The organism is Pectobacterium hainanensis (genome assembly GCF_046237015.1).
Taxonomy (GTDB): Bacteria; Pseudomonadota; Gammaproteobacteria; order Enterobacterales; family Enterobacteriaceae; genus JBJYIN01.
Window position 1 is genome coordinate 115,343 of record NZ_JBJYIN010000004.1, and the last position, 57,671, is coordinate 173,013.

Sequence of the window (57,671 nt, forward strand, 5' to 3'; positions counted from 1 at the left end):
TAAATGCTTCCGCGATGAAGATTTACGCGCCGATCGCCAGCCTGAGTTTACTCAGATCGATGTGGAAACCTCGTTTCTGACTGCACCACAAGTGCGTGAAGTGATGGAAAAACTGGTTCGTGCGCTGTGGTTAGATCAGAAGGGCGTCGATCTGGGGGATTTTCCCGTAATGACTTTCGCTGAAGCGATGCGTCGCTTCGGTTCTGATAAACCAGATTTGCGTAATCCACTTGAGCTGGTGGATGTAGCCGATTTGGTTAAAGACGTTGAGTTCAAAGTTTTTTCTGGCCCAGCCAATGATAACAAGGGGCGTGTTGCGGTTATCCGAGTGCCGGGTGGCGCACAACTGAGTCGCAAACAAATAGATGAGTACGGCAAATTTGTTGAGATTTATGGCGCTAAAGGGTTGGCTTATATCAAGGTCAATGAGCGAGCCAAAGGTCTGGACGGTGTGCAAAGTCCGGTAGCGAAATTCCTGAATGAAGAAGTGCTGACTGCGCTGCTGGAGCGTACCGCTGCTGCGGATGGCGATATTCTGTTTTTTGGCGCAGATAGTGCAAAAGTGGTGACCGATGCTCTGGGGGCCCTGCGTCTTAAGTTGGGACGCGATTTGAGCCTGACGAACGACGGTAGCTGGGAACCGCTGTGGGTGATTGACTTCCCCATGTTTGAAGAGGATGAGGAAGGCGGTTTGGCGGCGATGCACCATCCGTTTACATCACCACGAGATATGCTGCCGACCGAATTAGCGGCTAATCCGATTTCAGCGATCGCCAATGCGTACGATATGGTTATCAATGGCTATGAAGTCGGTGGCGGTTCCGTTCGTATTCATAATAGCGATATGCAACAAACGGTGTTTGGTATTTTGGGTATCAACGAACGTGAACAACGCGAAAAATTCGGCTTCCTGCTCGATGCGCTGAAATATGGTACACCGCCGCATGCCGGTCTGGCATTTGGTTTGGATCGCCTGGTGATGTTGTTGACCGGAACGGATAATATCCGCGATGTGATTGCTTTCCCGAAAACCACGGCGGCGGCTTGCCTGATGACGGAAGCGCCTAGCTTTGCTAACCCGACGGCGCTGGATGAATTATCGATTGCTGTCGTTGGTAAGGGAAAGATTGCTCAGGATAGTCAATCAGAGGAAGAATAATATGGCATATAAGCGACCCGTCTCGATTCTGGTGGTGATTTATGCCCGAGATACCGGGCGGGTGCTGATGCTGCAACGTCGTGATGACCCCGAATTCTGGCAGTCGGTGACTGGCAGTATAGAGGAGGGGGAAAGCGCGTCGTTTGCTGCACAGCGTGAGGTTAAAGAAGAAGTTAATATTGATATATCCGCCGAGGCGTTATCACTCTTTGACTGTCAACGCTGTATTGAGTTTGAGCTGTTTGCTCATTTAAGACGTCGCTATGCGCCGGGGGTCACGCACAATACGGAACATTGGTTCTGTCTGGCGTTACCCGAAGAACGTGAGGTGGTGATATCTGAACACCTCGCGTACCAATGGTTGGATGCGCCCCTTGCGGCGCAGTTGACCAAGTCATGGAGCAACCGGCAGGCGATTGAGGAATTTGTTATTTATCCGGCCTAATGCAGGCTTTTTTCGGAGATTTTTATGGCAGGTCATAGTAAGTGGGCCAATACCAAGCATCGTAAAGCAGCACAAGACGCCAAGCGCGGTAAGATTTTTACTAAAATCATCCGTGAACTGGTCACCGCCGCCAGATTGGGTGGGGGTGATCCGGGGTCGAATCCGCGTCTGCGTGCTGCGATTGATAAAGCACTGTCCAATAACATGACGCGCGATACCCTGAACCGAGCCATTGCACGTGGTGTTGGGGGCGACGACGATGCCAACATGGAAACCATCATTTATGAAGGTTATGGCCCTGGCGGTACAGCCGTTATGGTGGAGTGTCTGAGTGACAATCGTAATCGTACGGTTTCCGAAGTTCGTCATGCGTTTACTAAAACGGGCGGTAATCTGGGGACTGATGGTTCCGTTTCGTATCTTTTCACCAAAAAAGGCGTTATCTCCTATGCGCCAGGTTTAGATGAAGACACGGTAATGGATGCGGCGTTAGAAGCGGGTGCCGATGATGTCGTGACTTATGATGACGGGGCAATTGATGTCTTCACACCGTGGGAAACGTTCGGTGATGTGAAGGATGCGTTGGATGCCGCGGGTTTGGTCGCTGAATCTGCGGAGGTTTCCATGGTTCCTTCGACGAAAGCGGATATGGACGCAGAAACTGCGCCTAAACTGATGCGCCTTATCGACATGTTGGAAGACTGCGATGATGTGCAGGAGGTTTATCATAACGGTGAAATTTCCGATGAGGTGGCCGAATTGCTGTAATGGCAGTTTATCCATGCGGAAGGAACAACGTTTTACTGATAAACGAACCGGTGGAGCGGTGCGATGACAATTATTCTGGGCATCGACCCCGGTTCGCGCGTAACCGGTTATGGTGTTATTCATCAGCAAGGTCGGCGGCTGACCTATCTTGGTAGCGGCTGTATCCGAACGGTGGTGGATGATATGCCGACCCGTTTGAAATTGATTTATGCCGGCGTGAGTGAAATCATCACGCAGTTCAGACCGAACTGTCTGGCTATTGAACAAGTTTTCATGGCGAAAAACCCGGATTCAGCGTTAAAGCTTGGACAAGCTCGAGGGGCTGCGATTGTTGCTGCCGTCAATCAGGATCTACCCGTGTCGGAATATGCGGCTCGTCTGGTGAAACAAACGGTGGTAGGAACCGGTGCTGCTGATAAGAAGCAGGTGCAGCACATGGTGCGCTCGCTGTTGAAATTATCCGCGAGTCCACAGGCTGATGCCGCCGATGCGTTGGCTATTGCTATCACGCACTGCCATTTCAACCAGAATCTGCTACATCATGCGACTGGGAAAATGAGTCCATTACCGGGGCGGTTACGTTGAAATGTGAGGCTGGATATTCATCCAGCCTTTTTTATGCTATAAATTATCCCCTATTCTTTGCTGATGAACGTAAAAGGAAGATCAACGTGATAGGTCGTCTCAGGGGCATTATTCTGGAAAAACAACCGCCACAGGTGCTGATTGAGGTAAACGGCGTTGGCTATGAAGTCCACATGCCGATGACTTGTTTTTATGAACTCCCTGATTTAGCACAGGAAACGGTGATTTTCACCCACTTCGTTGTCCGTGAGGATGCGCAACTGCTGTTTGGCTTTAATGATAAACAGGAACGTGCGCTGTTTCGTGAATTAATCAAGGTTAATGGTGTTGGGCCAAAGTTAGCATTGGCGATCCTTTCCGGTATGTCTGCTGCACAGTTTGTTAGCGCGGTGGAGCGAGAAGAAATTAGCGCTTTAGTAAAATTACCTGGCGTAGGCAAGAAAACGGCTGAGCGTCTGGTTGTTGAAATGAAAGACCGCTTCAAAGGGCTCAGTGGCGATCTGTTCAATCCAATTAGCGATGTTCCGCTGACTTCTTCACCTTCTTCCACTGATAATAATGCTTCCGATCCCGAGGCTGAAGCCGCTTCGGCTTTAGTCGCTCTGGGCTACAAACCTCAGGAAGCGAGCCGGTTGGTCGCGAAGGTGTTACGGCCTGATTCAGACTGCGAAACGCTAATCAGAGACGCTCTACGCGCTGCACTGTGAGGTATTCATGATTGAAGCTGACCGTTTGATCTCTGCTCAAGCGATCCCTGAAGAGGAATTCATTGATCGCGCTATCCGTCCTAAGTTGTTGTCGGAATATGTGGGTCAACCTCAGGTTTGTGAACAGATGGAAATTTTCATCGAGGCGGCTCGTAAGCGAGGCGACGCGCTGGATCATTTGTTGATTTTTGGTCCTCCGGGTTTGGGGAAGACGACATTAGCGAATATCGTGGCCAATGAAATGGGCGTGAATCTGCGTACAACTTCCGGTCCGGTATTAGAAAAAGCGGGGGATTTGGCTGCATTGCTGACGAACCTTGAACCACATGATGTGTTGTTTATTGATGAAATTCACCGCTTGTCGCCAGTAGTGGAGGAAATCTTATACCCAGCGATGGAAGATTATCAGTTGGATATTATGATCGGTGAGGGGCCTGCTGCGCGGTCGATCAAGCTGGATTTGCCACCGTTTACATTGATTGGGGCGACGACACGAGCGGGGTCGTTGACTTCCCCATTACGCGATCGGTTTGGCATCGTGCAACGCCTTGAATTTTATAAGGTTGAGGATTTACAGCATATTGTGGGGCGTAGTGCGCAATGTCTGGGATTGGATTTGACGGATGACGGCGCGTTGGAAGTTGCCCGTCGTTCACGTGGTACGCCGCGTATCGCCAACCGGTTGCTGCGCCGGGTGCGGGATTTTTCCGAAGTAAAATCCGAGGGGGCGATTACCTCGTCTGTCGCAACACTCGCGCTGGATATGCTGGCGGTGGACACGGAGGGATTTGACTATATGGATCGGAAATTACTACTGGCAATTATTGAGAAGTTCACCGGAGGGCCAGTCGGATTGGATAACCTCGCCGCTGCGATAGGTGAAGAACGAGAAACTATCGAAGATGTGCTGGAGCCCTTCTTGATTCAGCAGGGCTTCATTCAACGAACACCGCGTGGCCGACTTGCCACGCAGCATGCATACCGTCATTTTGGCCTGACGCGCGAGGAGTAATAGTGTTTCGTGCCAGAGAGAATTATCTCAACGATCTCTCTCACTACTGTCCATCTGCGTGGATCAGGCCGGTTGTTTCTTTATTAAACTAGTAATAAATAGCAACGACGCGCATAGGACCACCGATGGACCGGCTGGCGTGTTATAACCAGCGGAAAACGCCAGACCTCCCGTAATTGCGATCATTCCGACAGCCACTGCTATCCCGGCCATTTGTTCGGGTGTTTTAGCAAAACGACGTGCGCTGGCAGCGGGGATAATCAATAGCGAGGTAATGATCAGTGCGCCGACAAATTTCATCGCGATACCAATTGTCAGTGCCGTGACTAACATCAAAATGAGTTTAGTTCGCTGAAGTTTGACACCATCAACATGGGCCAGTTCAGGGCTGATGGTCATGGAAAGCAAGGCTTGCCATTGCCACATCATCACGGCGACGACCACCACGACACCGCAAGCGATGATCCAAAGGTCATCAGCGGTGACCGAAAGTAAATCGCCAAACAGGTAAGCCATCAGGTCAACGCGGACATTATCCATCAGACTGACAACCACCAGCCCCAGTGACAACGCACTATGCGCCATAATCCCTAACAAGGTATCAATTGCCAGATAAGGGCGACGTTCTAACCAGACCAGACCTAATGCAAGTGCCAGCGTCACGGCGATAACAGCATAAAAAAGATGGATATCCAGCAATAGCCCAAAAGCGACGCCAAGTAATGAGGCGTGTGCCAGCGTATCACCGAAATATGACATTCTCCGCCAAACAACGAATGACCCCAAAGGACCTGCGGCAATAGCCAGTAACATGCCCGCTAACCAGCCGGGAAAAAGAAGCTCAATCATGGGTAGCGCCTCCTGGCTTTTTTATGGTGGGTATTTTGTCCGTGACCCGATGGGCTGCCGCAAGTGATGTTGAAAATGGCTCCCCGAGATTTTTTAGAATAACCTTCCCCTGCAAATCATGACGATGATTATGATGGTGGCGATAAACCGCCAGTTGTTCTGCACCATGATGACCAAACATGGCCAGGAACTCCGGGTGTGATGAAACGATTTCCGGTGCACCGGAACAACAGATATGTTGGTTAAGACAGAGCACTTCATCCGTTTTTGCCATGACCAGATGGAGGTCGTGCGAAACCATCAAAACGGCACAATTGAATTCTTTGCGTAGTTGATTGATTAAATCGTAAAGGGCTAGTTGTCCGTTGACGTCAACACCCTGTGTCGGTTCATCCAATACCAACAGTTGAGGTTGATTCAACAACGCTCGGGCAAGCAGTACGCGTTGCGTTTCACCGCCAGACAGTTTCTGCATCGGTTGCTCCAGCAGATGGGCGGCCTGAACGCGTTTAAGCGCAGGGAGGATATCCTGCTGTTTTACCCCTGGGCGTAAACGCATAAAACGACTGACGGTTAACGGTAATGTGGCATCAAGATGTAACTTCTGTGGAACGTAGCCCACTCTCAATCCTTGAGTCTGATGCAGTGTCCCGGACGTTGGGGCTAATAATCCCAACACAACGCGGACTAATGTTGATTTCCCTGCGCCGTTTGGCCCCAAAAGTGTAAGGATTTTTCCTGCCTGTAATGACAGGGAAACCTCTGACAGCACCTTTCTTCTGCCAAATGTCACGGAAATATTATTGAGTGATACCAAAGTGGACATATAATTCGGTTTGCATGGTTCCTGTGGTGTTATAACATAACAAACAACACGTTAAAAATCGATGAGATAGCCTTCAATGCAAATGCGTATTCAGCAAAATAAATGGTTAAAAAGTGTGTTTGTCGCCAGCGCGTTGGTCATGGCAGGGAGCGCATTCAATGCGGTTTCCGCTGCTGTAGTGACATCAATTCGTCCGTTGGGGTTCATTGCTTCAGCAATAGCGGATGGGGTGACCCAAACAGAAATCTTATTACCCGATGGCGCGTCGCCCCACGATTATGCCTTGCGGCCATCTGATGTCCAGCGATTACAGTCCGCTGAGCTGGTTATTTGGGTGGGGCCGGAGTTAGAAGCTTTTCTGGGAAAGCCGATTTCGCAAATTCAAGCGGGAAAACAACTCGCTTTAGCTGAGCTACCAGGCGTAAAGGCGGAATTAGTCAAAGAATCTGGTCATGAACATGAACATGAACATGAACATGAACATGAACATGAACATGAGGCTAATGCTCACACTGAACATCACCACGAAACCGATAGTTCCGAACATGAAGACGAGGATGATGGGCATCATCACGGCGAGTTCAATATGCACATTTGGCTCTCGCCTGAGATGTCAAAACAGGCGGCAATCGCAATTCATGCAAAATTATTGGAACTTATGCCTCAAAATAAAGACAAACTAGACGCGAATCTGCTTTATTTCACGGATAAAATCGCGCAGACAGACAAAAAAGTTGCTAAGATGCTAGCGCCTGTGCAGGGGAAGGGATATTTCGTGTTTCATGATGCCTATGGCTACTTTGAGAAACACTATGGTCTAAGCCCGTTGGGGCATTTTACGATTAATCCCGCGATTCAACCTGGTGCGCAGCGCTTACATCAAATTCGAACACAGTTGGTTGAGCATAAAGCCGTGTGTGTTTTTGCTGAACCACAATTCAGGCCAGCCGTTATTAATGCTGTTGCCAAGGGAACGGACGTGCGCTCGGGCGTGTTGGATCCATTGGGAAGCACCATCAAACTGGGTAAAGACAGCTATGCCGATTTTCTGTTGCTACTGTCGAACCAGTATCTGAGCTGCCTGGAGGAAAAATCATGAGGATACGAATAAGTGCAGCAGATAGTTCGAACTATCGCTCTGGCGTATAACAGCTTACCAAGACCCCATCGCGTTATGCTGGGGTCGCTTACCGTTGTGACATTGGCTGTTGCTGTTTGGCGGCCTTTTGTTTATCCCCCCGTAAATGACGCACCTGTCGTCGTAAAAGACATCGCATTAGACGACGCTAATTCACTGCGTACATTGGCGCCAGAAGCCAGTGAACCGATCGACCAACCTGCACCGGATGATGAAATTCCACAGGATGAATTGGATGAAAAAGTCTCTGATGAAGGTGGCGAACATGAATACGTGGTGTCAACGGGGGATACGCTGAGTAGTATTCTTACTCAGTATGGTATTGATATCGCTGACATTACACGGCTTGCAGAGCAAAACAAGGATTTGCGCAATCTCAAAATTGGGCAGCAAATTTCTTGGGAATTGAACGAGAATGGCGAATTGCAGCGTTTGACATGGCTGATGTCTCGTCGTGAAACGCGGATTTATGAGCGCATTGGCTCCGATTTCAAAGAAAAAATCGAAATGCTGAAAGGGGAGTGGCGCAATACCGTTTTGAACGGGCGTCTGAATGGAAGTTTTGTCAGCAGCGCGAAAAATGCAGGTTTGACCAATAGCGAAGTCAGCGCAGTCATTAAAGCACTGCAATGGCAATTGGATTTTAGAAAATTGCGCAAAGATGACACCTTCTCTGTGCTCATGTCTCGAGAGATTCTGGATGGCAAAAGTGAGCAGAGTGAATTATTGGGTGTGCGTCTGAATACGGGTGGAAAGGATTATTATGCTATTCGTGCCGAGGATGGCAAATTCTACGATCGCGAAGGTTCAGGTTTAACGCGTGGATTTATGCGTTTCCCTACCATGAAACAATTCCGTATTTCTTCCAGCTTCAACCCGCGTCGCCTCAATCCTGTTACTGGCCGTATTGCGCCGCATAAAGGCGTTGATTTTGCGATGCCAGTCGGTTCGCCAGTGTTGGCGGTGGGGGACGGTGAAGTGGTGATAGCCAAGCGTAGTGGTGCCGCGGGCAACTATGTCGCCATTCGTCATGGGCGTCAGTACTCTACGCGTTATATGCACTTGAATCGCATATTGGTGAAACCGGGGCAAAAAGTAAAACGTGGCGATCGTATTGCGCTGTCAGGCAATACGGGGCGCTCTACCGGGCCGCATTTGCACTATGAGTTCTGGATCAACCAGCAAGCAGTTAATCCATTGACGGCGAAATTACCGCGCTCCGAAGGGCTGACGGGGAAAGAACGTCGTGATTACCTGGCACAGGTAAAAGATGTTGTTCCACAGCTTGCGTTTGATTAGTTTTATGTGATGTATTTTTTGCCGGCAGCTTGCTGCCGGCGTTTTCATTTATAGGTTCCTGTGTTTTTATGGCGGTGAAAATTGTAAGGCTGCCGATGGCAATCATTACTACCTTGTGATTTATTTGAAGAGTTTATGCATGGAAAACGAGAAAAAAACGAGCGCTGAGTTTGTTCCTCAGTTCCAACGAGCTTTTTATCACCCGCGTTATTGGGGCGTTTGGTTTGGTGTTGGTGCGATGGCCGCTGCGGCCTATGTGCCTGCTCGTTTAAGAAACCCGATCTTGGGTGGGCTGGGACGGTTTGTGGGGCGGTTGTCAAAAGGTGCTCGCCGTCGGGCCAAAATTAATCTGCTGTACTGCATGCCTGAACTGACCGAAGAACAGCGTGAAACCGTCATTGATAATATGTTTGCGACAGCACCGCAGTCGATGATCATGATGGTAGAAGTGGGGATACGGGATCCTAAAAATATCGAAAAATATGTTCGCTGGCATGGTGAAGATATTCTGAACAGATTGAAAGAGCAGCAGCGCAATGTGATCTTTCTTGTCCCCCATGGTTGGGGTGTTGATATTCCCGCGATGCTATTAACCTCTCGTGGACAGCGCATGGCGGCAATGTTTCATAATCAGAAGAATGCCCTAATCGACTACTGGTGGAACCGGCTGCGTCGTCGCTTTGGTGGACGAATTCATGCGCGTAACGATGGTATCAAACCGTTTATTAGCTCTGTGCGTAGTGGATGTTGGGGATATTACTTGCCCGATCAGGATCATGGCCCGGAACATAGCGAATTTGTTGATTTTTTTGCCACTTATAAAGCAACATTGCCTGCCGTAGGGCGTCTGATGAAGGTTTGTCGGGCTGATATTGTTCCGCTGTTCCCGGTCTATAACGCTGAGGAGTGCTGCCTTGATGTTTATATCCGTCCACCTATGGATGATTTGGTAGACGCTAATGATGAGCAGATAGCCCGTCGTATGAATGAAGAAGTAGAGATTCTGGTAAGGCCGAATCCAGAACAGTATACGTGGATATTGAAACTGCTGAAAACTCGTAAACCGGGTGAGATAGAGCCATATCGCCGCGATGATTTGTACCGGGATTAACGTCGTACGATAGGTGGTGCAGGTAGCTTATTTGCACGATTTACCATAAAAAAACCGGCCGATACTTAAATCGCCCGGTTTTTTTATTAACGTCAATACGTCTTTTGAACGAACGGGTGACGCCGTTATTCTACTCGCAGAATACGAATCGTGTTGGTGGTGCCAACGGTTCCCATCACGTCGCCTTGTGTCACGATCACCAGATCGCCAGAGACCAGGAACCCTTTATCTCGCAGAAGAATCACCGCATCATTTGCTGCCGCCACACCGTCGGTGTAGCTATCGAAATGTACCGGAGTAACACCGCGATACAGGGCAGCCAAATTCAACGTATGTTCATGGCGTGACATCGCGAAAATAGGTAAACCGGAGCTGATACGCGACATCATTAGCGCAGTACGCCCAGATTCGGTCATAGCGATCAGCGCGGTAACCCCTTTCAGGTGGTTAGCGGCATACATGGAAGACATCGCAATGGACTCTTCCGTGTTGTCAAACTGCACATCAAGGCGATGTTTGGAAACATTGATACTCGGGATTTTTTCCGCACCAAGACACACTTTGGCCATGGCTGATACGGTTTCTGCCGGATATTGTCCTGCCGCTGTTTCCGCCGACAGCATGACGGCATCGGTGCCGTCAAGCACGGCATTGGCTACGTCCATCACCTCGGCGCGCGTAGGCATCGGATTGGTGATCATGGACTCCATCATTTGCGTGGCGGTAATGACCGCACGGTTTAGCTGCCGGGCACGGCGAATCAATTTCTTCTGGATACCTACCAGCTCAGGATCGCCAATTTCAACCCCTAAGTCGCCACGTGCGACCATCACGACATCGGAAGCCAGAATGATGTCATCCATCGCTTCGTCAGAGCACACGGCTTCCGCACGTTCCACTTTGGATACAATTTTGGCATGGCAACCAGCGTCGCGAGCCAGGCGGCGAGCATAGTTCAAATCTTCGCCTGTACGAGGGAAAGAGACGGCCAGATAATCAACGCCGATTTTTGCTGCCGTGATGATGTCGGCTTTGTCTTTTTCTGTCAGTGCTTCGGCAGAAAGGCCTCCGCCAAGTTTATTAATCCCTTTGTTATTTGACAAAGGACCACCCACGGTGACTTCGGTATAGACTTTCATGCCTTCAACCTGAAGGACTTTTAGCTGTACTCGGCCATCATCCAGCAACAGGATATCGCCGGGAACCACATCGGCCGGCAGTCCTTTATAGTCAATGCCAACCTTTTCTTTATCGCCTTCACCTTTGGCCATATTGGCGTCTAACAGGAACTTATCGCCAACATTGAGAAAAATTTTACCTTCTTTGAAGGTGGAAACGCGAATCTTCGGCCCCTGTAAATCGCCAAGAATGGCAACATGGCGGCCTAATCTGGCCGCAATTTCACGAACTTTGTTAGCCCGTAGTAGGTGGTCTTCTGCTGTGCCGTGAGAAAAGTTCATGCGTACTACGTTAGCGCCTGCGTTAATAATCTTTTCAAGGTTATTATCGCGGTCAGTAGCTGGCCCCAAGGTGGTGACAATTTTGGTTCTTCTGAGCCGTCTGGACATGTATAACTCCGTTGACTTGTGAAGCAGTAGTGTTGTGATTAATGTCGGGTAGCAGTGCAAAGTGTAACTTTACAACGAAATTATTTCATCTTTCATTTAAGTCACCCGAATTCCGTGTTGAGTCTGATTTATTGTTATTGTCTCTTTATTACGATGGATCGATCATCATAAGAACAAACATGCAAGCACTAAAATTACTTGAACGGATTGGTAAAGCGATCTTCTTTATCAAAACGTGATTCACGCAAAGCTTCCTTCACCCGTTTCAGATTATCCCGGAATTTGGCACCACGACGAAGTGTGAAGCCAGTTGCCAGCACGTCAATGAGCGTTAGCTGGGCAATTCGAGAAACCATCGGCATGTAAACATCGGTGTCTTCCGGCACATCAACCCGTAGCGTCAATGAGGCCTCTCGCGATAGCGGTGTTCCATCTGATGTAATGGCGATAACTGTCGCGTCATTCTCCCTAGCTAACTGTGCCATTTCTACCAGGCTTTTTGTTCGGCCCGTGTGAGAAATCAACACAACCACGTCGCCGTCGGTAGAGTTCATGCAACTCATCCTTTGCATGACGATATCGTCAAAATAAACAACAGGGATATTGAAGCGAAAAAACTTGTTCATCGCATCATGTGCGACAGCGGCGGAGGCCCCGAAGCCAAAGAAAGAAATTTTTTTCGCCTGGGTGAGCAAATCGACCGCCCGGTTAACGGCGGCAATATCCAGGCAAGATTTCACGTGCTCCAACCCGGCCATCGTCGATTCAAAGATTTTGCTCGTGTAAGAATCAACACTATCATCTTCTTCAACGTTACGGTTCACATAAGGTGTGCCGTTCGCCAGGCTTTGAGCTAAATGAAGTTTGAAATCGGGAAAACCTTTGGTTTCCAGTCGGCGGCAAAAGCGGTTGACGGTGGGTTCACTCACGTCGGCCATCTTGGCCAGCGTAGCAATACTGGAATGGATCGCTGTTTGTGGGGCGCTCAGAATAACTTCAGCAACTTTCCTTTCAGACTTGCTCAAGAGTTCCAAATGACTCTGAATTTTTTCCAGCATACTCATATAACAAAGACCATATACGTTTTTTCCGATTTCAACCAAAGGAACAACCTATGCGGATTTTGTGGAAATATACTACGACCCTGTCGTGGTTGGCAGAGGGAAAAACGTGAAGTTGAGCGCTTTTTTTGCCAGAACATGACTTGTGTCTAACTTTCAGAAAAGTAATCTACTGTCAGAAACGACAAAAATTTTCTCTTTTAGGCATATGCAGTAAACATCTTAGCCAAGATAACAACGCCATTTTTCATGATATTTGGGTTAGTCTGCATTGGATTTTGAATTTTTGTTACGGTTTACTGGCTATAGTCAAAAAGAGTACATTAAAGCTGTAATAAAATTACAGCATCCTGCAACGAGGAGATGAACATGGCGGTAACTTCAACAGCCCAGGCATGCGACCTGGTTATTTTCGGCGCCAAAGGCGATTTGGCACGCCGCAAATTGCTGCCTTCCCTGTATCAGTTGGAAAAAGCGGGCCATATCCATCCGGAAACCCGGATTATTGGTGTCGGTCGGGCTGAATGGGATAAAAAAGCGTATACCAGCGTGGTACACGAAGCGCTGAAAACGTTTATGAAAGAACCCATTGACGAAGCGTTGTGGGAAACATTGAGTAGTCGGTTGGATTTTTGCAATCTGGATGTTGAAGATACCAAGAACTTTAACAAACTGGGCAAAATGCTCGACCAGAAGAACCGTACTACGATCAACTATTTTGCTATGCCACCCAGTACCTTTGGCGCAATTTGTCGTGGGTTAGGGGCAGCGGGGCTGAATAAAGAACCGGCCCGTGTAGTGATGGAAAAACCCTTGGGGAAAGACCTGGCTTCTTCCCGCGTGATTAATAATCAAGTCGCCGAGTTTTTTGATGAGTGCCAGGTTTATCGTATTGACCATTATCTGGGCAAAGAAACGGTATTGAATCTGCTGGCGCTGCGTTTTGCCAACTCGCTGTTTTCTGCAAATTGGGATAACCGCACGATTGATCATGTACAGATCACCGTTGCTGAAGAAGTCGGTATCGAAGGGCGCTGGGGGTATTTTGATCAGGCTGGACAAATGCGTGACATGATTCAGAACCACCTGTTGCAGATTCTGACCATGATTGCGATGTCCCCGCCATCTGATTTGAGCACTGATCGCATTCGTGATGAGAAAGTGAAGGTGTTGCGATCGCTGCGCCGGATTGACCGTTCTAATGTGCATGAAACGACGGTTCGTGGGCAATATACCGCTGGTTTCGTCCAGGGACATAAAGTGCCGGGCTATCTGGAAGAGGAAGGTGCGAATAAAACCAGTAGCACTGAAACCTTTGTTTCTATTCGTGTTGATATTGATGACTGGCGTTGGTCTGGCGTACCGTTTTATTTGCGCACCGGAAAACGCTTACCGACGAAGTGTTCTGAAGTCGTTGTGTATTTCAAAAATCCAGCACTGAACTTATTCCATGATTCCTACCAGCAATTGCCACAGAACAAGCTGATTATTCGTCTGCAACCGGATGAAGGGGTTGAGATCCAGATACTGAATAAGATCCCAGGGCTGGAGCATAAACATCGCTTACAGACAGTGAAGCTTGATCTGAGCTTTTCTGAAACATTCAATCAGCAGCATCTTGCCGATGCCTATGAACGGTTGTTGTTGGAAACCATGCGCGGCATTCAGGCGTTATTCGTTCGTCGTGATGAAGTAGAAGAAGCCTGGAAATGGGTGGATTCAATTATGGATGCCTGGTCAATGGATAACGATGCGCCGAAGCCTTATCAGGCGGGCAGCTGGGGGCCTGTTGCGTCTGTTGCGATGATTACCCGCGACGGCCGTTCCTGGAATGAGTTTGAATAAACGGTATAAACAGGAGTCGGCGATATCCCACCGCCGTCTCCGGTGTTTTTGATCGGGAACGTTATTTTTAATCTATGGCTAATGGTGCGGTCGGACGTCTGCGATATTGCAGATCCCTGTGGCAGGGGCGCGCTATATCATTAATGGTGCCTGTGGGCATGACTGGAGATAATTTTTGATGAAAAACTGGAAAACGAGCGCGGAACAGATTTTGACAGCGGGACCTGTTGTTCCTGTTATTGTGGTAAACAAGCTGGAGCATGCCGTACCGATGGCAAAAGCGTTGGTAGCGGGCGGCGTTCGCGTTCTGGAATTGACACTGCGGACTGACTGCGCCATAGAAGCGATTCGATTGATTGCAAAAGAAGTCCCTGAAGCGATTGTCGGTGCCGGGACGGTGACTAACCCTCAACAACTGGCCGCTGTCGTTGAAGCCGGTGCTCAATTTGCTATTAGCCCAGGGCTGACTGAGCCATTGCTGAAAGCGGCAACTGAAGGTTCAATCCCGTTGATCCCTGGTATTAGTACCGTATCTGAATTGATGCTGGGTATGGATTACGGTTTGCGTGAGTTCAAATTCTTCCCAGCAGAAGCCAACGGTGGGGTGAAAGCATTGCAGGCTATTGGCGGTCCATTCGCACATATCCGTTTTTGCCCGACTGGCGGAATTACGCCGAAGAACTATCGCGATTACTTGGCGCTGAAAAGCGTACTGTGTGTGGGTGGTTCATGGTTGGTTCCGAATGATGCTTTGGAAAGCGGCGACTACGCACGTATTACCGAACTGGCTCGTGAAGCGGTTGAAGGCGCAAAAGCGTAATTAATTCTTTTTGACAGTTTGTAAAAGCCACCTGTTTGACGTGAAGCTCACTTCATTTTAGGTGGCTTTTTTATGGCCGACCGGTCAGCCAAGAACAGTAACGGCTGCTGCGACTTTTTTTGCTAATGTTACCGCATCATCTGTTGTGTCCGCGCTGGCGAGAGCAACGCCCATTCGGCGCTTTCCGTTGATGTCTGGTTTGCCAAACAGGCGAATTTGGGTGCGAGGCAACAACGCGTGTTCCAGCCCTTGATAGCGAACATTCTGGCTATCCAGTTCCGGCAGGATCACGGCAGAGGCCGCGGCACCGTATTGACAGATGGCACCGATCGGTAGCCCAAGAAATGCGCGTACATGCAAGGCGAATTCAGAGAGATCTTGTGAAATCATCGTCACCATTCCCGTGTCATGAGGGCGAGGAGAGACTTCACTGAAAATGACTTCATCACCACAAACAAACAGCTCAACGCCGAATAGACCATATCCACCAAGCGCTTTGACGACCTGGCTGGCAATAGCTTGCGCACGTTCCTGTGCCAGAGCGCTCATCTGCTGGGGTTGCCAGGATTCGCGGTAATCGCCATCTTCCTGACGATGGCCAATTGGCGCACAGAAATGGATACCGTCTGCGGCGTGAACGGTCAGTAACGTGATCTCGAAATCGAATTTGACCAACCCTTCCACGATAACGCGTCCGCCACCGGCCCGTCCGCCTTGTTGTGCATATTGCCAGGCTTTTTCCAACTGTTGCGGCTCACGGATCAGGCTTTGCCCTTTACCGGAAGAGCTCATCACAGGTTTCACAATGCAGGGGTAACCAATCTCGGTCACCGCGTGTTGAAAATTTTCCTCGCTATCTGCAAAACGATAGCTGGATGTCGGTACGCCAAGTTTTTCTGCTGCCAAACGGCGGATACCTTCACGATTCATCGTCAGGCGAGTGGCTTCAGCACATGGAACCACATGATGACCCCGTTGCTCCAACATCACCAGCATATCGGTGGCAATCGCTTCGATCTCTGGCACGATGTAATCGGGTCGCTCCGTTTCAACCAACGTTTTTAATGCCTCACCGTCCAGCATGTTAATCACATGGCTGCGATGGGCTATCTGCATTGCTGGTGCATCGGCATAACGATCGACCGCGATAACTTCGATACCCAGACGTTGGCATTCAATCGCCACTTCCTTGCCTAACTCACCAGAACCGAGCAACATCACACGTGTAGCATCGGTACGCAGGGCAGTTCCAATTGTTAACATAATGTCTACCTGTTCGGCTTGTAAAAAACGGGCGCAGTATAAACGAAAACGTTTGCGTGCGCATCAGGCGCGATAAAAGGGGAGTGCGTTTACCCGCCGTTGTGAAGGAGAGGAGGGTTCGCTTGGCATCATTGAGGAATCGTGCCACTCTGCGTAAAAATTCAGGGTTTTATCTTTCTCAAATAGGATTCAGACGTAATGAGAGCACCACTGGCAGAAAAAAGACCCCATACGTTGACGACTCATGGCGATACACGTATCGATAATTATTATTGGCTACGAGACGACCCTCAGGTATTGGATTATCTCAAGCAGGAAAATCATTATTGCCATTCGGTGATGGCACCCTATCGCGACCGTCAACGGGCACTGTACGATGAAATGGTTGAGCGGATACCGTCTGAAGATATGTCAGTGCCTTATGTTCACAATGGCTATCGCTATCAAAGCCGTTATGCGCCAGGCAAAGAGTACCCTCTCTATTTACGCCAACCGGAACAGGTAACGCACGAATGGGAAACACTGCTGGATGGCAATCTACGTGCCGAAGGCCATGATTTTTATAGCATCGGCGTGCTGGAAGTCAGCCCCGATAATCAGATTTTGGTGCTATCGGAGGATTTTCTCTCCCGTCGCCAATACGATATTCGTTTCCGTCATTTGAGCACCGGGGAATGGTTGCCTGATGTGATTGAAAATGTTTCGGCTGGCGCTGAGTGGTCTGGCGACTCGAACTCGCTCTATTACGTACGCAAACACCCACAGACCTTATTGCCCTATCAGGTTTATCGACATCGTTTAGGTAGTCACCCAACGGACGATGAATTAATTTATGAGGAAGAGGACGACACTTATTACGTCAGTTTGGGTAAGACAACCTCTGAGCGTTACATCACAATTTATTTAAGCAGTACGACAACAACGGAGGTACTGTTGATTGATGCGCAGGATCCGTTGGCAAAACCCCAGGTTACGATCCCGCGTCGTAAAGCTCATGAGTATGGCCTCGATCACTACCAAGACGCTTTTTATCTGCGTTCTAATCGTGACGGTAAAAACTTTGGCTTGTATCGCGCGCTGCGTGCGGATGAGCGTGAATGGGAAACGCTTATTGCTCCGCATGATCATCGTGTTCTGGAGGGCTTTGAACTCTTTCGCGATTGGCTGGTGGTGGAGGAACGTGAACGCGGGTTGACCAAGTTACGCCAGATTCACTGGCAAACAGGGGAAGAGAAAGCGATAACGTTTAATGATGCCAGCTATGTCACATGGTTATCCTACAATCCAACGCCGGAAACCGCATTGCTGCGTTATGGTTATGCGTCAATGACGACGCCGAGTTCGCTGTATGAATTGAATATGGATACGGGACAGCAGCAGTTATTGAAGCAGGCTGAAGTGAAAAACCTGACGTCAAGTGACTACCATAGTGAACGCCTGTGGATTACGGTTCGAGACGGTGTGGAAATCCCGGTATCGCTGGTTTATCACCGAGCACATTTCAAACCGGGACAAAATCCGATCGTCGTATATGGCTATGGTGCATACGGCAGCAGTATGGATCCTGACTTTAGCGTGAGCCGTTTAAGTTTGTTAGATCGCGGTTTTGTTTTTGCACTCACTCATATTCGCGGCGGCGGGGAGTTAGGGCAACAGTGGTATGACGATGGTCGACTGCTGAATAAAATGAATTCGTTCACCGATTTTATCGATGTTTCTCAAGCGTTAGCAGAGCGAGGCTATGGCGATCGTCAAAAAATGTTCGCTATGGGGGGAAGTGCCGGCGGATTATTGATGGGCGCGGTCGTTAATCTTGCACCTGATTTATTTAAAGGTGTCATTGCTCAGGTTCCCTTTGTTGACGTATTGACAACTATGCTGGATGAGTCGATTCCATTAACCACGGGTGAATATGAAGAGTGGGGCGATCCTAACGAACGCCGCTATTATGATTATATTCGGCAATATAGCCCATATGATGGTGTTGTGGCGCAAAACTATCCTCATATGCTGGTCACGACGGGATTACACGATTCTCAAGTACAGTATTGGGAGCCGGCCAAATGGGTAGCGAAACTACGCGATATGAAGACAGATGATCGATTGTTGCTGATGTATACCGATATGGATGCCGGACATGGCGGAAAATCAGGGCGTTTTAAGCACTATGAAGACATCGCGCTGGAGTATGCGTTTTTGCTGATGATACTGGATATGCCTGACTGACGTAGAATTTGATACCAAAAGTAAACCCGCAGAGTGGCGGGTTTACCGATCAGCAGAGTGGTTTTAGTTGATGTCGGCCTGTGGTTGAGCCTTCTTCGCCCTTTTTTCCGCGCGTTTTTCTGCTGCGGATTTCAAAGGTTTTTTCTTGCTGTTCTTCTTGCTGTCCATTCCTTTACTCATATCTTACCTCGCTTGGTAAAAGGTTGGTTTGCCTACTCATTAACCGCCTGTTTCACTCAATATGCAAGTGGAAAATCGGTTTTTTATCGCGAGGTTCGAAGGTAAGGGGCTATTTGGTCTTGGGCTCATAGGGCAGTCGGGAGAATTGAAGTGAAAGTTGACGATAGAATGCGACACGTTCACGAAAATAGCTGCGTAAATGTTCGGGTTGCTCTTTTTCAATGGCCTCAGAAATGACCGGCATATTATAACGCTCCTTAAAAGCGACGCCTGACGCCGCGAGATCGACATTGACCTTATCCATCTCTTCTTTAGACAATTCTGCCAGGTTGTGTCCCATCGTGTTTTCTCCGGTTTTATCGTGCCAAGCTGTTGGCGCCACGGTAAAGCAGTGTCACGAAAATCGCAAGTTATACGATGTATACCCAAAATAATTCAAGTTTCAGGAAGGCGGCAAGTGAAGGAGTCCCGATGAGCTTACTTGAGTAAGTGATTCGGGTGACTGAACGCAGCCAACGCACATGCAACTTGAAGTATGACGGGTATAAGCCTATTTGCTAAAAGGTCAACGTATAGCGTTGTGCAAAAACACCTTGCTGATTTTTTCCTGAAACTTGAATTATTTGGGTATATTGATAATAAAAATGATTATCAATAATAAATAACCTCTTTGTTGCAAATGAAAATTAATATCAGTAAAAATTAACTAATTGATTAATAAAGAACAATTAAAAGGTTTTAATTTGGTTAATAAAGTGTTTTTTATTTTATCTATTCGAGGCATAATATCGGTCAACTCATTTATCTGCCAGGAAAATAAGGAATACGTATGTTAAAGAAAGAAATGATTCAAAAACTCAATGAGCAGCTTAATCTTGAGTTTTATTCTGCGAATTTATATTTGCAAATGAGTGCCTGGTGTGGAGATAAAGGTTTCGAAGGTGCCTCTGCGTTTTTAAAAGCGCATTCTCAGGAAGAAATGCAACATATGCAGCGCCTGTTTGATTATCTGGATGATACGGGCAGTATGCCTATTTTAGGTGCGATTGCTGCACCGCCGGTTACGTTCACCTCGCTTTCTGAGGTATTCAAGCTGACTTATGAACACGAACAGCTTATTACGTCAAAAATTAATGAATTGGCACATGCCGCAATGACGCAACAAGATTACTCTACCTTTAATTTCTTGCAGTGGTATGTCGCAGAGCAGCATGAAGAAGAGAAACTGTTCAAATCTATTCTTGATAAACTCTCTCTGGTTAACACAAACGAAAGTGGCCTCTTCTTTATCGATCAAGATCTGAAAAAAATGTCTGTCAGTGTATCGGCAAACTAATGTGATAACCTTGTGTTAGTCAATATAGGGTGAGCGGGGATGGCTCACCCTATATTGTTCCTTTCCTCAGCACGCTCTCTTCCTTGATTCCTTGTCGATTGAGCCAACATTGTCGAGATGTGACACATTTTTATGTCATGGCGTCAGGATATCTTGCTTGCTACTCGACTTCATCGGGTACTGTCGTTATGATCGCCTACAGCATCTACATGCAACCTTATGTTTTATAAGGTCTGGGATTTGTTTTTATCTGAGCCGGATAATTTGTCACGCTGATGTGATATGAACGTTTAGATTGTGATATTCAGGAACATTCGATGAAGAAAATACTGCTCTCCGTTGTCCTTGCCTTTCTGTCTGTTGATGCATTTTCTGCCGCGAAACTGGCGAATATCAGTCGTCTGGAATATGGAGAACGGTGGGCCTTTACGCGTGAAGAGGTTCAATTGATATGCCGTCCAGATAAGGCGTTATATGCGTTGCATACCGGAACACTGATGCAGTATCCGCTTAATGACATCGCTGTGGAGCAGATGAAGGCAGGGATGGTGAACGCTAAACCTATTGATGATATCTGGCTTGATGACGCTAAAAATCCAGGACAAAAGAAAAGTCTGCAACCTTTTATCGAACGGGCCGAACAACTTTGCCAATAAAATCAGAAAGCAACGTTGCCGATTCGCTTTATTTTGTTAACCGCACGATATTCAATGGTTATCGCAAAGTGTGAAATGTGTTCAAATTGTGATAATCACACAGGGGCAATACTGGTAAATACGAGGGAGTTAACTACGCTTAAGTGACAAGGCTAGTCGAGCTTGTATAAATGCCAACTTTTAGCGCACGGCTCTCTCCCAAGAGCCTTTCCCTAGACCGGATACAGGAATCGTATTCGGTCTTTTTTTTTAACTTGTTGATTTTAAAGTGTTTTATTTTTTAGATCCCGAAAAACCCCGAAAATCGATATTCGGTCTTTTACAAGTAACTGTATTCCTTCCCCCGCGTCACATTGGTCTGAGTCTCTAACCCCTTTTTAATCACACATGGTGCCCTGTACCTCGGAGGTGAGGTTATGATCTGTATGGACAACGTTACCGCTGGTATTTCATACGGGGCGTCCGGTGCCAGTTCTGGATATTGGATGCTCCAATTACTCGATACAGTTTCTCCCATACAATGGGCGGCAATCGGCGTTCTCGGTAGCCTTATTTTCGGTCTGAAGCTATTTGCCGGATTCTATTAATGGTGGCGGACGCCGCTTACCTGGCCTTGTTATTCGGGCTGAAAAGAGCGTCCCTCGTGTCTTAAAGTATGAATGAATCACGGATTTCCATGCTTCAAAGCGGACAATTTATATCACCTTCTTCGCAACTAAGTGCCTTTTTAAATTCATTTATTCGATTTTCCGTTTTTTCGGCTAAGCAGTGTGAATAAACCATGGGGTGTATAGAACCACCGACAGATTGAGATGTTTGAAATTTACAATCGGCATCACGGTATTCAATCCATTTATTCTGCGCAGCCTTTAGTAATTTGATTTGTTCATTACTTGTGCGTTTTAAGATATCTTGATAAAGCGTATTAAGCTCACCATCTACTTTTTTATATTCCTCATTCGCGCATTGATTCATGTCTAACTGAGTCTTAGCATTTTTGCAGTCCAAGGCCAGAACAGGGAAAGGGGAGGACATCGCTAGCAATGCAATAATAATACCTTTCATGATTTCTCCGTACATAAACGCCACACAATGAATGTCCATTAACTATATACCAAATGCTGTTATTAAATTGCGGATCATAGGCTATGACCAGGAGTACAGTAATCATTGGTAAGGCGTCGTGGGTGGCTGATTCGTCACTGGTCGGTGCGTGCAGGGCTTACGCTGGAATGCTGATGTAGCAGAACACAGCTCGGATTGTGCGATCTGATCAATCGCTAAACATCACAATTCCCCCCTGATGTAATACATGCTCTGGCAAATCGTATAATCCAGATGCTTCAGGAGTTATGTTGTCAGCGCAAATTTTCGCCATATCGCTGTTTAAATTAACAGGTAACTGTTACCCGCATAACATTGGTACCATTTGTGTTCTATTTATGGATGAATAACGTCACCTGGAGTATATATGAAGTTAGTTTTATCATTTGTTGCTGCTATTTTGTTTTCCTCTTCCGTTTTTGCGAATAGTTCGGAGTTGAGCGATCTCATTTGGTCAAAGAAAGAGAATAACGAAGCCATTCAACTAATGAATAAAGACCCTGCGTTGATTAACGCAAAAAATAGTCTTGGGTATACCCCATTACATTTGGCTAGCATGGTTGGCAATAAAGAAATCGTCGTATTTCTTTTGGAGAAGGGCGCAAATGTTAATGCTACTGACGGGGACGGATATAGTCCGTTAGTCAGAGCTAACGCTAATCGTCATAAAGACATCGCTGATATCTTGATAAAAAACGGCGGGAAAGAGTTAGAGCCAAAATAAATAAGGTTGGCTTAGCGCAATCGAATGATTGTGCGTTAACCGTATATTCTACGTAAGAATTATTCAAGGCTCTGCTACGGCAGAGCCTTTTTGTCTGTTAACTTTTATAATCGATAATGTTGTACGGAGCCCAATTTATGGGTGTCCTATCATCTGGGCGTCGGGAATAAGCCTGAAGTACATATGTTCGGGGATCGGGCTATCCCAACCGTCGATGTACATCGCATAGCCAATAGTACCGAAAAGGATGCTGAGGACCAGTAGTGTCATCGTGACGCCGGATAACGCGGTGTCTTGCCATCGCCGTTTGATGGTGATGCTACTATCTGCCCGTGAATCTGAAGGTTTTATCAGGGCAAAGTTGAGTGTAGATGCCACTGGACAAGATTCAACGCAGCTCATGCAAGCGGTGCATTCAACGGTTCTAACCTGAATTAATTTATCTACAGGAATATTGGATGGGCAAGATTGGGCACATTTACCACAGTCGATGCAATTTATGGCGTTGCGGCGGATTTTGAAAGGTGAAAATAGAGAAATTATTCCCAATAATGCGCCGTAAGGACAGAGATAACGGCACCAGAAATTGCGGATAAACAAACTGGCGAAGGTAAAGAAAAATACACAGCCCAGTGTAATCACGCCGATATTACGGAAAAAATTGAGCATCTTGATATCGGAAATCAGGCCATAGGGTGACATCAGAAACATATAAATACCCTGAGCAGGCATAGAGATAACGATATAAAGGAAAAAACTTAACAACAGGTATTTTAGCGCGCGTAACGGAATATCTATCCATTTAGGGGGGATGAAATGGCGATTGAATAATTTCTTACCTAATGCACCGATCAGTTCGGAAAATGTCCCGATAGGACATAGCCAGGAGCAAAATGATTTTTTCAGTAGCAGACTGATGAAGACGAATGCAAGGAGCAATAACATTGCTGCGAGATGGATCGGCGGGTATTGGCCGGTTTCCCATGTATATTTGACGTTCATTAACCCTGCAATCGGTAACCACCCTTCAATACCTCCCGGTCTTGGCACATAAAGACTGGTACCGCCAGTTTCAAAATAACGTACCCAGAAATAGAAGGTCACGCCAATATAGACGTTGATTGCCAGCAGCAGAATCTGTGTCGCTCTGCGCCAGGTTAAGGCGTTACGCCAGTCATTCCAGGCTCGTTTTCCGCCGATGGTTCCTGGTCGACGTTGCCAGCGCTTTCTTGATTTTTTATCCATTGCTTTCAAATTGCTCACAAGTTTATTTTCTACCCGCTATTTTTAGTGTGTAGTGAGAGGGTCGTAGCACGTTACCATGCGACCAGGTGCCATAAATTGATTTATGCATTATAAATGCATGTTTTTGAGTTTTTAGCTGATGGAGAAGGATAAGAAAGGAGGGGATAGATAGATCTGCGAAGTCTTTGAGAGCGATGCGGCGCATTGTAGCCAGGTTTCTCGCCGTTAGAACTGCCTTCTTTTTTAGTCCAACGGACATAAAAAAAATCTCCAATTCCGTAAAATTGGAGATGTCGAAGTCGACCAACACCAGGGAAATATTTAGTTACTTCTAAACGTAGCAGCGAAATAAAAAGATGCCAGTCTCAAAAAATATTTTTTTATACTAAATAAATCTGGCTGCCGGGTAAAGCAGTGCTTTTTATATTGTGCCATCCCATTGCGTTACGCAGTAGGATAAGAAAAGGCATTAATAAACAGATAATCAAGGGGAAAAATCATGCAGATTTCAGCTCGCCGCTTAGTGGTGGTGGCTCAGGCTTTGTTACAAAAAGCGGGTTGTGACACGGAAGAGGCAAACTGTGTCGCTGAACATCTGGTGGCTGCCAATCTGAAAGGGCATGATAGTCACGGCGTTGGCATGTTGCCACATTACGTCGAATTTATTTGTAATGATATTATGCGCCCAAACACGCCTGCTCGTTTATTACGTGATGGTGGGGCCGTACTGCAATTTACCGGCGATCGCGGATTTGGGCAACGCACCGGTAAAGAAGCTATGCAGGCCGCGATTGAACGGGCTAAAACTACGGGTGTTTGTCTAATGACACTCTCATCTACGTGTCACCTCGGTCGTATCGGAACGTATGGAGAAATGGCGGCAGATGCAGGAATGGTGTCGATCCATTTTGTTAATGTTAATGATCTCGACCCCATCGTTGCACCCTGGTGTGGTAGCGAGGCGCGTTTCGGCACGAATCCTATCTGTATAGCGTTTCCCAAAGGGGAGAGCAATGCGGCATTTGTCCTTGATTTCGCTACCAGTATTGTCGCGTTGGGGAAAACGCGCGTTGCTTATCTTGCCGGGAAAAAATTTGATGAGGATGTGATGCTGGATAGCAATGGTCGCTCAACCAACGATCCCCGGGTTATGTGGGAAGGTGAAACACACGGCGCACTGAAACCTATCGCGAAGCATAAAGGTGGTGGGCTGGTCATTGCAGCTGAAATGTTAGCGGGGTTGTTATCCGGTGGCGGTACGATTCAACCAGAAAATAAACGGCTCGGCGCGATTGTAAACAATATGACGACAATTGTGATTGATCCGGCCAACATGGTATCGATGACGTGGTTACAACAGGAATATGATGCCATGCTTAATTATGTCCGTTCTTCTCGAGCGCCCGATCCTGAACAACCAATATTGATTGCTGGTGAGCCGGAGCGAAGAACAAAAGCATTGCGTGAACAGGTTGGGGTCGAGTTGTCCGACCAAGAGTGGCAAAAAATCGTTGCTGCGGGCGTATCTTTAGGGATGCGGCCTGATGAGTTCTCGGTGATGTGAGGTGGTACTGAAACCATGGACGAGTTGAGGAGGTAGCGTGGTTCGAGGTGTGCTGGTTAGCCTGATTATTGTCGGAGGTCTAATTATCCTGACGCCCTGGATTTTACGACATCTCCCGCCTGGTTATGATCCATTTTCACCGCTGTCGGTTGATGATCCGCCAACCTTTATTACCCGCTTTAAACTTAAGCAGATAGCGAATAATCCCGAAGCGTGTCTGGCAATATTGGCACAAGCTCAGAAAAACAACCAAATGACTTTTTTACCTTTGGATGAGGTTAAAGGGCAATGTCCCTTGTTGTCCCCGGTGCGAGTGCAGAGTTTTGGTTCGGTTAGGCTGAGCAGCAGCTTTTTGGCCAGTTGCCCGTTGGCGCTCAGTACGACAATGTTTGTGACACAATCCGCTATTCCGCAGGCATTGTCACTGGGAACCTCGTTGGTGCAGATTGACCATATTGGCAGCTATGCTTGCCGTAATATTTACCATCGCCCTGAGGGGCGTTTAAGCGAACATGCTACGGCAGATGCATTGGATATTGTCGGTTTTCGTCTGGCTGACGGACGACAGATTAGCGTACTCAATCAATGGGCGGAAACTGACTCTCGGGGCGATTACTTGCGCACCGTGTTTGAAGAGAGCTGCCACTTTTTCGGTAATGCGTTGGGGCCAGAATACAATGCCGCGCACGCCAACCATTTTCATCTGGGGATGAGAGGCTTCGGCGTGTGCCGATAATGTCGTCGCATCGTCACTTAAAAATCGGTGTATTCCTGCGCTGGCATCCAAAATCCGTCGATAAACTCTTCAATGGGATAGCATCCCGCACGGCGCAAGCGTTGCTCATCCATTGCCTGCAAGCATTGCGCCTCCGTGTTATATGCGCCGATTGCCAGTTCATCGCAGCCATGCCCGAGGTAACAAACAAATATCACCAGTGCAAACATGAAGCCCCCACTTTCTGATGTTATCCCCGTCATTTTCCACGTCGCAGGCATATTATCTGCATATTGAACGTTGCCTGACGAACTACTGACAATTGTAGATGAAAACGCGTAGACAAGGGGATAGGATGCACTCATGTGGCGTTTTTATCACCAAATGAGTGCATCTCCAGAAGTTAACCGTTGTTTAACCATGTTGTGGATTGACCGAGCACGCACTATCGCGGACCAGATCACGAGGAAGATTGTTTTTTATCCGACTGCCGATACGTTTAGCCGCACCCACGGGGTAGTCCTGATAGGTAAGCAAAAGCTCGTCCTCGGTGGGAACATGTTCAGGATACATCTCTTTTCCCTGAAACCATTCGATTGCCTGTTGAGTGGTTAATGCGTAACCAGGCTTAACATTTGTTTTCGCCAGGGCAATCACGGCTTCATGTTGCCACCGATAGCCTTTAGAAAAACGTTCGGCCAATTTAAGACCAATACGAGAAAACTTGATACTGCCAAAGGCAGGCGTTAACGCAATAGGGAAAAGCCAAATCTCATTGTCGCGCGACCAGAGTTGATGGCGAGTACTATCCCATGTCAGCCCTTGTTTCTCAGCAATCTGAGCGATCAGAGACGCTTCTTGTGCTTTTAGCGGAGAGAAGGGAAATTTCCCTACTTTGTAACCGGGGGCGGGAAGCGGGGGGATGGCGGCAATTTTTCGCAGGCGTGCGACAAAGAATCCTTCGCTGTCGTAAATCTGGGGGAAAACGTGCAAAAACCCTTCCGCTGTGGCAGCCTGCGTCGCGTCAGGAAAGAGGTCGGCCAATGATTCGAACTCGCAAGCATCAGGATACTGTTGTTGTAGCCAATGGCAGACTTGCTGATTCTCCTGAGTATTCAATGTGCAGGTTGAGTAAATCATGACACCACCGGGTTTCAGTGCGTGAAAAGCGCTTAAGATGAGATCGCGCTGGGTGGCAGCGATATCCACAATGCTTTCTGGCGACCAGTGGTTCATTGCCGCAGGATCCTTACGCACGACACCTTCGCCTGAACAGGGGGCATCCAGCAAAATCGCATCGAAAAACTCAGGCAAGGCGGCACCGAAAACGCGTCCGTCAAAATGGGTAATGGCGGTGTTACTCACGCCACAGCGGCTAATGTTGGCATGCAATACTTTAACCCGACTGGCGGAGTATTCATTGGCGACGATGCCACCTTGATTATCCAGATAAGCCGCGATCTGTGTTGTTTTGGAACCGGGCGCGGCGGCAACGTCTAGAACGGTTACCGGCATCTCATGATGATGAAATAGCGCGCTGACTGGCAGCATAGAACTGGCTTCCTGGATATAAAAAAGGCCGCTCAAATGTTCCAGCGTATTCCCCAACTTCACGTTTTCATCATCGTCATTGAGTAACCAAAATCCCTCCTGACACCACGGGATCGGCTCCAATTGCCACTGATAGGGGGCGATTAATTGTAGAAATGCATTCACGCTGATTTTTAGCGTATTGACACGAATACTACGGCGCAAAGGTCGTTGGCAGGCAGCAATAAAGTCCGCCATCGAAAGATGGGCTGGGATGATTGCCTGTATGGCATCAAGAAATTCAACGGGTAAATTGGCCGAAGTGTGTTTAGCCACGGGGATGTCCCATTACAGCAATAAAGATTAAGCGGCGGAGTTTATCATAAAAATAATATCCGCCGAATGGGAAAAGAATGGGACGACGATGCGCCCAATAGGCGTACTAATTTGCAGGGATCGCGGTTCCCCACTGCCGCCATTCTTTGGGTTCTTCATTATGCAACAGGAAATGCTTCCCTTCCTGAGACTTCGGTGCTAACGGAGTGGTCGCAGGCGTGGCGAAGGCAATTCCCCCACGAATGAATTGCTGGAATGTGCCACTTTTTATCACGCCACCGGTTAAGCCAAATTGCAGGTTATAACCGGATGCGAGCCAGAATACGGAATTGTCTCTCACCAGATGCTGATAACGTTTACTGATACGTAGTGCAACGGAAATACGGTCAGAGAGCGAACCCAGAGATAGTCCAGTCACCGTGCCGACCTCAATTCCTCTGAATAATACTGGTGTGCCGACCTGTAATGCCCCCGCTTCCGGCGCATCTACGCTGATATTTAGACCATCCTGATAGCGAGAATCAGAGATCGTGGCCTGTTGCAGCTCAAAACTTCGAGTCACGCTGCCGTTGCCTGGTTCAACATTGATATAAGGCTGGAAAAGGGTTTCCAGGTGGTTGACGCCAGCGGCAGAAATTTCTGGGGTAACCACAGAAAAACGCGTGCCCGAGCGGGCGAAGTTACGCACATATTCTGGATAGAGAACGGCTTGCACCCAAACTTCGTTACGTTGCTCGGAGAGTTTCAGGGAATCAAGTTGGCCGATGTCGATCCCCAAATAACGAATTGGCATGCCCGGTGAGAGTTTGCTGGCATCATACGTTCTAAGGATGATGCGGCTACCGACCGCGCGGGCTGCGGTTTCATTATTGTAGAGGATACGTTTACCGCCTTTAATTTCCGGTGCGCCTTCGACATTATCAAAGCTGATTGCGCCTTTTAGCGCCCGATTGAGTGGTGAAGCCTGCACAGTTAGGCCTGATGTATTCAGTTGTACGCGAGCACCGCCTTCGGCCCAGAAAACACTGTTGTCAGTGAGTAGCTTCCGGTGCTCCGGACGAACATAAACATCAACTTCGAAATAATCCGCTTTCGGTCGAACGCGCATAATTTCACCCACTTCGAACTTACGGTAGAGCACAATCGAACCATCCTGAATGTCGGGCAGACTATCCGTCACTAATGTCAATGTGGGCGAGGGCGATGAACCACGGATGCCTTCTTGCGCTTTTTCAAGATCGCTAAAAAGTGGATAGCTTGCCGACACGTCACCTTGAGTACCCGGCAGAACCTGAATACCACCGCTGATCCATTCTTGAGCACTGGCACCCAGCATCTGTATGCCATCCAGCCCGACTTTGACGTTCATCCTGCTATTGACGACAAACTTACTATCTTTGTGCAGTAAATGACGGTATTGCGGCTCGATCACCAAAATAAAATTCACGCCCTGTTCATCCAGCGTGCGTTTGACGATTTGGCCAATCTGGACGCCATGTAACAACACGGGTTGTCCGCTATCGATGCCATAGCTTTGTGCCGCATTGAGTTGTATAGAAAGTGCTCCGGGGTGCGCCAGCATTTGCTGACTGCTATCCAATACTTCAAAATGCTGTCGGGCTTCGCCTTCACCGGGAATCAGTGTCAGCGTTTGTCCACTGAGTAATTGAGGAAGGTTCAGATCGCTAAGCGATAATTTGGGTTTGGTTAATTCGATGCGCGTTCCTTCACGCATCAGGGAAACCACCGAGGGATCGATCACTAACTCGCCGTTAACGCGTTGACTATCAGGAAGTAACGTAATCTTGCTTAATGTTCCGACTTCCAACCCCTGATACATTAGTGGCGTTCGACCAGCCGAAAGTCCATCACCGGAAGGTAATTCAAGGGTGATTACCACGCCGCGTTGACTTTGGGCTAAATCAGGGTACAGGCGGTAAGATTGTTCGGCGTTGGCGTTTTCACTGTCTTCTGGTGAGTCAAAAGCAATGGCGCCATTGACCAGCGCCGCCATATTTTCCATTTCAACTTTGGCACCGTTTAGGCTGATATCGGCATTAAACCCTGATACGTTCCAGAAGCGACTATTCTTTTTCACTAGGTGGGTAAAGCGTCGTTCAATCAGAACATCGATCGTTACGCCATGGTGACTGGGCGAAACGGTGTAGTCGTATACTTTTCCCACCGGAATTTTACGGTAGTAGACAAGAGATCCGTTATTTAACGAACCGAGATCGTCGGCCTGTAGATGAACTAATAATTCGCCGGTATTCACCCGATATTTAGGCTGAGTGTCCAGCGCGGAGAAATGTGATTGTGCCTCGCCAGGGCCAGGCATCATCCCAATGTAGTTACCGCCAACCAGTGCGTCTAAACCAGAGACACCGGCAAGCGAGGCTTTAGGCGTCACCAGCCAGAATTGTGTCCCCGTGCGTAAGGCGTCAGCCATATCGCTTTTAATACTGGCTTCCACCTGAATCGTGCGGAGATCATCACTGAGTTTGATATTTTGTACGGTGCCGACTTCAACGCCTTGATAGCGTACGGGAGTTCGTCCTGCGACGATACCATCCGCAGAAACAAAATCGATGGTGACAGAGGCTCCCCGTTCTTTTTGGTTGGTGTAAATCAGCCAACAGGCAATCATCAGCGCAATCAGTGGTAGTAGCCAGAAAGGAGAAAGCCGGCGCTTATTTTTCACTGTCGCCTGGTTTGATATCTCGGGTTTGTTGTCTTGCATTGTTATCCCACATCAGTCGGCTATCCAGCCATTCAACGGCCAGAATAGTTAGTATCACTGCCGCACCAAAGTAAAAAGCAGCAGGTCCCATAGTAAAAGCGAGTAGTTGATCACGGTTGACGAGTGACATTGTCAACGCGATCACAAATAAGTCGAGCATGGACCATCGTCCGATCCAGGCAATCACGCGTAGCATCCGCATTCGAGCCATGACACCTTGTTCTACGCGGAAATGAATACTGAGCAAAAGGCCGAACAACACAATAACTTTAGTAAACGGCACCAGAATACTGGCAACAAAGACAATTAAGGCGATCGGTATATTGCCGGATGCCAGCGAAAGAATACCGGAAAAAATGGTGTCTTCGGTGCGAATGCCGTTTGCATAGATGATGGAAATCGGTAACAGATTGGCTGGGAAAAGAAAAATAACGGAGGTAATCAAGGCAGCCCAGGATTTTTGTAAGCTATGTCGGCGTCGTAAACGCAGCGGTACGTGACAACGCGGACAGCGACCACGGCTGTCAGGGGAGCCCGTAAAGTGACAAGAAATACAAATTTGATAGCGTTCTGGCGAAATAATCGGACGCATTCGGGGATAAAAGCGTTGCCACAATTGGTCCGTATTTAAATGGATCAAGGTCAGTATGCTAAGTATCATCAACGCCAAAAACGCAATCAGACCATTGCCTAGCTGAACATCTGCAAATTCTCTTACTTTGATGGCGGCGACGGCCATTCCAACCAGATAGATATCCAGCATCATCCATTCTTTTAGCCTGTCCAGCATCAATAATATGGGACGCAAATTCATTCCGATGCGTGGGGCGAAGAACAGATACAGCAGTGAGAACACGAGTGTCAATGGTACGCCGACGGTACAAAATGCCACGATGCTTGCCGTTACGGGGTTGCCCTGACGGGTAATTTGCCAGATACCTTCAAACAGGCTGGCATTGATAGCTACACCCAGTAATCGAATCTGGATGAGCGGCTCAGTAAAAGCAAAGGGCATGAGAACCAACATGGCGATCGCCATCGCGGCCAGTCGAGAGATTGACCAGTCTCGGCCAGAACTGACTTTGGCATCACACCGTGGGCAGTTTGCCGTCTGATTTCGCTTGAGCTCGGGAAGTGTGAAAAGTGCATCACATTCCGGGCAGCGATGATAGCGCGCCATGGTTTGTGATGGTGCCAGAATACCGTCCACCAACGGCGGCCTGGAGGGCGGGATGGCGGCAGGGCCGATGATGTGATTTATCTTCATATTTCCCGCTGTTAACTGAACAGGCACGGTTTAGTGTATCAGGTCGTCGTCCATAACCGAATGGTGTTATACCTGTCATACTTCAAGTTGCATGTGCGTTGGCTGCGTTCAGTCACCCGAATCACTTACTCAAGTAAGCTCATCGGGATTCCTTCGCTTGCCGCCTTCCTGAAACTTGAATTATTTAAGGTATATCGGAGATAGAATGTCAGTTGGGCTAAACGACAAATAATGCTGCTTTATGCTTGAGTAAGCGAATGATTGACGAAACGAATAGCACATTATGCATGTTGTTTGCAGGGGAATAGGGCGGATTCTACGCGCGAATACCTAAATCTTGTGGCATCCTGTAGCAGGTATCATTGTATTATAATTGTGCGATCATCTGTCTGGAATGAAAAGACAATCCTATATTATTATGAATAAACAAGCGTTTTATAAAGATTTGTGCCGCGATTTGTCATCGCTGATTGCGGAAGAGAATCGTTTTATAACGATATTGTCAAACAGCAGCGCGTTACTGTTTGAACGTTTGGATGGCGTTAACTGGGCTGGTTTTTACCTATTGGAAAATGACACCTTGTTTCTGGGGCCGTTTCAGGGGCGGGTTGCTTGTGTCCGTATTCCGGTAGGGAAAGGAGTATGTGGTCGGGCGATTGCGGAACAATGTATCCAGCGTGTAGATGATGTGCATGCTTTTCCGGGTCATATTGCTTGCGATGCAGCAAGTAACGCCGAAATTGTTCTGCCGTTGATGGTTAAGGGCCAATTGATTGGTGTATTAGATATTGATAGCACCATTTATCAACGGTTTGATGCCGATGACGAAGAAGGGCTTAAAGCCGTGGTTAGCGTACTTTGCGCACAACTTGAAGCGAGTGATGTGCTGACTTTTATCAATTCTCTCACGTTGAGACAAGGATAACGTAGCAATTGCTGATGGCGTCATTATAATGGCGCCTGTTCATGCCTGCGCCGGTTGGCAAACCCGTTGTAATCAGGAAATTTCATGGAAAATCAACCTAAGTTGAACAGTAGTAAAGAAGTCATTGCCTTTTTGGCAGAGCGATTCCCGCTTTGTTTCACCACTGAAGGTGAAACCCGCCCATTAAAGATCGGTATTTTTCAAGATCTTGTTGAGCGTGTACCGGAAACAGATAACGTGAGTAAAACGCAATTACGCTCTGCTTTGAGGCTTTATACCTCAAGCTGGCGTTATCTGTACGGTGTTAAATTGGGCGCTCAGCGTGTGGATTTGGATGGAAATCTATGCGGCGAGTTAGAACAGCAGCATGTTGATCATGCGCGTAAGCAACTGGAAGAAGCAAAAGCCCGGGTTCAGGCACAACGTGCTGAGCAACAGGCTAAAAGGCGCGAAGCAGCCGGTGAATCCGCTGAACCAGCACGGACACCTCGTCTTCTATCGAAGAATGTGCCACGCCGTGAGCGCGATGGAGCTGGTTCAGCACCGCGTAAACCACGCCAGTCTTCGGTTCGCCAGCCGACATCCGCTACCCAGCAGCCTGCAAAAACTCAGTCGAATCAGACCAAACCTATCATCGATAAGCCGCAGCGTGTTGCGGTTACGGATGTTTCCAAACTGCAAATTGGTCAGGAAATCAAGGTCAGAGCTGGGAAAGATGCCATGGATGCCACGGTGCTTGAGATTGCTAAAGGCGAGGTCAGAGTGCAGTTGGCTTCCGGTTTGGCAATGATTGTACGCGCAGAACATTTGCAGTTCTGATACGGAGGCCAGCCTGGGCATGAACAATTTAGTCAGAATAACCGCTATTGCTGGTTTACTGGTGGCGGGCGCTGCTTTCGCAAATACCAATGAGAATATTACGCGCGTTGAGCAAATTCCTCAGCTTCAACAGGAACCTCAGCATGCAACCGTCAGCGATCGTGTTGCATCACGTTTTCTGCGTTCCCATTATCGTCAGTTTATGCTGGACGAACAGTTCTCTGAAAAAATCTTTTCTCGTTATCTTAATATGCTCGACTACAGCCACAATGTGCTGTTGGCATCGGATGTCGCGCAGTTCTCCAATAAGAAAACGCAGATTGGCGAAGAAATTAAATCCGGTAAGTTGGATACGCCTTACGCGCTTTACAATCTGGCGCAAAAACGACGTTTTGAACGTTATCAATATGCGTTGTCGTTGCTGGAAAAACCGATGGATTTTACTGGCAGCGATACGATCGAGCTCGATCGCAGTAAAGCGCCCTGGCCGCAGAATGCGGGCGAGCTGAACCGGCTATGGGATGCCAAGGTGAAATATGATTGGCTAAGCCTGAAGCTGACCGGTAAAAATGATAAAGATATTAAAGAAACGCTAACTAAGCGTTATCAATTCGCTGTTCGTCGTTTGGCACAAAGCAACAGTGAAGATGTCTTTCAATTGATCATGAATGCCTTTGCGCGTGAAATTGATCCACACACGAGCTATCTCTCCCCAAGAAACACCGAACAGTTCAATACCGAAATGAGTCTGTCGCTGGAGGGTATTGGCGCTGTATTGCAAATGGACGATGACTACACGGTCATCAACTCTATGGTTCCTGGTGGTCCTGCGGCAAAAAGCAAAAGCCTGACGGTTGGCGACCGCGTTGTCGGCGTGGGGCAAACGGGTAAACCGATGGTGGATGTCATTGGCTGGCGGTTGGACGATGTCGTCGCGCTCATTAAAGGCCCCAAAGGCAGTAAGGTTCGTCTGGAAATTTTGCCTGCGGGTAAAGGCACGAAAACCCGAACGGTCACATTGACGCGTGAGCGTATCCGCCTTGAAGACCGCGCAGTGAAAATGTCGGTTAAGAACGTCGGTAAAGAGAAAGTCGGCGTGCTGGATATTCCTGGTTTTTATGTCGGTCTGACGGATGATGCCAAAGTCCAATTACAGAAACTGGAAAAACAGCATGTCAGCAGCATTATTATTGACCTGCGTAGCAACGGCGGCGGGGCGTTGACGGAAGCGGTCGGTCTGTCAGGTTTATTTATTCCGAGCGGTCCGGTTGTACAGATCCGTGATAATAACGGCAAAATCCGCGAAGATAGCGACACCGACGGTACGGTATATTACAAAGGGCCGCTGGTGGTATTGGTCGATCGGTTTAGCGCCTCGGCATCGGAAATTTTTGCGGCTGCGATGCAGGATTATGGGCGTGCGCTGATTGTCGGTGAACCGACATTCGGTAAAGGAACGGTGCAACAATATCGTTCAGTCAATCGTATTTACGATCAAATGTTGCGTCCTGACTGGCCAGCGCTGGGTTCTGTCCAGTATACGATTCAAAAATTCTATCGTATTAATGGCGGCAGTACTCAAATGAAAGGTGTTACACCAGACATTATGATGCCAACCGGGACAGAAACGGTGGATACGGGCGAGAAGTTTGAAGATAACGCGTTGCCGTGGGATAGCATTAAAGCCGCTAATTATACAAAGAGCGGTGATTTAAAACCTCTCATCGGTTCTCTCAATGAACGTCATCAGGAACGAATTGCCCAAGATCCAGAGTTCCAATACGTGGCTCAAGATATTGCTCGTTATAATGCGTTGAAAGATAAACGTAATACGGTATCGCTTAACTTTGCTCAGCGTGAAAAAGAAAATGACGATGATGAGGCGACACGTTTAGGACGCATCAACGATCGTCTGGTGAGAGAAGGTAAAAAGCCGCTGAAGTCTCTGGAAGATTTGCCAAAAGATTATCAGGCTCCGGATCCCTATCTGGATGAAACTGTCCATATTGCGCGAGATTTAGCGCAGGAGCAAAAAGAGTAAATTATTCCAGGATGATAATCACACTAAAACCCCGGCGCTGTTCGGGGTTTCTTTTTCCTGTCGCTTTATATTGCCGATGCGCGGTTTTAGCCTCTAACGTCCTTTCCGATAAATAAACATCAAATCCATCTCTAATGTGATCCATTTATGACAATTTGAAGTAGCCCTACGTCTGACAGGGCTATTTTTACTTTGCTTGATATGTGTCAAGAGGGTATTACGGGGCAGGAATATGATTGATTATCGTTATTAGTTTTCTTTAATTCTATCGGATATGCACGATTAAGAAGGCTAAATATCGCGAGTTTAATAGGTAAACATCCGGCAATAAAGGAAACCGCTATGGCACTACAGCTCCAGACATTACTGGATATTCCCCTCAATGTGAACGCGGTGGTTGCGCGTATTCGACTCAGTGGTGAAAACCAGCATCGTTTAACCGAGTTAGGTATCCGTATTGGCGGCCATGTCCGAGTGATTCAGCGGGAGGCGAATCAACCGCTGATGCTCGCCGCTGGCGATGGGCGTATCGCAATTAATTGGGATATGGGTAAACAAGTTTGGGTTTCGCCACAGCAAACCCGATGACGGGGAGGTGAATGATGATTCTGGAAGACTTTACGGTTGCGAGTAAATGGCGTGTGATTGGTTTTCAAAAAGGCGCAGCAGATTATCGTAAGCGTTTGTTAGCGCTCGGTGTGACTCCGGGTGTGGAATTCACCGTATCGCGTGTCGCCCCACTGGGCGACCCCATTGAGTTACGCCTGCGAGGCGCTGCAATCAGCGTCCGTAAGGGTGAAGCACAGATACTGATCCTCGAAAAATGTTGAATAGAACAGACAGGAAATCGCTATGAGTACGCAACCGGTTATTTGTGTGGTGGGAAACCCGAATTGCGGTAAAACCACGCTGTTCAATGTGCTTACCGGCGGCAAACAGACGGTCGGCAACTGGCCTGGTGTGACAGTTGAAAAGAAAGTCGGCCAATATCGTTACCAAAATCAGTCTACCACGCTGGTGGATTTGCCCGGCGTCTATTCCCTTAATCCTTCATCTGAAAGTTCAGAAGATGAACGCGTTGCTCGTGATTACATCTTGTCTGGTGAAGCTGATGTCGTACTGAATATCGTTGATGCCTCCAATCTTGAACGCAATCTTTACCTGACCGCACAGTTATTGGATATGAATGTGCCGATGGTCGTCGCTGTCAATATGATGGACATCGCCGCTGCACGCCAGTTGGAGATTGATATTGCTGCTTTGCAGCAGCAATTAAAATGCCCGGTCATCCCCATAACAGCCAGCCAGAAGAAAGGGATCGATCAACTGCGTCAGGTTTGTCAGAGCATGGTGGCACAACCGGTTACGCCCGATGTGATGATTCCATATGAAGCGCCGTTGCAGCAGGCAGCTCAGGCGATGGCCCAAAAATTCTCCGAAGAGGATGCCAATATCCCCAATCCGTATTGGCTGGCGTTGCAGTTACTGGAGGGCGATGTGACCGTACGTGGTCAGCTTTCTGCACCATTGCTGGCAATGGCCGATGCGCGTGTCGCGGAACTGGTTGAGCACTATGAGGATGAACTGGATATCTTTTTAGCTGATGCCAGATATCAGTTTGTCTCTGCTATTGCTACGGCGGTGATGACTCGCCGTGGTGAAATGTCGGCAACATTAACGGACAAAGTTGACCGCATTGTTTTGCATCGTTTTCTGGGGATCCCTCTCTTTTTGCTGGTGATGTACCTGATGTTTGTATTCACCATCAATATTGGTAGTGCGTTCATTGATTTCTTCGATCAGTTCTTTGGCACGATTTTTGTTGATGGTCTGGGTGAACTGTTGATTGCGATGAATGCGCCCGCATGGCTAAAAACACTCATTGCAGACGGTATCGGCGGGGGGATTCAGACCGTATCGACTTTTATTCCGGTGATTGGCTGTTTGTATCTGTTCCTGTCCTACCTTGAAGACTCTGGCTACATGGCGAGAGCGGCATTCGTGATGGACCGTTTTATGCGCAGCATTGGTCTGCCGGGCAAAGCGTTCGTGCCACTCATCGTGGGGTTTGGCTGTAACGTTCCGGCGGTGATGGCAACGCGCACGATGGAGAAGCACAGCGATCGCATCGTAACTGTCATGATGGCTCCGTTTATGTCTTGTGGCGCACGCCTGCCCGTCTATGTTCTGTTTGCAACAGCACTGTTTACCAGCGGCGGGCAAAATCTGGTTTTTGGTCTGTATCTGCTTGGTATTATCGCGGCGGTTGCCACCGGATTTATGTTGAAAAACACGGCACTGCAAGGTGAAGCGTCAACGTTTGTCATGGAGATACCCCCTTATCATTTGCCGGGGCTGCACAGCGTGCTGATTCGAACCTGGGAACGTTTAAAAGGCTTTATTTTACGGGCCGGTAAGCTGATTGTTATTGTTGTCACTATTCTGGGGTTCCTGAACTCAATGGGAATGGATGGAACCTTTGATAATCAGGATAGCGATAAGTCAGTGCTTTCCGCCATCGGACAAAAAATTGTCCCGGCTTTTGCTCCCATGGGGATCAAGCAGGAGAATTGGCCTGCGGCTGTGGGGGTATTTACGGGGATCTTTGCTAAAGAAGCGGTGGTCGGGACGCTGGATTCACTTTATGGCGCCATGGCCGAGAATCAAAGCGGGGCATCTGACAAACCCGAAACACCTTTTAGTTTGCAGGATGGCATCATCGGTGCTTTTGCCACGATCCCTGAGAACTTCAGTGAGTTAGGTAACGCACTGTTAGATCCGCTGGGAATTGACGTCGGAGATTTAAGCGATACGGCAACGATAGCAGAAGAAAATGAATTTTCGGTTTCATCGTTGACGGTCATCAGTCAAATGTTTGACGGTAGACTGGGGGCATTTTCTTATCTGTTAATGGTTTTGTTGTATGTGCCATGTGTCGCGGCAGTTTCAGCGATTTTGCGAGAAGTCGGCACGGCATGGACACTGTTCTGCGTCGGTTGGACGATTGAGTTAGGCTACGGTACTGCGGTTGTTGTCTATCAGGTAGGACGTTTTGCACAGCATCCGGTTTATTCCACACTGTCGATTGCCGGTGTACTGTGCGCATTGTTGGTGACGGTCCTGTTCTTACGCAGTAAACGTGATTCAGTGCCACCGGTTGCCGTTGTTGGCGGTGACAAACAGTCAGCATAAGCATGTGTGTGATACTTTACTGGCAGGGGAACCTGCCAGTACGGAGGAAATATGACTTTACTTGAGTTGCGTGACTACGTGCGTCAGCAAAAGAAGGCGTCATTGCAAGATATCAGCCAGGCGTTTCATACCGAACAAGGCGTAATCGAAGGGATGATGGACGTCTGGGTACAGAAAGGGAAAGTCCGACTTCACCGAGCGGAGAACAGTGGTAAATGTGGAGGATGCTGTTCCTGTGATAAAGGGATTGGTCAATATTATGAGTGGGCAGGGCCGTGAAGAAAATTGGGGGGCTGGAATAGCCAGACCCCATGTCTATATCCATCATACTTATGGCGAAAATTAACGGCCAGCTTTTAGCTGTTGAAAATAAGTCTCGTACAATGTAGCGGCGCTGCCAACGTCGTTTTGCCACTCACCTTTACCGATCGTTTCATCATCAGGATACAGCGTTTTATCACCGGAGACGTCAACCGGCAGTAGTTTCTTCGCTGCAAGATTCGGTGTCGGGTAACCAATGGTCTCTGCTACCTGTGCGGCAATGTCAGGGCGTAGCAAGAAGTTAATCATCTTCATTGCGCCGTCGACATTTTTGGCGTTGGCTGGGATCGCCAGACTGTCCATCCAGAATATACCACCTTCTTGTGGCCAAATGACGTCCAGTGGCGTACCAGCCTGGCGGGCGACATACGCTGAACCATTCCATACCATGCCCAGGTTTACTTCACCCTCCATAAATGGGTTGCCTGGGTTGTCAGAATTAAACGCCAATACGTTCGGCATCAATTTTTGTAATTCTTTATAGGCTGTTTCGATCTCTTTGGGATCGGTGGTATTGGCGGAATAGCCAAGTTTTCGCAGAGCAATCTGGAAAACTTCTCGAGCGTCATCCGTCAGCAGCAGACTGCTTTTATATTTTGCGTCCCACAAATCAGCCCAGCGGGTGACGCTGGCCGGATCGATTTCATCACGATTAATACCGATCGCCGTGGCTCCCCAAATATAAGGAACGGAATATTCGTTATTAGGATCAAAAGATTTGTGTAATAGATTAGGATCAAGGTTATGGAAATTGCTGAGCTTGCTGGTATCAATTTTTTGCAGCATGCCTTCTTTACTCATTTTGGAAATGAAATAAGTCGACGGCACAACTAAATCGTAAGCGCTATCCTGATAGGTTTTCAGTTTGGCGTACATGCTCTCGTTGGACTCGTAGGTAGAATAGATCACCTTGATACCCGTTTCTTTGGTGAACTGTTCTAATAATCCCGGTGGCACATACTCTGTCCAGTTATAAAAATAGAGCGTTTTACCATCGTTGGCACTGGCGTTGTTCAGCCCTAATGCCAGTGCGCAGGCTGCCAGCAAATGTGACCATTTCTTCATCTTGTTTATCTCCTTAACTATCCCAAAGGTAAAGGGTGAAACGAAAGGTAAAAACATTATTGTCTGGTGCGATCGCGTAAAATTAACTGGCTGCTAAGTACTAAAAGTAATGACAGTATAAGCAAAATTGTCGCCAATGCGTTGACCTCCGGCGAGACACCGACCTTAACCATCGAGTAGATTTTCAGCGGTAGAATTTCATAGGTTGGGCCGGTAACAAATGATGACACGACGACATCATCCATCGACAAGGTGAAACTGAGTAACCAGCCTGCTGCAACGGCGGGCATGGCTAGCGGTAGGATGATTTTGCGCAGAATAATCGCTTCGCTTGCGCCCAAATCGCGTGCGGCTTCCAGCATTTTTACGTCGAACCCTTTCAGACGCGAATAGACTGTTACGACAACGAAAGGCAGGCAAAATGTAATATGGGAGAAGAGTAATGACCAAAATCCCAGTGAGATGCCTAACAGCATAAACAATACCAACAGCGAGATCGCCATGACAATATCAGGCGACATCATGACGACGAATAACATGCCGCTGACAAAAGGCTTTCCCCGGAAACGGTAGCGGTAGAGCGCAACCGCAGTCAGCGAGCCAATGATTGTCGCAAAGGTCGCGGAAAAAACCGCCATGGTCAGAGAATGTTGAGCCGCCTGTAACAGACTGTCGTTGTTCAGCAAACGACGATACCAGTCCAGCGTAAACCCCTGCCAGTTAATGCCGAATCGTGCCTGATTAAAAGAATTCACAATCAGGATGATAATAGGAATGTACAGATAGGCGTAGATGATGGACATAAATCCACCGCGCAGCAAACGTCCAATCATGCCAGTTCCTCTTTCTTGTTCAGCAGCCGGGCGGTTCGATAATAGATGAACAGCAATATTCCCATGATTAACGTTAGGCAGATGCTGGTTGCTGCGCCGAACGGCCAATCGCGGATGTTAAGGAACTGGCTTTTAATCACGTTACCAATAAGCAAATTTTTGGCTCCACCCATTAGGTCGGCGACAAAAAACAGGCCCATGGCGGGTAATAACACCAGCAAACAGCCAGCAATGATCCCTGGCATGGTCAGTGGGATCACCACTCGAATAAAAGCCTGCCATTTATTGGCACCCAGATCGCGAGCTGCCTCAAGATAAGCGTTATCCAGTTTTTCAATACTTGAATAGAGAGGCAGCACCATAAACGGCAGAAGGATGTAGATCAAACCAAGTACCACCGCTTCTGAGGTATACATAATGCGTAGCGGCGTATCAATTATTCCTGTCCATAGGAGGAATTCATTTAAATGTCCGCGCGTGCTCAGAAATATTTTTAGTCCATAAATACGAATCAGCGAGTTTGTCCAGAAAGGCACAATCAGCAGAAACATCATTAATGGGCGTATCCGCTCAGGTAGCCGAGCTAAAATAAAAGCGAAGGGGTAGCCTAATATCAGGCAGCAAAGCGTCGCGATAACAGCCATATTCAGTGAATGCAGCAATACCGAGGCATACATGGGATCGGTCAGACGAGTGTAGTTATCCAGTGTCAACACCAGACTGATCAGATCGGTATCATCACGCGTCAGGAAACTGGTACCGATAATCATCAGATTTGGCACAAAAACGAATAGAGCCAGCCAGATGACAATAATACTGATAATCGTGTTCTGAAAGCGTTTACGCGGCTTCTTCATCGTGTAGAACGACCTCCCAGCTTTCGACCCAAGTGACGGCAACCTTCTGATTCAGCGAATGATCGAAATCTGGATCGTCTTCATTAAAGAATTCGCTGACCATAACCATTTTGCCGTTTTCCAGTTCAATATTAGATTCCAGCGTCATGCCTTTATAGTTTCTTTCGCGTACGTATCCCACCATGCCCTCGGCCTGAGTGCCGTCATTAATTTCTTCCACCCGTAGATCCTCGGGCCGTAACAAGACATTAAGATGTTGGCCGGCATGAACGGGGAAGTTGACCGTAATGACGCACTCGTGCTCCTCAACCTGAGCTCGTACTCGCTGCTCATCTATTCGCGCTAAAACAATGGCGTCGAGGATGTTGATTTCACCGATAAAACTCGCGACAAACAGATTTTTGGGTTCTTCATAAATTTCACGCGGTGTGCCGTCTTGTTCGATATGTCCATCGCGCATGACCACGATGCGGTCTGACATCGTCAGCGCTTCTTCCTGATCGTGAGTAACGAAAATAAACGTAATGCCTAGCGTACGTTGTAACGCCTTTAGTTCGTTCTGCATCTGTTTGCGCAGTTTGTAGTCGAGAGCAGAAAGCGATTCATCCAGCAGAAGAACTTTGGGTTGATTCACGACCGCTCTGGCAATGGCGACTCGCTGCTGCTGCCCGCCGGAAAGTTGATGGGGACGGCGCTGTGCCAAACTTTCCAATTGCACCATTTTTAAAGCGTCGAGTACGCGGGGCGTGATTTCTGCGGCAGGTGTTTTCTGCATACGCAAACCGAAAGCCACGTTATCGAACACGCTAAGATGGGGAAACAAGGCGTAACTTTGGAAAACGGTATTCACATGCCGATGTTCTGCGGGTTGGTGGGTGATATCCTGTTTTTCCAACATAACATGACCGCTATCGACGGTTTCCAGACCGGCAATTAACCGCAGTACGGTGGTTTTACCGCAGCCAGAGGGACCAAGGATGGTCAAAAACTCACCGTTATTAATAGTGAGATTAAAATGGGAGATGATGGATTTACCATCAAAGCCTTTATGGACATCGATCAATTCGACGACCGGCGTAGCGGGAAAATTATCTTTCATTAAGGTATTGCTCTGTTTCCAAGTATGGCGTGTCCGCAGTAAATTTGCAGTTTCATGCCAAGGGTTATCACCTTTCAGCTTACGAGCTTCGTTGAGGGCGGCATTTTACGGGAAACAATGCGTAACGCCAACTTGTGTCGCTTTACTTCGGATTAGTGTGCCGATGATGTTGGGGGGAAATGGCAAAAAATTGCCTTGAAATATTTAATTATTGTTTTGTTTATGTGATTTATTTGTGACTGGTGAACGTCGGCGATAACGCGGTGACGTTGCTATTAAAAAATGAACGGTGTTATTAAAAATACGGTTATCAAAAAACATTATTATCAAAATAGATTGTTATAAGAGAATCGGTAGGCCATGGATTCCTTCCTGTCGCGCATTCTGGTGTGCTAGAGGAATGGACGTTAACACAGTAAAAACTGACCTGACGCAATATCTGCGTTGATAGCCGTCTCCATAATGAAAAACAGGGCTCAGGGGGCAACCGAGATGGATAAGTTACTCGATAGGTTTTTAAATTACGTATCATTTGATACTCAGTCAAAATCCGGTGTTCGGCAGGTTCCGAGTACGGAAGGTCAACTTAGGCTGGCGCGAGCATTGCAGCAGGAACTGCTGGAATTGGGATTTGAACAGGTTACGCTCAGTAAAAATGGCTGTGTAATGGCAACGTTACCTGCAAATGTTGCCTGGTCTGTACCGACCATTGGCTTTATTTCTCATATGGATACGTCGCCTGATTACACGGGTAAAAACGTTAATCCCCAAATTCTGGAAAACTACCGAGGTGGTGATATTGCGTTAGGCATTGGCGATGAGGTGTTATCGCCGGTGATGTTCCCGGTATTGCATCAACTACTGGGGCATACGCTGATAACCACTGATGGGAAAACGTTGCTGGGCGCGGATGATAAAGCTGGAATCGCTGAAATTATTACCGCAATGATGCGGTTAAAGAAGCGACAAGTGCCGCATGGCGAAATTCGTATTGCGTTTACGCCCGATGAAGAAATTGGCAAAGGCGCGCAGTTTTTTGATGTGAAGGCATTTAATGCTCAGTGGGCCTATACCGTCGATGGCGGTGGTGTCGGGGAACTGGAGTATGAGAATTTCAATGCGGCATCAGTGACCGTAAAGATTGTCGGTAATAATGTCCATCCCGGTAGCGCCAAGGGCGTGATGGTGAATGCGTTGACGCTGGCATCGCGTTTTCATCAGGAAGTTCCCGCAGATGAGTCTCCTGAGAATACCGAGGGTTATCAAGGGTTCTATCATTTACACAGTATCAAAGGCGTCGTCGAACGTGCAGAAATGCACTATATCGTGAGGGATTTTGAACGGGCAGGCTTTGAACGACGTAAGCAAAAGATGATTGATATCGCTGAAAAAGTTGGCGATGGCCTGCATCCGGATTGCTATATCGAAATCACAATAACCGACAACTATTACAATATGCGCGAACAAGTGGAACAACATCCGCATATTATTGCGTTGGCCCAGCAGGCGATGCGGGATTGTGACATCGAACCCATTCTCAAGCCCATTCGTGGAGGAACTGACGGAGCGCATCTGTCATTCCAGGGACTACCGTGCCCAAATTTGTTTACCGGCGGTTATAATTATCATGGAAAACATGAGTTTGTGACGTTGGAGGGGATGGAGCAGGCGGTGTCAGTTATTATGCGACTTGCTGAACTGACCGCACAGCGAGCCAAGCAATAATAAACCCCTACAGGATAGGCCAAGGCGAGGAAAACCCCGCTTTGGCCTAAGCAACGGATGATGATCTGAGGGACTAATCAGCAAAATACCAGTAGCCGCTGTTAACCAGGATCGTCAGTTGCGCAAGGAACGATGGATCATCTAACGCGCTTCCCAGCATCGTTGCATCCACTGCATAATGTTCTGCCAGTGCGAATGCGGCTTGTTGATGTGGCGTATCAATTTTTTCACCGTTAACAAAACAGTGAGATCCGACACACAGAACCCGCAGGCCTCCTAGCCGATGCAATTGTTCACCCTGTTGTAAATATTCATAAATCTCATTGGCCTGATAAGGCGGTTCGGGTGGTGCGATATCTAGTTCATGACGAGATTGAGAAATAAACTCCCCAAACCAGTTTTGAAAGTGTTCGGGTTGTTGGACCAGTTCCAGCATCATTTTTTGTAATGCATCCACTTCTTGCGGCAAGATCGTTGCCGGGTGAACTCGTGATGGAATCGACGGGTCGCTGTAGCGATGACTACCCAACTCGCGCGAAAGGACATAATCTGCGAAACCACTCACCAGTTCACGGGCATTCGGTGCGCGGAAGCCAACAGAGTAGTTGAGCGCATTCTCCAATGAATAACCATCGTGCGGGAATCCTGGGGGAATATACAGAATATCGCCAGGTTCCATTTCTTCATCAATGATGGCATCGAACGGATCAACCTGTAGCAGATCAGGGTGAGGACAATGCTGTTTCATCGGGATTTTTTCGCCTACGCGCCAGCGGCGACGACCCGTTCCCTGAATGATAAATACATCATACTGATCCAGGTGTGGACCTACGCCACCGCCGGGAACAGAAAAAGAAATCATCAGGTCGTCCATACGCCAGTCCGGTAACTGACGGAAAGGGCGCATCAATGCAGAAGAGGGCTCATGCCAATGGTCAACAGCCTGAACCAGCAGGGACCAATTGGTTTCTCCCAAATGGTCAAAGCTTTCAAATGGGCCGTGACTAACCTGCCAGCGGCCATGATTATGGCTGACCAGACGGCTATCGACTTCATTTTCCAGCGCCAGGCCTGCAAGTTCATCGGGAGAAATTGGATCGATAAAATTTGTGAAACCATTTTTGATAATGGTCGGACGCTTTTGCCAGTAACGTGCAAGAAAATCCGGCCAGTCAAGATTGAGTTGATAGTCCATACCCTGTTTCCCAGAAAGCAAGAAGGCTGGAGGCAATTATAGCGGAAGCGCTGTCGCCTGTATGGACTTTCATCTCTCATTCTGACTAAGATTTTGGCGGGAAAAAATAGCTTCTACCCGTGCTCCCCCCAACTTGCTATCGCTGATGAGAATTTCTCCCTGATATTGTTCAATGATTTCAGCCGCAACGGACAGGCCAATCCCTTGACCTGGACGCATTCGATCGGCCCGTTGTCCACGTTGGAAAATCATTTCCCGTTTACTGGCCGGAATGCCGGGGCCATCATCATCAATGATCAGATGAAGCCGATGATCGGAATGTTGAGCGCTAATCTCGACAAACTCGAGACAATATTTGCAGGCATTATCCAGAACGTTTCCCAACACTTCCATAAAGTCATTTTTTTCGCCAATAAAAGCTAATTCAGGCGAAATATCTAACGTCAGAACAACCCCTTTGCGTTGGTAGACTTTATTCAGGGCAGAGCAGAGACCATCTAACATGGCGGGGACAGAATGAACTTCGCGTACCAGCATTGGGTGTTCTGAACGAACACTGGCGCGGTGAAGGTAGTAGCCTATTTGTTGTGATATACGACTGATTTGGGACAACATGATCGGCTCGGCCTGATCGATGTTAATCTCTTTGCCCGTACGTAATGCTCGCAAAGTTGTTTGTAACACCGCTAGCGGTGTTTTCAGGCTGTGGGTCAGATCGGTCAACGTGGTTCGATATTTATGATAACGCTGGCGCTCGTTATTCAATAAGATGTTCAGATTTCTCACCAGACTCAGCATTTCCCTCGGCGGATTTTCATCCAGTTGATCCCGTGTCCCTTTTTCTAATTCAGCAATCTGTTTGACCAAATTTTTAATGGGCCGCAGGCTCCAGTGCGCCGCCAGCCAGAGCAGTGGGAGAACCAGTACCAGGTTGGCTAACAACACGTAGCTAAACCATTCCCAAACGACATCTTCCTGCTGTAACTCTTGTGGAATTCTGTCGACAACAACAATTGATAAAGGAGGAAGATGTTCGGTTCGCGGATAAACATTCACCGCGATCGAGTGAGTGAGTGCCTGACTATGTACGCCATTGAGGGCGCGCAAGCTGTTTAGCAGCAACGTATTACCTGTTAGCACCGCACTGCTGGTGTTACTGTCCGTGTCCAGTTCATGGTAAGCGGTTTTTTGTAGCCATTCGGGGTTAATGAGCGCTTCTAGTTCGGGGACTTCCTTCTCTCGCCAAAGAATATTGCCCTGTTGGTCGTAAATCAGCACCAGAGTAGGGAAATTGATATCGACATCGGGGGGCGTCACGATATTGAGTTGATTATCTCGCCACTGCGCCAGACTGTAATAAAGGTTACTTTCACCTCTCAGCAGGCGAAAAGAGGTTTTATCAAAATTAACACTGTAACCGATAATAGCAACGATGCCGTAAGACAACGACAACGCGAGAACGATGGCAACGGTCGCCAATAAAAAGCGAACGCGCAGTGAAAACGGCGGTTTTGATTTACTCATTTTGTGTCGTGGTATGGTCGAAACGATATCCTTGACCGCGAACGGTTGTGATGACGTCGGGCGCTCCGGCATTTTGTATTTTCTTGCGTAAACGCCCCATCAAGACATCAATGGTGTGGCTTTCACGCAACTCTGCATCAGGGTAGAGCTGTAACATCAGCGATTCTTTGCTGACAACTTTACCACTGTGGCGAATCAGCGTTTCGATAATCGTGTATTCAAATGCAGTGAGTTTGATCGAAGCGCCGTGGATCATCAGCTCTCGTCGTGAAAGATCGATCTCGAATGGGTCAATCCGAATTAATTGCGAAGCCAGTCCACTGTTACGTCGCATTAGCGCTTGTAGTCGGGCAGCAACTTCTTCCATGTGGAACGGTTTTGTGACGTAATCATCAGCCCCTGCTTCCAATACGGCGACTTTATCTTGCCATCCTTCGCGTGCAGTCAAGACCAAAATGGGCAATTTAATCTGCTGTGAACGCCAACGACGAATTAAGCTCATGCCATCTTCATCGGGTAATCCGAGATCGACAATGGCAATGTCTGGCGTATTTTCATGTAAAAAATAATCGGCTTCTTTTGCATCGGCAGCCGCGTCAACCTGATGTCCCATTTCATTCATCTGAACCGTCAGATGGTGGCGTAGCAAGACATTATCTTCGATGACCAGAATGCGCATGGCGATTTCCTCTGTCAAACAGGCAACATGCGCCTGAAGTAAAACGCAACTGACGAATCGTTATGATGTAGAAAGTGCATTAATCGTATTCGTTATTTGGAATATATCAAATTATCCACAGTGATAATAAACCGGAGATAAACAGTAGGGAAAAGTGAAAGGAAGACGTTAGATAAGTAAAAAGGCGGACGCAGAGTCCGCCTAAGCAAAAGAGGGTTTATTTCAGTTCGTCGACCAGTTTAATCGCCCGGCCAATATAGTTGGAAGGCGTCATCGCTTTCAGGCGAGTTTTCTCTTCCTCCGGTAGCGCCAGCCCATCAATAAATGTCTGAATACCAGCCGCGTCGACACGTTTACCACGTGTCAGTTCTTTTAGTTTTTCGTAGGGTTTTTCAATCCCATAACGACGCATCACGGTCTGGACCGGCTCTGCCAGCACTTCCCAGTTATGATCCAGTTCATCGGCGAGGTGGTCGTGATTCACTTCCAGTTTGCTGATGCCCTTAAGCGTAGCCTGATAGGCAATCAGCGCATAGCCCACGCCAACGCCCAGATTACGTAAGACGGTGGAATCAGTCAGGTCACGCTGCCAGCGAGAAACCGGGAGTTTACTGGCTAAATGGCCCAGAACGGCATTGGCAAGCCCCAGATTGCCTTCTGAGTTTTCAAAGTCGATTGGGTTGACTTTATGCGGCATGGTGGAAGAACCAATTTCTCCCGCAATGGTTTTCTGTTTGAAGTGATTCAGGGCAATGTAACCCCAAATATCGCGGTCAAAGTCGATCAGAATGGTGTTGAAACGCGCGATGCAGTCGAACAGCTCGGCGATGTAATCGTGGGGTTCGATTTGTGTGGTGTAGGGGTTCCAGGTAATACCCAGCGATGTCACAAAGCTCTCACTAAACTGATGCCAATCAACGTTAGGGTAGGCGGCGATATGTGCGTTGTAGTTACCCACAGCACCGTTGATTTTACCTAAGATTTCTACCTGCCGGAGTTGGCGATATTGGCGTTCCATGCGGTAAGTTACGTTGGCGAATTCTTTACCAATCGTGGATGGTGTCGCTGGCTGACCATGTGTGCGGGAAAGCAGTGGGATATCGCGATATTGGTGCGCCAAATTAGCCAATGCATCAATAATTTTACGCCACTGTGGCAATATCACATCACGGCGAGCGGTATCCAGCATCAGCGCATGGGAGAGGTTGTTAATATCCTCAGATGTGCAGGCGAAGTGGATAAATTCGTTCACGGCATGTAATGCCGGAACTGCCGCGACCTTTTCTTTTAGAAAGTATTCAACGGCTTTAACGTCATGGTTGGTAGTGCGTTCAATGGTTTTGATGCGTTCTGCATCCTGCACGCTGAATTCGGCGACAATTTTGTCAAGGAAAGCGTTTGCGTCATGATCAAATGCAGGAACTTCCCGGATTTCTGCACAGGCTGCCAATTTTTGCAGCCAACGTACTTCAACCTGTACGCGGAATTTCAGCAAACCGAATTCACTGAAAATGGTGCGCAATGTGCTGACTTTATCGCCGTAGCGTCCATCAATGGGGGAAACAGCGGTCAGTGAGGATAATTCCATCGCAAGCAACTCCTGGGATTGATTTTAATAAACAGTTTTTCAATAACCGATTGATTTAAATGACTTGTTCGTTTCTACAAATTCGTTTTTACAAAAAAACAGGTAGAAAGGTGGTTAATGCCTTTCTAACGCTGTTCTCCCCGCACCGGCAGGGAGGGGTATCTGTCAGAACATATCGCTGTTTTTATAACAGTGAAGCTTATAACAACGAAAGCTATAAACAATAAGAACGGATAGGCGTTCTGAATTTATTGTTATCAGCAACGGGCCAGTATCTGCTTTGCTTCTTTAACCAGATGACTACGGGAAAACATCAGTTGAAGACGTCCTCCGCCAATCTGCTGCCACAAAACGGCTGAGCGAATACCAGCCAGCAGAACGGCACGCACTTTAGCCTGAACCTGACTGTTTTTCAGTATCTCAGGAGAACCTGTTACCTGGATACGAGGCCCTAACGCACTAATGACATCAACGTAAATGCCCGCTAATGCGCCGATGATCGTATCAGAGAGCAATTCAAAATGCTCTAATTGGCGTTCCAACTGTCCGATGCGTTGGCCGAGTTCGTTCAGCGCGGCGGGTTTAGCATGCAATTTTCGCTCAAGCGCTATCAGGCTAAACGCGTAGCGGGACATGTCGGCGCCTGGGCCTTTTGTACTGGTGTTGAGAATACCCAGCAACGTTTCCAAACCGATTTTGAGATGGTTTTCAGTATCACCATAAACAGCTAGCGTAGACGTTGGGTTAACCACCAGGATACTGCTCAGCGAGACGTGTAAAACGTTGTTATCACAATTGCCAGTATTTGCCAGTTGTTGCACCAAATGGGCAGACTGGCAAATACCTGCCAGTGCCAGGGTTATATCATGATAGTTCTTCGCCACAATCACTCCTGTAAGCGTTCTTCAATGATGCCGCCACCAAGGCAAATCTCACCCGAATAAAAGACGGCCGACTGCCCAGGGGTTACCGCAGCGACGGGTTCATCAAAGCGAACCGAGATGCGATCTTCACCAAATGGCGTGACCGTACAAGGAATATCAGCCTGACGGTAACGTGTTTTAACGACACAGCGTAACGTTGTAGTCAGTTCCTGACGGTCAACCCAATGCAATTGCTGGGCGATTAATCCGTAGGACATCAGGCGAGGGTGCTCATGCCCTTGGGCAACATACAGAATATTATGGGCAACATCTTTGTCTACGACATACCATGGATCTTCGCCACCGTCTTTGACACCACCAATGCCCAGCCCTTTACGTTGTCCGAGCGTGTGGTACATCAACCCTTGGTGTTGCCCCATCGGTTTGCCATCGTCAACGGCCAGAATGGGACCCGGTTGGGCTGGCAGGTAACGAGCCAGAAAGTCGGTGAATTTACGCTCACCGATAAAACAAATCCCGGTAGAGTCTTTTTTCTTAGCCGTGACCAACTCTAACTGCTCCGCAATTCTGCGAACTTCCGGCTTCTCCAATTCCCCCACGGGGAACAGGCTTTGTGCAATTTGCTCGTGGCTTAATGTATAGAGAAAATAACTTTGGTCTTTATTGCCATCAACACCGCGTAGTAACCGGGATTTACCATCAACATCCTGACGGCGGACGTAGTGACCGGTTGCGATATAATCTGCGCCGAGGTCTTCAGCGGCAAACTCAAGGAAGGCTTTGAACTTGATTTCTTTGTTGCACAGAATATCGGGATTCGGTGTACGGCCCGCTTTATATTCCGCCAGGAACAATTCAAATACGTTGTCCCAATATTCGGCGGCAAAGTTGACCGTATGTAGCTCAATGCCGAGTTTGTCGCAGACGGCTTGAGCATCGGCAAGATCGGTTGCGGCAGAGCAATACTCCGTGTCGTCATCCTCTTCCCAATTTTTCATAAACAGGCCTTCAACATGATAGCCCTGTTGCTGTAACAGGTAAGCGGAAACGGATGAATCAACACCGCCGGACATACCGACAATCACTTTTTTCTGGCTGTTATCTGACATGGACGTCTCACGAACTGAAATACTTACCCAGCCACCTTTTAAGGCGCAGATAGGTTGGTGCGTTGCGCTTGAAAAGGCCGGGTATACATTAAAGCAAAAACAAGCGACGTATTTTAGCATGATGCGTCAAGGCCTGCATTGCTATTCCTGACGCATTACGGGCTAAAAAGGCCAGTTAAAGGCTTGTAGTAGGGTTAAAGGGTAACGTTCTGGCTGCTGATAGCAGCGGATACTCTCGGCGACCAGTGGAGAACGGAGACAAGATGATTGCAGAATGTCTTCTCTCGTCAGCCAATGGCAACACTCAATATCACTGTCGTGAGGCTGTGTTTCGACGCGGCTTGTCAAATCAAGAGCGAAACAGAAACGTAAGAAGGGTGTCTGATCGGGCGCGATCCATTGATGCAGACGTAAAAAACTCTGCGGGACGGCGCGAATTCCGGTTTCTTCCCATAGCTCCCGACTGGCTGCCTGAATCAGGGTTTCATTTGCTTCCAGATGTCCAGCAGGTTGATTCCAGAGTCGCTTATCGTTAATTAACTCTTCAACTACCAGAAAATGATTTTCAGCCTGTACGACACAGGCTACGGTAACATGAGGTTTAAACATCAGTAATTTCCTTCCATTCTCCGGGTAATAAATCTTCCACCGTTTGATTAGCCATACTGTAGCGGATAAGGCGTAAGGTAGGGTAACCGATATGCGCGGTCATACGGCGAACTTGGCGATTCTTCCCCTCATGGAGGGTGATTTTCAACCAGCAGTCAGGGATATTTTTCCGTTCTCTAATCGGAGGAAATCGTGGCCACAGCCATGCCGGTGCTTCAACGATCTCAATCCCTGCGGGGAGCGTTTTGCCGTCTTTTAATGATAAACCTCGACGAAATTGTGACAACGCATCCTCATTCGGAATCCCTTCAACCTGAACAAAATAGGTCTTTGCCGTTTTTTGTGCGGGTTGTGTGAGTCGGGCTTGCAGTTGACCGTCATTGGTTAAGAGCATGAGCCCTTCACTATCCCGATCTAACCGCCCGGCAGCATAGATATCACTAAAAGGAATGTAATCTTTCAATGTCTTACGTCCCATGTCATCAGTGAACTGAGGTAAAACATCAAAGGGTTTATTGAACAGCACAACACGCCGGGAAATGTTCTCCTGATGCTTTTTTCTTGCTGTTCGTGAGCTGAAGCGTTTAACTTTGTGATTTTTAACAGGGATTTTATTCATCATCTTTATCATAGCGAGTAACAAAGGCATTATACTCGAAATGGTTTGCGATTGGCGCGGGCTGAATATTCAAGTAGTATTGACACGCATCTTACAAGTCATTAACAAAATTGCGCTCGAAGGAGAGGTTAATGGAAAGCAAAGTAGTTGTACCGACAGAGGGTCAAAAGATCACGGTTGATGCTCAAGGAAAACTGGTTGTCCCTAATAATCCGGTGATTCCGTTTATTGAGGGCGATGGCATCGGTGTCGATGTGACGCCTGCGATGATCAATGTTGTGAACGCCGCGGTAAAAAAAGCCTATCAAGGTAAGCGCACGATTTCCTGGATGGAAATTTATACCGGTGAAAAATCCACACAGATTTATGGTAAAGATGTTTGGCTGCCGGAAGAGACACTGGATCTGATTCGTGAATATCGTGTGGCGATTAAAGGCCCACTGACAACGCCCGTTGGTGGCGGTATTCGCTCCCTTAACGTAGCGCTGCGTCAACAGTTGGATTTGTACGTTTGCCTGCGTCCGGTACGCTACTATGAAGGTACACCGAGCCCGGTGAAACAGCCTGAACTGACGGATATGGTGATCTTCCGTGAAAATGCGGAAGACATTTACGCCGGTATTGAATGGAAAGCGGGTTCTGCTGAAGCCGACAAAGTGATCAAGTTCCTGCGTGAAGAAATGGGTGTTAACAAAATCCGTTTCCCTGAACAGTGTGGTATCGGTATTAAACCGTGTTCAGAAGAAGGGACGAAACGCCTGGTTCGCGCTGCGATTGACTATGCGATTACCAACGATCGTGATTCTGTCACGTTGGTACACAAAGGCAATATCATGAAATTCACCGAAGGCGCGTTTAAGGACTGGGGCTACCAGTTGGCGCGTGAAGAATTCGGCGGTGAGCTGATTGATGGCGGCCCGTGGGTGAAAATCAAGAATCCGAACACCGGCAAAGAAATCGTAGTAAAAGACGTGATTGCCGATGCATTCCTGCAACAAATCCTGCTGCGTCCTGCTGAATATGATGTCATCGCCTGTATGAACCTGAACGGTGACTATATTTCTGATGCGTTGGCTGCTCAGGTTGGCGGCATCGGTATTGCACCGGGTGCAAATATTGGTGATGAATGTGCGCTGTTTGAAGCGACTCACGGAACCGCACCGAAATATGCTGGTCAGGATAAAGTAAACCCTGGCTCAGTCATCTTATCTGCTGAAATGATGCTGCGTCATCTGCAATGGTTCGAAGCGGCTGATTTAATTGTTAAAGGCGTTGAAGGCGCGATCAAGAACAAGACCGTGACTTACGATTTCGAACGTCTGATGGAAGGCGCTAAGCTACGGAAATGCAGCGAGTTTGCGCAGGACATCATCGATAACATGTAATTGTGTTTATCGCAGATTAAAAAATTGGGGCCTTTATTTCTTGGCCCCTCTGTTTTTTCAGAGGATATTTCCTGTGAATATTCTCTTCCGCTATTAACAATATTTCAAATCTTAATTGTTCGCCCTGACGGGGGCCGCAAGCCGCGTTCAAATTGACTTAGCCAATTGGTCTGTCTTTACTTGCCTCAGTGACCTACATGTGTTTCATCTGAAGATGAAATAAGAGACGCCTGTCTCTTGTTTGCGGCTAGTCATGGGTTGGGCAAATTAGTTTCAAACTAATTTGCGTGCGATTGATGTCTTTACACAACTCAAATTATTCTGGACATATATTATTTTCCCGGTTTTATCCGTAGATTGTGCTAAAAAATTATACCTTATCTACTTATTACACGATTCTGTTGAGTCACGCGATATTATCAAAAAACCTAATAGCGCTTATTCTCTTATTGTTTCATCTTATCTCTCTTGTCGATTTGTTAAAACGTGGATTTAACTTGATCTAAATCACAATCTGGCAGTATGTATTTTGTTCTTATGAAAATCCCGCTGTGGGAAATCATTCATTAATAAGTTTTATTTAGCATGTTAATCGCAATATGCGGTGGAGGTCGTTGTATGTCTGTCATTCATACGTGTTTAAGTCTTTTTGGTGGTGACACGGTTATTGTTAAATGCACTAATGCTTTTGAAATTCAAATGGTTAATGAGAAAAGGGAAGAGAGCGACACGGATTTAAGAGCAACATCGGGGTTTATTAGCTATCGAGCAGAAAATGAGATTTATTTAACGGTACCGTATACGGGTGATTGGGCTTTAATTATTAAAGCTCAAAATGATACCCCCGAACATTCGATAAGCTATTTTCCTGCCTGATAAATGATCTTTAGCAATATTTATCAGATAGGCATCCGGGTGAGGCACTCCTCATACTTCAAGTTGCATGTGCATTGGTTGCGTTTGTTACTCAACTCATCCATGAGCCTCAACCCGTTATTCGACCTTATGACCTCACCCCTTCGGAGTCAGTGCAAGCGCTGTTCAAAAACGCTTTGCCGTTTTTGTCCTGAAACTTGAATTATTTAGGGTATATATCCCAGTGTTATACCAAGGTATTGTTTCGAGGTGCCGTTTCTCCGATTCTCTTCCTTTTTCTTTTATGCTATCTGCATAAAAGATACCCAATTTAGCATGTTTTCTAACGATGGACTTTTAACGAACCGATCCAAAATACCTATTGCGGATAGGGATCTTCGCCACTCGCTTTATTAAGCAAAAGGACGTTTAAGTCTTCAGGCAACATCATCCCATTCGGTTATACGTCAATCAGTTTCGATCATTTTTCATACAATGGCTGAACAGATAAGTTATCAAAAGATATGAATACTTTGAGCGGTTAATTAGTATGCATGCTAAGGGATGATAGACTTAGGATCTTTTGCCATAATCATTTATCAGCTTTAGGCGGTCACTACTCTGAAGGTGGAGGTTTGCCTATTATTTTGCATGCCAGCGTTGATCTACTGTTTGTACCGATACCATTACAGCAATTCGTTAGGTTATAACCTAAATTTTACTTTTTAATCTGAAAACTAAGGCGATGGATACTGTAGGGGGAACCTATGAGCTGTGCCCCAATAGGCAAAGATGAAGCTGAGCGTCTTGCCGCTCTTCGTGAGTATGGCATTGAGAGCGTTTTGTTCGATACTGGTCTTAATAATTTGATTAATTTGGCTGCAAATGTTTTCAGCGCGCCTGTTGTTTTGGTTTCGTTGTTGGAGGCAGAGCGGCAATTATTCGCCGCGGGGCTAGGGGTTTCTTTTTGCGAGACACCAAGGGATATCTCTTTTTGTGCTCATGCGATCCTTAAAAAGAAAATCATGGTTGTTCCAGATGCGCGTAAAGACCCCCGGTTTAAAAATAACCCATTGGTGACGGGGATCCCTCATATCCGTTTTTATGCGGGTATTCCACTAAGAACGACGTCTGGTCATGCGATTGGTACGCTTTGTGTTATTGATGTGAAACCTAGGGCAGGGCTTAGTGCCAGAGACGAGCATAATTTGCAAGATTTGGCCGCGCTGGTGATGGATAAACTGGAAATGCGTCGGCTTGATTTGGCAAGGAAAGCGAGTCAAATTCGATTTGAAAATATCGCGAATACGTCACCAGACAGTATTATCTGCGTAAATGAAAAAGGGTCTATTACATTCTGGAATACGGCCGCCCAGAAAATGCTGGAGTATACCGGTGAGGAAATCATTGGTTCCAGTATTAATACCATTGTACCAGAGTCTTATATGGTTCAGTTAAATCAGCTGATTACCGATCATGAAACCTTGGCTAATGGCATCTTGTTGGAATTGAATGTTAATACTAAAAGTGGCGGAACGGTGCCCGTCGAACTATCGGTTTCGATGTGGAAAGATCATTATAATAATGTCAGCTACGGTGCGATTCTGCGGGATATAACAGAACGTCGTCGTAATGAAGAACGTTTGTTCTTGCTGGCGCATATGGATCCGCTCACGGGGTTGGCCAATCGTACTTTATTGACCAATAGCCTGGAACAAGCGCTAAAGAATGACCCAATTGCTGGGATCATGATGGTCGATCTGGATGGTTTCAAGGATGTGAATGATAGCCTTGGTCATGCGAGCGGCGATCAGATTTTGGTCAGTGTAGCAAAGAAAATTCAATCGGTTGTGCGAGTTGGTGATGTCGTTGCTCGCATGGGGGGGGATGAATTTGCCTTATTGTTTCAGGGGATTAACGATCAGCGAGTCATGTGTGGGATCGCGGAAACCATTATCCACGAAATCTCTCAGTCTATGATTATTGATGAACATCAGGTCAACATCAGCGCCAGTATCGGAATAGTGCTCGCGCCTGGTCATGGCTGTACGGCTCAGGAATTGTTGACGAATGTAGACCTGGCGCTTTATCAGGCAAAATCTGAAGGGCGAAACTGCTACCGTCTTTTCACTCGTGAATTACGTGAAATTTTTCAGGCAAGGCACGCTTTTCAACTGGAGTTTGTGCGGGCATATGAACAACATGAATTTGAGATGTTCTATCAGCCTCAGGTGAATTTGGCGACGAATGAGATAGTCGGGGCGGAAG

The 57,671-nt window shown here is 47.5% G+C and carries 52 protein-coding genes and 1 pseudogene (2 of these 53 running past the window's edge); 29 read left to right on the top strand and 24 right to left on the bottom strand.

The window, feature by feature from the left end; translation table 11 throughout:
* The 6 genes from aspS to ruvB all read left to right on the top strand — a co-directional run.
* Positions 1 to 1,159, top strand: the 3' portion of a protein-coding gene (gene aspS / locus ACKPVM_RS05440; RefSeq protein ID WP_409307565.1) for an aspartate--tRNA ligase. Its footprint begins 638 nt before the window's first position; the window shows 1,159 of its 1,797 coding nt (coding positions 639-1,797); its start codon lies beyond the left edge, outside the window; its stop codon occupies positions 1,157 to 1,159.
* Between the two features lies 1 nt (position 1,160).
* Positions 1,161 to 1,604: a dihydroneopterin triphosphate diphosphatase gene (gene nudB / locus ACKPVM_RS05445; RefSeq protein ID WP_409307567.1), complete on the top strand. Its 444-nt coding sequence runs from the start codon at positions 1,161 to 1,163 to the stop codon at positions 1,602 to 1,604.
* A 24-nt stretch (positions 1,605 to 1,628) separates the two neighbouring features.
* Positions 1,629 to 2,372 (top strand): YebC/PmpR family DNA-binding transcriptional regulator, encoded by a 744-nt coding sequence (locus ACKPVM_RS05450; protein WP_409307569.1) that lies wholly within the window; start codon positions 1,629 to 1,631, stop codon positions 2,370 to 2,372.
* Between the two features lie 63 nt (positions 2,373 to 2,435).
* Positions 2,436 to 2,957, top strand: coding sequence for a crossover junction endodeoxyribonuclease RuvC (gene ruvC / locus ACKPVM_RS05455; RefSeq protein ID WP_409307571.1), 522 nt, complete (start codon positions 2,436 to 2,438; stop codon positions 2,955 to 2,957).
* Between the two features lie 86 nt (positions 2,958 to 3,043).
* Positions 3,044 to 3,664, top strand: a complete 621-nt coding sequence (ruvA, locus tag ACKPVM_RS05460; RefSeq protein WP_409307573.1) for a Holliday junction branch migration protein RuvA — start codon at positions 3,044 to 3,046, stop codon at positions 3,662 to 3,664.
* Positions 3,665 to 3,671: 7 nt separating this feature from the next.
* Entirely contained in the window at positions 3,672 to 4,676 is a 1,005-nt protein-coding gene (gene ruvB, locus ACKPVM_RS05465) for a Holliday junction branch migration DNA helicase RuvB (RefSeq protein WP_409307575.1), read from the top strand.
* A gap of 63 nt (positions 4,677 to 4,739) precedes the next feature.
* Here the strand turns inward: ruvB and znuB are convergent, their stop codons facing one another.
* Positions 4,740 to 5,525: a zinc ABC transporter permease subunit ZnuB gene (gene znuB / locus ACKPVM_RS05470; RefSeq protein ID WP_409307577.1), complete on the bottom strand. Its 786-nt coding sequence runs from the start codon at positions 5,523 to 5,525 to the stop codon at positions 4,740 to 4,742.
* Between the two features lie 82 nt (positions 5,526 to 5,607).
* Positions 5,608 to 6,351, bottom strand: a pseudogene (gene znuC / locus ACKPVM_RS05475) (zinc ABC transporter ATP-binding protein ZnuC); the annotation flags it as partial.
* A 76-nt stretch (positions 6,352 to 6,427) separates the two neighbouring features.
* Between znuC and znuA the strand changes: the two are divergent.
* From znuA to lpxM, 3 genes are all read left to right on the top strand, one after another.
* Positions 6,428 to 7,450: a zinc ABC transporter substrate-binding protein ZnuA gene (gene znuA, locus ACKPVM_RS05480; protein ID WP_409307579.1), complete on the top strand. Its 1,023-nt coding sequence runs from the start codon at positions 6,428 to 6,430 to the stop codon at positions 7,448 to 7,450.
* Positions 7,451 to 7,462: 12 nt separating this feature from the next.
* Complete coding sequence (gene mepM / locus ACKPVM_RS05485; protein ID WP_409307581.1) at positions 7,463 to 8,788, top strand: murein DD-endopeptidase MepM; 1,326 nt, start codon at positions 7,463 to 7,465, stop codon at positions 8,786 to 8,788.
* A 139-nt stretch (positions 8,789 to 8,927) separates the two neighbouring features.
* A complete protein-coding gene (lpxM, locus tag ACKPVM_RS05490; RefSeq protein ID WP_409307583.1) occupies positions 8,928 to 9,899 on the top strand; it encodes a lauroyl-Kdo(2)-lipid IV(A) myristoyltransferase in 972 nt (323 codons plus the stop codon).
* A gap of 125 nt (positions 9,900 to 10,024) precedes the next feature.
* Here the strand turns inward: lpxM and pyk are convergent, their stop codons facing one another.
* Both pyk and ACKPVM_RS05500 read right to left on the bottom strand, forming a co-directional pair.
* Complete coding sequence (gene pyk / locus ACKPVM_RS05495; protein ID WP_409307585.1) at positions 10,025 to 11,467, bottom strand: pyruvate kinase; 1,443 nt, start codon at positions 11,465 to 11,467, stop codon at positions 10,025 to 10,027.
* 194 nt (positions 11,468 to 11,661) lie between these two features.
* Entirely contained in the window at positions 11,662 to 12,531 is an 870-nt protein-coding gene (locus ACKPVM_RS05500; RefSeq protein WP_409307586.1) for a MurR/RpiR family transcriptional regulator, read from the bottom strand.
* Between the two features lie 366 nt (positions 12,532 to 12,897).
* Here ACKPVM_RS05500 and zwf point away from each other — a divergent pair, with 366 nt between their 5' ends.
* Positions 12,898 to 14,373, top strand: coding sequence for a glucose-6-phosphate dehydrogenase (zwf, locus tag ACKPVM_RS05505; RefSeq protein ID WP_409307588.1), 1,476 nt, complete (start codon positions 12,898 to 12,900; stop codon positions 14,371 to 14,373).
* Positions 14,374 to 14,551: 178 nt separating this feature from the next.
* Positions 14,552 to 15,193, top strand: coding sequence for a bifunctional 4-hydroxy-2-oxoglutarate aldolase/2-dehydro-3-deoxy-phosphogluconate aldolase (locus tag ACKPVM_RS05510; RefSeq protein WP_409307590.1), 642 nt, complete (start codon positions 14,552 to 14,554; stop codon positions 15,191 to 15,193).
* Between the two features lie 84 nt (positions 15,194 to 15,277).
* On the opposite strand, the gene purT is transcribed toward ACKPVM_RS05510, so the two are convergent.
* Positions 15,278 to 16,456, bottom strand: coding sequence for a formate-dependent phosphoribosylglycinamide formyltransferase (gene purT / locus ACKPVM_RS05515; RefSeq protein ID WP_409307592.1), 1,179 nt, complete (start codon positions 16,454 to 16,456; stop codon positions 15,278 to 15,280).
* Between the two features lie 198 nt (positions 16,457 to 16,654).
* Here purT and ACKPVM_RS05520 point away from each other — a divergent pair, with 198 nt between their 5' ends.
* Entirely contained in the window at positions 16,655 to 18,682 is a 2,028-nt protein-coding gene (locus ACKPVM_RS05520; RefSeq protein ID WP_409307593.1) for a S9 family peptidase, read from the top strand.
* A gap of 289 nt (positions 18,683 to 18,971) precedes the next feature.
* Here the strand turns inward: ACKPVM_RS05520 and ACKPVM_RS05525 are convergent, their stop codons facing one another.
* Positions 18,972 to 19,202: a DNA polymerase III subunit theta gene (locus ACKPVM_RS05525; protein ID WP_409307595.1), complete on the bottom strand. Its 231-nt coding sequence runs from the start codon at positions 19,200 to 19,202 to the stop codon at positions 18,972 to 18,974.
* A 489-nt stretch (positions 19,203 to 19,691) separates the two neighbouring features.
* On the opposite strand from ACKPVM_RS05525, the gene ftnA reads away from it, so the two are divergent.
* The 3 genes from ftnA to ACKPVM_RS05540 all read left to right on the top strand — a co-directional run bounded on the left by ftnA (position 19,692) and on the right by ACKPVM_RS05540 (position 21,441).
* The gene (gene ftnA / locus ACKPVM_RS05530; protein WP_409307597.1) at positions 19,692 to 20,198 is read left to right on the top strand and encodes a non-heme ferritin; all 507 of its coding nucleotides are present in this window, start codon (positions 19,692 to 19,694) and stop codon (positions 20,196 to 20,198) included.
* A 317-nt stretch (positions 20,199 to 20,515) separates the two neighbouring features.
* Positions 20,516 to 20,854: a YebY family protein gene (locus ACKPVM_RS05535; protein ID WP_409307599.1), complete on the top strand. Its 339-nt coding sequence runs from the start codon at positions 20,516 to 20,518 to the stop codon at positions 20,852 to 20,854.
* 416 nt (positions 20,855 to 21,270) lie between these two features.
* Positions 21,271 to 21,441 (top strand): phage holin, encoded by a 171-nt coding sequence (locus tag ACKPVM_RS05540; protein WP_409307601.1) that lies wholly within the window; start codon positions 21,271 to 21,273, stop codon positions 21,439 to 21,441.
* A gap of 94 nt (positions 21,442 to 21,535) precedes the next feature.
* Here the strand turns inward: ACKPVM_RS05540 and ACKPVM_RS05545 are convergent, their stop codons facing one another.
* Positions 21,536 to 21,919 (bottom strand): lysozyme inhibitor LprI family protein, encoded by a 384-nt coding sequence (locus ACKPVM_RS05545; RefSeq protein WP_409307603.1) that lies wholly within the window; start codon positions 21,917 to 21,919, stop codon positions 21,536 to 21,538.
* A 406-nt stretch (positions 21,920 to 22,325) separates the two neighbouring features.
* Between ACKPVM_RS05545 and ACKPVM_RS05550 the strand changes: the two genes are divergently transcribed.
* Positions 22,326 to 22,682 (top strand): ankyrin repeat domain-containing protein, encoded by a 357-nt coding sequence (locus ACKPVM_RS05550; protein WP_409307605.1) that lies wholly within the window; start codon positions 22,326 to 22,328, stop codon positions 22,680 to 22,682.
* Positions 22,683 to 22,817: 135 nt separating this feature from the next.
* On the opposite strand, the gene ACKPVM_RS05555 is transcribed toward ACKPVM_RS05550, so the two are convergent.
* Positions 22,818 to 23,927: a 4Fe-4S binding protein gene (locus ACKPVM_RS05555; RefSeq protein WP_409307840.1), complete on the bottom strand. Its 1,110-nt coding sequence runs from the start codon at positions 23,925 to 23,927 to the stop codon at positions 22,818 to 22,820.
* Between the two features lie 499 nt (positions 23,928 to 24,426).
* On the opposite strand from ACKPVM_RS05555, the gene ACKPVM_RS05560 reads away from it, so the two are divergent.
* Positions 24,427 to 25,491 (top strand): malate/lactate/ureidoglycolate dehydrogenase, encoded by a 1,065-nt coding sequence (locus tag ACKPVM_RS05560; RefSeq protein WP_409307607.1) that lies wholly within the window; start codon positions 24,427 to 24,429, stop codon positions 25,489 to 25,491.
* A 37-nt stretch (positions 25,492 to 25,528) separates the two neighbouring features.
* A complete protein-coding gene (locus ACKPVM_RS05565; protein WP_409307609.1) occupies positions 25,529 to 26,227 on the top strand; it encodes an extensin-like domain-containing protein in 699 nt (232 codons plus the stop codon).
* Between the two features lie 17 nt (positions 26,228 to 26,244).
* Here the strand turns inward: ACKPVM_RS05565 and ACKPVM_RS05570 are convergent, their stop codons facing one another.
* From ACKPVM_RS05570 to yebS, 4 genes are all read right to left on the bottom strand, one after another.
* The gene (locus tag ACKPVM_RS05570; RefSeq protein WP_409307611.1) at positions 26,245 to 26,436 is read right to left on the bottom strand and encodes a YdfD/YebW family protein; all 192 of its coding nucleotides are present in this window, start codon (positions 26,434 to 26,436) and stop codon (positions 26,245 to 26,247) included.
* Between the two features lie 184 nt (positions 26,437 to 26,620).
* On the bottom strand, positions 26,621 to 28,072 hold the full coding sequence (rsmF, locus tag ACKPVM_RS05575; RefSeq protein ID WP_409307613.1) for a 16S rRNA (cytosine(1407)-C(5))-methyltransferase RsmF: 1,452 nt from the start codon (positions 28,070 to 28,072) through the stop codon (positions 26,621 to 26,623).
* A gap of 106 nt (positions 28,073 to 28,178) precedes the next feature.
* Positions 28,179 to 30,812 carry a PqiB family protein gene (locus ACKPVM_RS05580; protein ID WP_409307615.1) on the bottom strand — a complete coding sequence of 878 codons (2,634 nt, stop codon included), beginning with the start codon at positions 30,810 to 30,812 and terminating at the stop codon, positions 28,179 to 28,181.
* Positions 30,763 to 32,079 carry a membrane integrity lipid transport subunit YebS gene (gene yebS, locus ACKPVM_RS05585; RefSeq protein WP_409307617.1) on the bottom strand — a complete coding sequence of 439 codons (1,317 nt, stop codon included), beginning with the start codon at positions 32,077 to 32,079 and terminating at the stop codon, positions 30,763 to 30,765. Before yebS ends, ACKPVM_RS05580 begins: the two co-directional genes overlap by 50 nt.
* A 418-nt stretch (positions 32,080 to 32,497) precedes the next feature.
* Here yebS and ACKPVM_RS05590 point away from each other — a divergent pair, with 418 nt between their 5' ends.
* The 7 genes from ACKPVM_RS05590 (at position 32,498) to ACKPVM_RS05620 (ending at position 39,335) form a co-directional block, all read left to right on the top strand.
* Positions 32,498 to 33,004, top strand: a complete 507-nt coding sequence (locus ACKPVM_RS05590; RefSeq protein ID WP_409307619.1) for a free L-methionine (R)-S-oxide reductase MsrC — start codon at positions 32,498 to 32,500, stop codon at positions 33,002 to 33,004.
* 84 nt (positions 33,005 to 33,088) lie between these two features.
* Positions 33,089 to 33,823, top strand: a complete 735-nt coding sequence (gene proQ, locus ACKPVM_RS05595; protein ID WP_409307621.1) for an RNA chaperone ProQ — start codon at positions 33,089 to 33,091, stop codon at positions 33,821 to 33,823.
* A gap of 19 nt (positions 33,824 to 33,842) precedes the next feature.
* A complete protein-coding gene (gene prc / locus ACKPVM_RS05600; protein ID WP_409307623.1) occupies positions 33,843 to 35,864 on the top strand; it encodes a carboxy terminal-processing peptidase in 2,022 nt (673 codons plus the stop codon).
* Between the two features lie 342 nt (positions 35,865 to 36,206).
* Complete coding sequence (locus ACKPVM_RS05605; RefSeq protein ID WP_409307625.1) at positions 36,207 to 36,452, top strand: FeoA family protein; 246 nt, start codon at positions 36,207 to 36,209, stop codon at positions 36,450 to 36,452.
* 11 nt (positions 36,453 to 36,463) lie between these two features.
* Entirely contained in the window at positions 36,464 to 36,694 is a 231-nt protein-coding gene (locus tag ACKPVM_RS05610; protein WP_409307627.1) for a FeoA family protein, read from the top strand.
* Positions 36,695 to 36,716: 22 nt separating this feature from the next.
* Positions 36,717 to 39,056, top strand: a complete 2,340-nt coding sequence (gene feoB / locus ACKPVM_RS05615) for a Fe(2+) transporter permease subunit FeoB (RefSeq protein ID WP_409307629.1) — start codon at positions 36,717 to 36,719, stop codon at positions 39,054 to 39,056.
* A 51-nt stretch (positions 39,057 to 39,107) separates the two neighbouring features.
* The gene (locus tag ACKPVM_RS05620; protein ID WP_409307631.1) at positions 39,108 to 39,335 is read left to right on the top strand and encodes a FeoC-like transcriptional regulator; all 228 of its coding nucleotides are present in this window, start codon (positions 39,108 to 39,110) and stop codon (positions 39,333 to 39,335) included.
* Between the two features lie 63 nt (positions 39,336 to 39,398).
* On the opposite strand, the gene potD is transcribed toward ACKPVM_RS05620, so the two are convergent.
* From potD to potA, 4 genes are read right to left on the bottom strand one after another with little or no spacing between them, the layout of a single operon-like run.
* A complete protein-coding gene (gene potD / locus ACKPVM_RS05625; RefSeq protein WP_409307633.1) occupies positions 39,399 to 40,442 on the bottom strand; it encodes a spermidine/putrescine ABC transporter substrate-binding protein PotD in 1,044 nt (347 codons plus the stop codon).
* 56 nt (positions 40,443 to 40,498) lie between these two features.
* Positions 40,499 to 41,275 (bottom strand): spermidine/putrescine ABC transporter permease PotC, encoded by a 777-nt coding sequence (potC, locus tag ACKPVM_RS05630; RefSeq protein ID WP_409307635.1) that lies wholly within the window; start codon positions 41,273 to 41,275, stop codon positions 40,499 to 40,501.
* Positions 41,272 to 42,132: a spermidine/putrescine ABC transporter permease PotB gene (potB, locus tag ACKPVM_RS05635; protein WP_409307637.1), complete on the bottom strand. Its 861-nt coding sequence runs from the start codon at positions 42,130 to 42,132 to the stop codon at positions 41,272 to 41,274. Before potB ends, potC begins: the two co-directional genes overlap by 4 nt.
* Complete coding sequence (gene potA / locus ACKPVM_RS05640) at positions 42,116 to 43,231, bottom strand: spermidine/putrescine ABC transporter ATP-binding protein PotA (protein ID WP_409307640.1); 1,116 nt, start codon at positions 43,229 to 43,231, stop codon at positions 42,116 to 42,118. The genes potB and potA overlap by 17 nt, the downstream gene beginning before the upstream one ends.
* Before the next feature lie 492 nt (positions 43,232 to 43,723).
* On the opposite strand from potA, the gene pepT reads away from it, so the two are divergent.
* On the top strand, positions 43,724 to 44,956 hold the full coding sequence (gene pepT, locus ACKPVM_RS05645) for a peptidase T (protein ID WP_409307642.1): 1,233 nt from the start codon (positions 43,724 to 43,726) through the stop codon (positions 44,954 to 44,956).
* Positions 44,957 to 45,029: 73 nt separating this feature from the next.
* On the opposite strand, the gene ACKPVM_RS05650 is transcribed toward pepT, so the two are convergent.
* The 8 genes from ACKPVM_RS05650 to rluE form a co-directional block, all read right to left on the bottom strand.
* Positions 45,030 to 46,151, bottom strand: a complete 1,122-nt coding sequence (locus ACKPVM_RS05650; protein WP_409307644.1) for a ribosomal protein uL16 3-hydroxylase — start codon at positions 46,149 to 46,151, stop codon at positions 45,030 to 45,032.
* Positions 46,152 to 46,220: 69 nt separating this feature from the next.
* Positions 46,221 to 47,675, bottom strand: a complete 1,455-nt coding sequence (gene phoQ / locus ACKPVM_RS05655; protein WP_409307646.1) for a two-component system sensor histidine kinase PhoQ — start codon at positions 47,673 to 47,675, stop codon at positions 46,221 to 46,223.
* The gene (gene phoP / locus ACKPVM_RS05660; RefSeq protein ID WP_409307648.1) at positions 47,668 to 48,354 is read right to left on the bottom strand and encodes a two-component system response regulator PhoP; all 687 of its coding nucleotides are present in this window, start codon (positions 48,352 to 48,354) and stop codon (positions 47,668 to 47,670) included. The genes phoQ and phoP overlap by 8 nt, the downstream gene beginning before the upstream one ends.
* Before the next feature lie 217 nt (positions 48,355 to 48,571).
* Positions 48,572 to 49,942 carry an adenylosuccinate lyase gene (gene purB / locus ACKPVM_RS05665; protein ID WP_409307650.1) on the bottom strand — a complete coding sequence of 457 codons (1,371 nt, stop codon included), beginning with the start codon at positions 49,940 to 49,942 and terminating at the stop codon, positions 48,572 to 48,574.
* A gap of 257 nt (positions 49,943 to 50,199) precedes the next feature.
* On the bottom strand, positions 50,200 to 50,826 hold the full coding sequence (hflD, locus tag ACKPVM_RS05670; RefSeq protein ID WP_409307652.1) for a high frequency lysogenization protein HflD: 627 nt from the start codon (positions 50,824 to 50,826) through the stop codon (positions 50,200 to 50,202).
* 2 nt (positions 50,827 to 50,828) lie between these two features.
* A complete protein-coding gene (gene mnmA / locus ACKPVM_RS05675; protein WP_409307654.1) occupies positions 50,829 to 51,935 on the bottom strand; it encodes a tRNA 2-thiouridine(34) synthase MnmA in 1,107 nt (368 codons plus the stop codon).
* A gap of 162 nt (positions 51,936 to 52,097) precedes the next feature.
* Positions 52,098 to 52,544, bottom strand: coding sequence for an NUDIX hydrolase (locus ACKPVM_RS05680; protein WP_409307656.1), 447 nt, complete (start codon positions 52,542 to 52,544; stop codon positions 52,098 to 52,100).
* Complete coding sequence (gene rluE / locus ACKPVM_RS05685; protein ID WP_409307842.1) at positions 52,537 to 53,163, bottom strand: 23S rRNA pseudouridine(2457) synthase RluE; 627 nt, start codon at positions 53,161 to 53,163, stop codon at positions 52,537 to 52,539. Before rluE ends, ACKPVM_RS05680 begins: the two co-directional genes overlap by 8 nt.
* A 131-nt stretch (positions 53,164 to 53,294) precedes the next feature.
* Here rluE and icd point away from each other — a divergent pair, with 131 nt between their 5' ends.
* The 3 genes from icd to ACKPVM_RS05700 form a co-directional block, all read left to right on the top strand.
* The gene (icd, locus tag ACKPVM_RS05690; protein WP_409307658.1) at positions 53,295 to 54,548 is read left to right on the top strand and encodes an NADP-dependent isocitrate dehydrogenase; all 1,254 of its coding nucleotides are present in this window, start codon (positions 53,295 to 53,297) and stop codon (positions 54,546 to 54,548) included.
* Positions 54,549 to 55,166: 618 nt separating this feature from the next.
* Positions 55,167 to 55,424 (top strand): hypothetical protein, encoded by a 258-nt coding sequence (locus tag ACKPVM_RS05695; RefSeq protein ID WP_409307660.1) that lies wholly within the window; start codon positions 55,167 to 55,169, stop codon positions 55,422 to 55,424.
* Between the two features lie 746 nt (positions 55,425 to 56,170).
* Positions 56,171 to 57,671, top strand: the 5' portion of a protein-coding gene (locus ACKPVM_RS05700; protein ID WP_409307662.1) for a sensor domain-containing phosphodiesterase. The gene runs 671 nt beyond the window's last position; 1,501 of the gene's 2,172 nt are visible here — the first part of the coding sequence; the start codon lies at positions 56,171 to 56,173; the stop codon falls past the right edge of the window.

Coding starts and splice junctions, on each gene's coding strand:
- ACKPVM_RS05450 (WP_409307569.1), top strand. CDS start 1,629: ATGGCAGGTCATAGTAAGTGGGCCAATACCAAGCATCGTAAAGCAGCA.
- potA (WP_409307640.1), bottom strand. CDS start 43,231: ATGAAAGATAATTTTCCCGCTACGCCGGTCGTCGAATTGATCGATGTC.
- feoB (WP_409307629.1), top strand. CDS start 36,717: ATGAGTACGCAACCGGTTATTTGTGTGGTGGGAAACCCGAATTGCGGT.
- ACKPVM_RS05650 (WP_409307644.1), bottom strand. CDS start 46,151: ATGGACTATCAACTCAATCTTGACTGGCCGGATTTTCTTGCACGTTAC.
- ACKPVM_RS05695 (WP_409307660.1), top strand. CDS start 55,167: ATGTCTGTCATTCATACGTGTTTAAGTCTTTTTGGTGGTGACACGGTT.
- ACKPVM_RS05620 (WP_409307631.1), top strand. CDS start 39,108: ATGACTTTACTTGAGTTGCGTGACTACGTGCGTCAGCAAAAGAAGGCG.
- potD (WP_409307633.1), bottom strand. CDS start 40,442: ATGAAGAAATGGTCACATTTGCTGGCAGCCTGCGCACTGGCATTAGGG.
- ftnA (WP_409307597.1), top strand. CDS start 19,692: ATGTTAAAGAAAGAAATGATTCAAAAACTCAATGAGCAGCTTAATCTT.
- yebS (WP_409307617.1), bottom strand. CDS start 32,079: ATGAAGATAAATCACATCATCGGCCCTGCCGCCATCCCGCCCTCCAGG.
- rluE (WP_409307842.1), bottom strand. CDS start 53,163: ATGAATAAAATCCCTGTTAAAAATCACAAAGTTAAACGCTTCAGCTCA.
- ACKPVM_RS05520 (WP_409307593.1), top strand. CDS start 16,655: ATGAGAGCACCACTGGCAGAAAAAAGACCCCATACGTTGACGACTCAT.
- ACKPVM_RS05525 (WP_409307595.1), bottom strand. CDS start 19,202: ATGGGACACAACCTGGCAGAATTGTCTAAAGAAGAGATGGATAAGGTC.
- prc (WP_409307623.1), top strand. CDS start 33,843: ATGAACAATTTAGTCAGAATAACCGCTATTGCTGGTTTACTGGTGGCG.
- ACKPVM_RS05560 (WP_409307607.1), top strand. CDS start 24,427: ATGCAGATTTCAGCTCGCCGCTTAGTGGTGGTGGCTCAGGCTTTGTTA.
- ACKPVM_RS05605 (WP_409307625.1), top strand. CDS start 36,207: ATGGCACTACAGCTCCAGACATTACTGGATATTCCCCTCAATGTGAAC.
- phoP (WP_409307648.1), bottom strand. CDS start 48,354: ATGCGCATTCTGGTCATCGAAGATAATGTCTTGCTACGCCACCATCTG.
- ACKPVM_RS05680 (WP_409307656.1), bottom strand. CDS start 52,544: ATGTTTAAACCTCATGTTACCGTAGCCTGTGTCGTACAGGCTGAAAAT.
- pyk (WP_409307585.1), bottom strand. CDS start 11,467: ATGTCCAGACGGCTCAGAAGAACCAAAATTGTCACCACCTTGGGGCCA.
- ACKPVM_RS05550 (WP_409307605.1), top strand. CDS start 22,326: ATGAAGTTAGTTTTATCATTTGTTGCTGCTATTTTGTTTTCCTCTTCC.
- pepT (WP_409307642.1), top strand. CDS start 43,724: ATGGATAAGTTACTCGATAGGTTTTTAAATTACGTATCATTTGATACT.
- ACKPVM_RS05570 (WP_409307611.1), bottom strand. CDS start 26,436: ATGTTTGCACTGGTGATATTTGTTTGTTACCTCGGGCATGGCTGCGAT.
- potB (WP_409307637.1), bottom strand. CDS start 42,132: ATGAAGAAGCCGCGTAAACGCTTTCAGAACACGATTATCAGTATTATT.
- nudB (WP_409307567.1), top strand. CDS start 1,161: ATGGCATATAAGCGACCCGTCTCGATTCTGGTGGTGATTTATGCCCGA.
- purT (WP_409307592.1), bottom strand. CDS start 16,456: ATGTTAACAATTGGAACTGCCCTGCGTACCGATGCTACACGTGTGATG.
- znuA (WP_409307579.1), top strand. CDS start 6,428: ATGCAAATGCGTATTCAGCAAAATAAATGGTTAAAAAGTGTGTTTGTC.
- ACKPVM_RS05510 (WP_409307590.1), top strand. CDS start 14,552: ATGAAAAACTGGAAAACGAGCGCGGAACAGATTTTGACAGCGGGACCT.
- ACKPVM_RS05580 (WP_409307615.1), bottom strand. CDS start 30,812: ATGCAAGACAACAAACCCGAGATATCAAACCAGGCGACAGTGAAAAAT.
- purB (WP_409307650.1), bottom strand. CDS start 49,942: ATGGAATTATCCTCACTGACCGCTGTTTCCCCCATTGATGGACGCTAC.
- ACKPVM_RS05500 (WP_409307586.1), bottom strand. CDS start 12,531: ATGAGTATGCTGGAAAAAATTCAGAGTCATTTGGAACTCTTGAGCAAG.
- znuB (WP_409307577.1), bottom strand. CDS start 5,525: ATGATTGAGCTTCTTTTTCCCGGCTGGTTAGCGGGCATGTTACTGGCT.
- ACKPVM_RS05555 (WP_409307840.1), bottom strand. CDS start 23,927: ATGGATAAAAAATCAAGAAAGCGCTGGCAACGTCGACCAGGAACCATC.
- potC (WP_409307635.1), bottom strand. CDS start 41,275: ATGATTGGACGTTTGCTGCGCGGTGGATTTATGTCCATCATCTACGCC.
- ACKPVM_RS05540 (WP_409307601.1), top strand. CDS start 21,271: ATGATCTGTATGGACAACGTTACCGCTGGTATTTCATACGGGGCGTCC.
- phoQ (WP_409307646.1), bottom strand. CDS start 47,675: ATGAGTAAATCAAAACCGCCGTTTTCACTGCGCGTTCGCTTTTTATTG.
- icd (WP_409307658.1), top strand. CDS start 53,295: ATGGAAAGCAAAGTAGTTGTACCGACAGAGGGTCAAAAGATCACGGTT.
- lpxM (WP_409307583.1), top strand. CDS start 8,928: ATGGAAAACGAGAAAAAAACGAGCGCTGAGTTTGTTCCTCAGTTCCAA.
- proQ (WP_409307621.1), top strand. CDS start 33,089: ATGGAAAATCAACCTAAGTTGAACAGTAGTAAAGAAGTCATTGCCTTT.
- zwf (WP_409307588.1), top strand. CDS start 12,898: ATGGCGGTAACTTCAACAGCCCAGGCATGCGACCTGGTTATTTTCGGC.
- ACKPVM_RS05610 (WP_409307627.1), top strand. CDS start 36,464: ATGATGATTCTGGAAGACTTTACGGTTGCGAGTAAATGGCGTGTGATT.
- ACKPVM_RS05590 (WP_409307619.1), top strand. CDS start 32,498: ATGAATAAACAAGCGTTTTATAAAGATTTGTGCCGCGATTTGTCATCG.
- ruvB (WP_409307575.1), top strand. CDS start 3,672: ATGATTGAAGCTGACCGTTTGATCTCTGCTCAAGCGATCCCTGAAGAG.
- mnmA (WP_409307654.1), bottom strand. CDS start 51,935: ATGTCAGATAACAGCCAGAAAAAAGTGATTGTCGGTATGTCCGGCGGT.
- ACKPVM_RS05535 (WP_409307599.1), top strand. CDS start 20,516: ATGAAGAAAATACTGCTCTCCGTTGTCCTTGCCTTTCTGTCTGTTGAT.
- ACKPVM_RS05545 (WP_409307603.1), bottom strand. CDS start 21,919: ATGAAAGGTATTATTATTGCATTGCTAGCGATGTCCTCCCCTTTCCCT.
- ruvC (WP_409307571.1), top strand. CDS start 2,436: ATGACAATTATTCTGGGCATCGACCCCGGTTCGCGCGTAACCGGTTAT.